We start from the raw sequence: 57,671 nt of genomic DNA on the forward strand, positions 1-57,671 counted from the left end.
TGGTGCAAGATGTTGTGGCCGATGACACTGTCGAAACCTTTAAAATATGTGTCGAGTTGCGACAGTGCTGAGGTGGAGCTGCTTCTTTCAACTAGAGCTGGTCGGGAGTTATCGTTCGTTGTGGCAGCGAATGCGAATATCCGAGCGGATTTAGGATCCACTTCCAGGTCAATCGATACACAGCGCTCAAGAAAGCGCGAAATGTCCACCTGACCGTTCGTTATCATTGCTCGCCAAATTTTCTCTTTTAGTGTCTTCTTGATAGCTAACGGATTACAGACAAAAGAGAAGGTGCGTTTCAAATTGCTCTTCGCAATGTGGATTCCCCGCACTCCTCAATGGTTGCATAAGGTTGACAAAGGTTTACGTCGCGACGGCCGGGATCGGCGAAATGTAAACCTTTCTCCCTTCAAAACAGCCGATTTCGGGCCAAAAGGTTTACACTAAGTTTACATTAAGTTGACAGATCCGGACCGAAATCAGGTTTTTACGACCAAAATGTAAACCTTTGAACCAAAGAAACCCAACAAATCATGGCCTTCTGAAGACAACGCATCCCAACACAGGCCAGAAAAGCACGCGCAGCGACGAAACACAGGCCAGACGATCCAGACACACATATGAGAGCGGACGTAACTCAGGCCTGCTCACAACGCTCCTGAGAGAGAACCACATTGAGAGCGTAAGCGCAGGTGTATGCCAGGCAGTGTATTGAGCTACTCCGGAGAGAAGAAACCGACGATTGCTAATAATGTGGGAATAGTCGTGAATAGTGAGCTGCGCCGTATTGAGGCTGACTGCGCCAAGGTATGCAAAGTAGTGCTAGGTCAGCCCTATAAGCTGGTTGTCTAATAGAGAGGCTGGTGATGGGGAGATTGTAAGGAGGAGCTCTGAAAACCGAGAGCTACTCCCGAGCTCTGGATCATAGGTGGGATGGATGCTCCCCAAACAGAATTGAACTGGATCAGTTCAACCTGAAAGAATGTGAGTTTGGGCATGTCATAGAGCCGATCTATCGCGTAACACGTCAAAAGCAGCTTTTTCGAAGGGTCATAACTTGGACAAACTGTCAGTCATGCAAGCTTTTCGCCGCATCGTTGAACGCGGCAGCTTTGCCCGCGCGGCGGAAGACCTTGGTGTTTCTCCTGCGCTTCTCAGCAGAGAAATCAAGCTTCTGGAAGAAAGTCTGGGAACCGTCCTCCTCACCAGAACGACCCGATCTATGTCACTGACTGACACCGGCAGTCTCTATTACCAAGATGCAATTGGAATTCTCGACGCGGTCGAAAAAACGGAACAGACCATCAGGGAAGGTTCAAAAGCGGTGCGTGGGCACCTTCGGGTAAATGCATCAAGTTCCTTCGGCCAAACCGTTATAGCACCAATGCTTCCAGAGTTTTTGGAATCCTATCCTGATCTGCGATTTACTCTTTCGATGGACGATAAAGTGGTCGACATGGTCGAGGGCGGGTTCGATCTATCGATACGAATCCGAGCCGCGATGCCGGATTCGGCCCTTGTCGCCCGACGGATTGGTGTGATGCGACAACGGATATATGCGTCGCCAGACTATTTGGAGATACATGGAACACCGGCCCAGCCTGCGGATCTGAAGAACCACGCGATCATCGGCTTTTTGCTTGCAGATCATTTGACGAGTTGGAAGCTCTCGGCCGCCGACGGCGTCACATCATTGGAACTTGATCCGCGTGTGAGGGTTGGCAACAGCCTCGTTTTGCGCGATCTGCTGATAGCGGGGCAGGGTATTGGAACTCTGCCCGAGTTCGTTTCTGATGCTCCTGAAGTCAGCGGGGCCCTGGTGAGAGTTCTTCCTGACCACGAACTGCCTGCGCCGGAAGTATTCGCCGTTACAGCATCTCGCTTAGGAATGGATGCAAAGGTCACAGCCTTTCTTGATCATCTGCGTCTGGCTCTCAGGTCCTGACATTATTCAATACAGGTAAAGGGTGATGTCAAAGAGCGCGACTTAATTGGCGGCGCAACAAATTCCATTCTCTCAGGGAACAAGTCGCAGCCCTGAGAGGTATCCTATGTCACGTATTCTCGTTCTCTACTATTCAAGCTATGGCCACGTCCGCACATTGGCCGATGCAGAAGCTGAAGGCGCCAGAAGTGTTCCCGGCACTGAAGTTGACGTTCGACGTGTGCCCGAAACCGTCCCTGAGGAGGTCCGTCAGCAGGCTGGCTATGTCGTAGATGATACTCCTGCCGCCTTGCCGACAGATCTGGAAAACTATGATGCAATAATTTTAGGAACACCGACCCGATTTGGCATGATGGCTGGCCAAATGAAGTCCTTCCTTGACCAGGCCGGAGGGCTTTGGGCCAGGAATGCACTGGTTGGTAAGGTCGGAGCGGTCTTTGCATCAACAGGTTCGCAACATGGCGGGCACGAGGCCACCCTTCTGACAACGCAAGTCCCTCTTCAACACTTTGGGATGCTGATTGCCGGAATGCCCTACACATTTGCTGGCCAGACTACATCAGAAGATATCATTGGCGGCGCGCCATATGGTGCCGGAACGATCGCCGGTGCTGATGGTTCCCGCACACCTACCGAATTTGACCTGGCCGGAGCGCGATTCCAGGGCGCTCATGTTGCAAGGATTGCAGCGTGCCTCGTTGGATCAAACCTCAATGCGGAAGCAGCGTAACCCGCGCGCCTCTGACGTCTCACTCAAATTCTCAAACGCCTCAGCCGGGAGACATACTATGTCACGCTCAACCGATATTCTTCTCACTTCCCTCGCCCCAGCGGTATGGGGAAGCACTTATCTGGTAACTACGGAAGCGCTCCCGGCTGGCTATCCTATTACCCTGGCTGCTTTACGAGCTCTGCCTGCTGGCTTGTTGTTGCTCGCAGTGACACGCTGCGTTCCACCACGCGAATGGCTTGGTCGAACTTTCGTCTTAGGCAGCCTCAATTTCGCTCTGTTCTGGGTGCTCCTCTTCGTTGCTGCGTATAGGTTACCCGGTGGTGTGGCCGCCACCCTGGGATCGTTGCAAGCAATGATCGTGATTTTGATGGCGTGGGGATGGTTGGGAACCCCAATCCGACTTGGTGCGCTCGGCGCCGCAGCGACTGGCGTAATGGGTGTGTCTCTGCTGCTGATCGGACCAGAAGCACAGCTTGATTGGATCGGTATAGCAGCGGGTTTGGGAGGAGCCGCGTCAATGGCTGCTGGCACTGTTCTCAGCAGGAAATGGCAACCTCCGGTTTCGGCGCTGAGTTTCACTGCGTGGCAATTAACAGCCGGTGGTTTGATACTACTGCCAGTCGCTCTGTTTCTTGAGCCGCCTCTCCCTGCGCTCAGCGCAACAAATGTCGCCGGCCTGATTTGGCTTGGGTTGATCGGTGCTGCAGCAACCTATGCTCTTTGGTTTCGTGGCATAGCGCGCCTGGACCCCAGTGCAGTTTCGATGCTCGGCATGATGAGTCCTATTACAGCTGTCGTGCTGGGCTGGATCTGGCTAGGCCAATCCCTGTCTTTAGTCCAGTTCATTGGTGCAGTGATCGTCCTTGGCTCGGTTTGGGCAGGACAGAGAGCAAACCGATCACAACTCCGGCAAGAAAAAAGATCAAACCGGAGGCACACCTCGGTCGTTGCCTGACCGTCGACGGGAAATTGGCTTACTGTGATCGACCTCAATAATGTGGCTACAAGCACTCGTTATGTCTGCCGTTCGTCGAGGGCGTAGATTACGGGCCGGTGCAAGTTCTCAAACTAAGAACGGACGCGTTCTTGATGCTCGTAACTCGATGTCAAATCTCGTCCCACTTTGGGTCCTCTTTACGGATCCTCCCGCTCAACTTTCGGCTGTCTCTTCCGGGCGAATAGGTCTATTTTTCAAATCCCTGCGCCGACTCACCTTCGTGCACAGCGCGGAATTGAGGACAAGTCATCTTGGAACGCTTTCACATACCACGCAGGCTCCGCATTGGAGACAAGATGCTGCCGGAAACGGCCCTTTTGACGGAGCCGGGCATTGCGATCGTTCTCGCCGAGCCAGGCGCGGGAAAAACGGATTTGCTCGACAGCGTGGCCAATCGGCTTGGCGGCGCGCGTGTTCGTGCCAGTGTCGTCCGGCCATCAGCGCGTGACACGACTCTGATCGTCGACGCTTTCGATGAAGTGGCCCGGGTTGGCGATGCTCGGGTTCACGACATCCTCCACAGGATACGAGATTCCAATCCGGATCGTGTCCTCCTTTCAAGCCGCTCAGGAGAATGGGAGGACTCTCGAACGCGGCTTATCAGCGATCTCTTCGGGAAAGAACTGCAAGTCGCTTATCTCGTTCCGCTGGATGGTTGCGAACAACGGCGTCTGTTCGAACACCTCCATCCCCGAAGATCTTTCGATGAGTTCCATGCAGATATTCACAGATTCGAGCTCCACCACATTCTGGGTAACCCTGAATTTCTGCGCCTTTTCGCTAGCGCCCATGATGAAGCCGACGGGCGGCTCACTTCCCGCGGCGATGTTTTTACACTTGCTATTGAGAACCTCGCTCGCGAATCCAACCCGGACGTGTTGTCGAAGGGGGCACCAACGAGGCGAGAGAAAATAATATGGGCAAACGAGATCTTCTCCAAGCTCCTGCTGTCAGGCGTAGACGGAGTAGCGTTGGGGGATATCGCAGAGGATGATCTCCACCCGCAGATGGAATCGATCGGGCTGACGGGTGAAGAGCCGCTCTCTGTCCTCGGCACGAGGCTGTTCCGGCCGGGAACGGCTGCTAATCATCATGAGCCTGTGCATAGAATTGTGGCCGAGTATGGGGCCGCACAGTATATCGTCAGTCGCATCAATGATCCGACTTGCCGTCTGACAGTTTCCCAGTGTCTTGCCTTGATCGCGCCGAACGGAGTGGTGCGGGACGACCTACGTGGTTTAACGGGTTGGATGGCTGCCCTTGGTTCCGAGAGCCTCCAGAATGCAGCGATCGAACTTGACCCCTACGCCGTTCTGTCAAATGGCGACCCTTCGCGTCTGACCTCAGCATCTCGGAACCGGCTCCTCGATGCCTTGGCTCGTTTAAACGAAGACGACCCGTATTTCCGACGCAGCGATCGCTGGCGATCCTTCAGTGTAACTGGGTTCTTCACACCTGATGTCATCCAAGCCGTTCGGCCGATACTTGCAGATCCAGGGGTTGGGCACCTTCGGCAGTTGTTACTCGAGCTCCTTGTCGGGTCGCCTGCAGTCAGGGAGCTGCGCCCGGACCTTGAGGCGATCCTCCTTGAAGAACAAGCGAATGTCGGACCACGTATGGACGCATTGTCCTGTTTACTCAGCGACGAAACATACGAGCCGGCGGGAGCCCTTCAGCAACTCGTCGACATGGGCACGAACAACGCGCTCCGTCTGGCATCTGAATTTCTGATGCACATGATGGACGCGGCTCCTTATGACGGGCTACTTAGGTTTCTCGAGGCAGCCACGGAGCTCTATCCTACGGACCGAACTGACCGTTCACGTGTCATTGAAGAACGCTACTTTCTGAAGCGCCTAATACGGAAAATCCCCAACGACCAGACAGTCCGCCTGCTGGACGGTTTGACTGAAGGTTTACACTGCACCTGTCGGGAAGATAGGCACCGTTGCCATTGTCGCGACGGAATTAGCAAGATTGTAGGCTTGCTTCTCGACAACTATTTCGAGCGCGTCTCTGGCCCACACGATCCAGACAGGGTCTGGGAGTGGGTTCGAAATTTGCATTTCCACGGGGTTCTAGGGTCGGAGCTAAGCCGGTCAATAGCCGTGCTCCAATCCGATGATACATTGCGCCGTGCGTTGCAGGAGCGTGCCTTCGCTGGGTTAGTGACACGAGAAGAAATACAAAACGCCTTCTACGAAACTTTCATGAACCACGGACATTCCGGACTGCATCTCTGCAATGGCGACGCACGCCACCTAATCGACCACGCTTACCAAACGGACAACTCGGCGCTCTGGATTCAGCTCGCACCGGCACATGACTATTTCGGCAATCGCCAGCTCAAAGGGCCGGACGAATTGCGCAAGCATTGCCGTGAACAGGCAGGCAAAAAGCCTGCATTGATGCGAGAATGGACCAGGATGAACCGCCTCAGGAGGGCAGGCTGGGAGGAAGGCCGCATCCGTCGCTCCCGGTTCGACGCGCGGCGCCGCCGTCAAAAACTACGGGTGACTGAGGCCAACACCGCTTACTTCCATGCCCATCGCTCAGCGGTAGAGCGCGGAGAAATTGTGGGGTGGACCCAGCGCGTCGCAAGAGCGTATCTAATTCAACCGGACTTGCTCCCCGACGTGACCCACGGCCTGTTCGATCCGGAAGTTGTTCTGCGGAGAAGCCTTCAGGCGCTGGGGGACCGTTGTCCTTCCATCGAGGAAGTCAGTGAAGGCCAAAAAAGGGAATGGGTGCAGATATTTCTTGCCGGCGCAGTTGCCGAGTTCCGCGCTACCAGGACCTTGGCGGAGGTGAAGCCAGAAATTCTACGCGTGATTTTTACCGATACCGGCGGCTACAATACTTTCGCCGAAGGGGAAGAGGATGAGTTTCTTGCTGAGATTCGGCGGTGGGTTCTCCTCACGGCCGATGAAGCCGCGACCTTCGCTCGCGAGTATCTCGAACCGTCTCTCGCGGTATCAACAGGACGGTCCAACCTTCATCTTCTTAACCGTGAACCTGCGCTAAACGACCTGCGTGCATCGCTGCCGCTCGAGTGGCTACATCGTTTCCCTGAACTCCCTGTCCAGACCCTGGAAACCCTGTTCGACATGGCGGCCCGTTTCGGCGATCGCGACGCCTTGATTTCATTGGTCCGTGAAAGATGCATCTCTCTCGACGAGGGCATGCTCCCACATCGATGGGAAGAACAGCGTCCTTTCTGGTTCCCGCGCGATTTCTGGGTCGCGACAGAGATTAACCCGAGTGTCTGGGCATACATGGCACGGAACCCGGACTTCATTTTCTGGCTTGCCGATCGCCGAGATCGCGGTGGGCAAGGTGACGAGATATGGGCTCGATTGTCGGCGCCTAAGGTCGAGCGGATTCTCATGGCATATCTGCCTCACTGGCCCGTTGTTCCTCTGCCGTCGAGTTGGGGCACCGGAAGCCCCAGGGGCGAGACAGCATACCGCTATCTCCGTGACCTTGTCTGGCAGATCGGCCGAGATGAGCCGAATGTTGCTCTGCCTGTTGTTGAGAGATTGCTCGCTGAAGAGATCACGGCGCCGTCCCACAACGATCTTCGCAGCATTCGAGCGGATCTTCGTCGCAAAGCCGCATTGACCCCCCGCCGTCCGGGACCGGCCGAGATCGCAGCTTCTTTGGACGGTGGCCCTCCCGCCAGCGTCGAGCAACTGCGTGCTCTGATGTTAGAGCTGCTCGAGGAATTGCAGAAAGACATCCGCGCCGGCGACAGTGGGGTGATTGATCAATTCTTCAATGGGGCGAACCGGCTCGACGAAGTGGGCGCGATGTTTCGGGTTTCTGCGTGGCTAAAGCCGCGCCTGCATTCCTTCGACATCCACGACGTCGTAGAGCATCAACTGGGCGCTCGTAATCGGTGTGACCTCACAGCGACGCGAATGGTGAGAGGGCAAGCACGAATGCTCGTAATCGAGGGCAAGGGACAGTGGCACCGAGATCTCATGTCCGCAGCTGCTTCTCAACTCGCAGATCGCTACTCCATGCACCAACACGCCGACGAACAGGGTATCTACTTAGTCATCTGGTATGGGGCGGAATGTCCTGTCGCTGGGCTGGAGCGCCACGAATATGCTTCCGCCTCCGAACTCCAAGCCGCGATCTGCGAACACCTCCCAAATGAGCTGCGAGGACGCATCGATGTATTTGTGCTTGACGTGTCGCGCGCTGGAGCTGTGAGCACGTGAGCCTCACGCAGTTGAAAGGATCAACCTTAGTTATTGGCTCTGTTTTGGCGGTCAAAGAGTAAACCGAATGGACAATTCAGGTTTAAATAAACGGCGATCAGCAACAGCCGAGTCCGCCTGATAGGTGGTTTTCTGTCGACAATCTTCCATTCGCGCAAGTGGGTGAGGAACGGCTAGAAGTTTCGTTTAAGCTTGTTCGTCGGATTCTTTCATCATCGAAGTCCTAGGTATCCCTCCAAATGATGAAGGGGATGTTTTCTGGCGCCTCCGCGTCCGGGTGTTCCAAACCTCCTATAGCCATGGTGGAATGTTGGTCGGATAACCAAGCACTGAGAGCGCTCAGGGCGCGCGTTTTGACTTGAGCGCTGTCAGGTTATCAAAAACGGCGTTAAGTGCTGCCAGCGAGCGCCCCAGCCAGTCTGGTGCCAATCATAGCACTCGTTAAGCATTCAGCGTGCGCAAACTCACGTTAAAGCAGTGCCAGAGCAGTAGAAATGACCTGGAAAAGCAATCATGCCTAAAGGCAAATTAACAAACGTTGCCCGGATCGCTTGCTTGGGTTCATACCTCCAAAGCAGGTGCAATCTTTTTGTCCGGAACAGCCTTGATCTTGAGCAGGAAAGAGGAGCTTTGCCCTTCTTTAGATGTATATACTAAGTAAGAGATTTATATATTAGTAGAGAGACGGCTTTGGGAGCTTAAGGGAAAGCGGAGCTTCCGGATATCAATTGACTGCGGAGAGGTTTCTTCCAGATCAAGTCGCGTGTATTCAGTTCCGGCACCAAAACGCGCTTTTCACGTTTGTGTAGGCCCACACAAACGTGAAAATGAGGAACCATTATGATATTCTACGTTCTGCTAACTTACGGAAATCGACCCACCGGGCCGATCAAAAGCCACCCTGCTGCCAAAGCCCAGTTGGCACTTATCGATCGAATTGTATCTCTAAATCCGCTCATCAAAGCCGAGGTTGTGTTCGACTATGCTCGTAGCGTTGAAGGTCTTCGTTCACTACCCCGACTTGAAAATGTCCTCGATAGTTTGAACGACGTTGATGGCGTAAGAGTGCGACTCGATGATTTGTCTCGGTTGTTTCGTGTTGCAAAAAAAGGAGACCGAGAACGGCTACTCGAAGAACTGCAGGTTTTTGGCTCGAGTCTATACTCGATGAAGCACAAGAAAACCCTATCAGATTTCTCAGCTGGTGAGGTTCACAACCTTATCCTACACGCTGAGAAATCGATTTTGCCGGCTCAGCAAGAGCGGGCAGGTGATACAGCCAACGCCCGAGCAGCATCGATAATTTCCCGGAAAGGCAAATCAATCGCGGTTGCAAAACAACTCCAAGCCGTAAAAGACGAATTGCTCCGGAAAAAAGTCCCAGCGGTTAATCAAAATGTTGCAGACGAAGCCAATGCGCGAGGTATTCGAACCACAAGGGGAGGCAAATGGACGGCTCAGAATGTCGACCGCATGCTTAAGTCGCTAGAGCAGGTAGGACAGCAAAGGTAATAGTTGTTTGCTTCAGTGGCGACTGGGAAAACAGAGTGTTAAGCCGCAGCCGAAGCATTTAGCCGTATCACTATCTGGATAATGCGCTTGGTTTGTTCGGCGGGAAATACGCCGGATATTCCTTGATCGTCGAAATCTGTATATGGACTTTCATAAAACCGTTTGGGCTCGACGAACCCGGCTTCAGTCAGGTTGTCGATAATCAGATTGAGAAACTCCATCTGGTTCGCAGTCGGGTTTGCTTCGCCGATAAACTCGTTGAAGGCTGCTTTGGCAGCAGTGCGTTCCATTCCAATCAGCGATCTTAAAAAGATCCCAAACCCGTGTTCCCGGGCTACTTCATTCAAAGTTTTCTCATCCGCGACGCCTTCGGAAAGGAACATCCGTTCGAGTTCACGAAGATCCTGTTCGGTCAGTTGTTCTGCCCGTTTTAGTTTCAGGATAGTGATGTGGTCAGAATGGTCTTCTAAAAACCTCCGGACCTTCATGTTAAAGCGTCCTTTGTCGACACTGGAGCCGACATCTGGCAGGTCGATCGCGCTGCCATGTCCGATTTCGTCCTCGAAATCTGTCACAACAACTTTGCGTTCTGTCGGTTTGATCAGTTCTACCAAGCCTCGTAATTTGAGACGCACGCTCTCAAGCATCTCCAACGTCACATCTTCCCAAAATGCTTCATCTTGAAGTTCAAGAATGAGCTCCATTTCCTTAGCTACAACGGGCACATTCGAAAGTGTCTCAAGTGATGAAGCTACCTTTTGGATCCGTTGTTGCAGAGCGGAAAATGCAGCCTCACCGTTGAGAAGACAGAGTTGCGCATTCAATAACAGGAGGTCGAATTGCTTGGCTGGCAGATTGTCATCCTTGAAGGATGTTGGAAGCCCGGCAACTCGCTCTGTAAGATCAAGCTGCGCGTCAAGATCAAGATGTTCCCAGTTCTCAGACCTTTGAAACTTCTCGACGGGCCTACGGTTCTGCCTAACCAAAAAGTTTTCGAGGTTCATACCCGAAACTTCGTCGATCAATCGCGTTTTGATTGCCTGGGTCAGTTTTTGATGATCCTCTTCCCGTTCCTGCAATGCACTGATGAGAGACACTCTGGTCGAGAACAGTCGTTCTCCGATGGGCTTTGCAACGGCACCATCTAAAGCTCCGGGATTTTCTTTGAAGAACTCCAGATTTTGGCAGAAATCGAAGATCAGGAATTCTTGTTTGTCCTCTCCGGAACCAAAAAGATCAGGACATAGTCGCGTGCCACGCCCCACCATCTGCCAGAATTTAGTTTTGGACCGCACCACCTTGAAAAAGACGAGGTTCACCACCTCCGGAACGTCGATTCCAGTGTCCAGCATGTCCACCGACACAGCGATATGAGGTGATTTTTCGGCTTCAGAGAAATCGTCGATCAGCGAGCCAGCATAGCTGACGGAATAGTCGATAAGCCGAGCAAACTCTCCTTTGAGATGAGGATAGTTGGCATCAAAACGCTCAGTGATGAACTGGGCGTGCCGACTGTTCTTGGCGAAGATGATAGTCTTTCCTAGTCGGTCGCCGCCCGCCACCTTGATCCCGTTAGCCATCAAGTGTTCTAGAACCTTGTCGACAGTATCCTTATTGAACAGCCACTTGTTGAGGTCGCCAGACTCAACCCGATCAGGCGTGGAACCTTCTTCATCCCATTCTAACGCATCCCACTCTTCCTTTTCTTCCTCGGAAAGGTCGTCATAGGAGATACCATCTCGCTGGAATTTGAGTGGAACGGAAATGGTTTTAGGCGGCACGAGAAACCCATCCCGAACCGCGTCTTCCAGATCGTATGCGTCTGTAGGAACACCTTTTTCGAGTTGGAACAGCGAATAAGTATCCCTGTCAATCTCATCGCGCGGCGTTGCGGTCAAACCAATCAACATTGCGTCGAAGTATTCAAAAATCGCCCGGTATTTTCGATAGACAGACCGGTGGGCTTCGTCGATGACAATCAGATCGAAGTGGCCGGGACCAAAGCGTTTTTCGCCCTCCTTGGTCTCGTCGATCATCCCCATCATCGTTGGGTAGGTAGACAGCAAAACACGCGCGCCGGAATGGTCGTTGTTTGTGGCGTCATGGCGCTCCAATAGGTTCGCACTTGGCGCCGAGGACAAATGTGTCTTGAAGGCGCCATGGGCCTGTTTAACAAGAGCAACCCGATCCGCCAGGAACAGAACACGACGCACCCAATTGGCACGCATGAGCTGGTCAATCAGTGCGACGACAGTTCTGGTTTTTCCTGATCCAGTCGCCATGACCAATAGTGCCTTGCGCTGTTTGTCTCGTTCAAAGGCTTCCCCGACACGGCGAATAGCGCGCTGCTGATAAAAACGCCCAGCGATTTCTTCATCCACGGACACGTCATCAAGCACTTTCCGAGAAGACCGACGTTGATGAAGTAGAACCAATTCGTCTTTCTTCAGGAACCCCGAAATCGGGCGGGGTGGATACGTCTGGTCATCCCATATCCAGTGCTCGTATCCGTTCGTGCAAAAAATTACAGGTCTGGTGCCATACATTTTTTCGAGACAATCGGCATACAACTTCGCTTGCTGCTGGCCGATGCGTGCGTCCTTCTTGGTCCTCTTTGCTTCCACGACGGCCAGAGGTTTGCCGTCGTCCCCCCACAAGACATAGTCGACGAACCCCTCTCCGGTTTGGTTCGGCATGCCCTCCACCGGAAACTCGCGGTCTCGCGGCGAGTCCAGAGGCCAACCAGCTTCTGACAAGAGCAAGTCGATAAAGGCGTCCCGAGTGGTCGCCTCGTCGTAGTCATGCTCATCGGGTCGGGACTGGTTGGCGGCGCGCGCGGCGGCCACCTCAGCGCGCAGGCGAGCCAGCTCCTCTTCCAGCGCCTTCCTGCCTTCTTCAGACGTTTTGCGCTCTTCCTCGGCCTTCTTGAGCGCTTCCTGAGCGATCGCGTGTTTGTCGCTTAGCGCTTTGATCTGTTCGACTGTGCTTGCTGTGATGGTCAGCGTCTTTTCCAGCTTTCCGGCGTCGAACTTTAGGGCAGGATCTAACTTACCATTTTTGGAATAAGTGCGAGCGATCCAATAACAGACATGGAACAGCTCGCGCACGGTTGCTGCGGCATGGTTGGCACTGATCTTTTTACCACCTTCATGCGCTGCCCGGTTGCCTTGCACGCGGATAAAGTCAGCCTTGGCGACAATTGCCGGGCCGGTGAGCTTTGCTAATGAAGGCTCCGCGATCAATGCATTCAATTTGTCCGAATATGGATCCTTCAATGCCGGATCACGGCTAAAAAGCCACTTCAAAGCCGTTTCCAACGTCAGTCGGGCATAGAAGCAAGCGCCGCGCGGATCAGACAAAGCCGCCGCCTCCGCCATCTTGGCGTGATTCAGAAGGTCCGGAAAATCTTCGGAAAGGAAATCAAATTGGGTTTTTTCCATTACTTTATCGTCGCAAGTTTTGCCAACACGTCAATAGCGGGAAGGTCAATGTAAATTTCGTTGTTGTTCTCTTCGGTTCTGAACTGTGCAAATGCCACGCCTAGCGCAGCCTCAGCCTTAACTGCCTGTTGAACTGTTCCGATGGGTTGTCGCGTGTGGATGACCCATTGAGGTTCATTGGAGAGGCGAAATTTATTGAAGCTTTCCACGCGCGCGTCCGGATCCGTTGAATGCCCGATTTTAAGAACCTTTGACCCTTTTCCGAGCGTTGCGATGTAGACGTAATTCAATTCATCCGATTGGATTGGGGCGACTTCGTAGCCATCAATACGAATAGGGTGCCGCTGACGCAGTTGCTCATTGCGCTGCTGCATAGTGGCAAACTCAAATTCTGCCATTTTCACTTCCCGCGCATTTTCCTTAAGAACCTTCAAAAGGCTAGCTGCGAGAGTATCGCTGACGCGCTCGATGGAACTTACAGATTGGAGTGTATGGGTGGACGCATCGTATCCCTCCAAGTCGCGGAACTCAGGCGCGTTAGGGATTTCCCAGGTTCTGATCGGCTGTAACGCATACGGCCATTGTAGGTCCCAGTCGGTAACTTCTACCTTGTAATCCGTGAGAAGAGCGTTGTGTTTGGTCATCTGCCAAACTTGCAAAACGCGCCCCTTCCATTCCTCTGGAATGGTGGCACCGTGTCCGGGGTTGCGGCTCACAACGCCGAAGACGAGATCACCTTCGGTGAGTAGGTTTTGAGCTGTTGATCGTGCGCCTTTGTTACTGAACGTCAGCGGCCAGCCAATGTTTCCCTCAGAGCCGTATTCGTAGTCTTGGCCCCCGGGAGTGTAGATGTAGGTAAAGAATATATTCATAGTCCAGGCACCCGCTCAACGACTGGCATGTGACAACTCATAGCAGTGGGAACTCCTCGCGGAAGGCTGCCTTTGCGGATTCCCACTTTTTGGCCCCGATATTGTCCAACTGCCACCGACAGTTGACAGTGTTCATAACATCGTATCCCGCTGCTTTCAGGCCATCACACAAGAGCTTTTCCATCGCACCGACTTGGTCGCGCGAAGGTTCGTGAAGTTTCATCCGGATGTCGCGGTCACCCGTTTCCTTTGGAACCTCAGGATAGATTGGTCCGTGTGCGATCAGGTCAAAACCGCCGCAGCCTTCCGGTGCAATCCCACGCTTCGCGAGGTGTTTGCGCAGCGCATTTTGGTTCGAAATATACCCCAGATGCTGCCCCATGCGTGTATAAGGCGCGGTAGCGTAAGGACTGGAGTTATCACCTGTGCGACCGACGTAGTGCACTTCGCTTTCTAACGTGCCAACCCGCCAGACATAGAGCCAGAAACCCCGTTCCAGCATTGCGCCGGGAAGATGCAAAGTTTGTAGCGCGGCACTCACCTCAGAGCTCTCCTCGAAACGCGCGGTCCTGAAGCGAATTGAATAGCGAAGAATAGTAAGAGGCAGAGCGCTGCATGTGGGCGCAAGACGTTTCAACCGACGCAATGCGAGAAGCAAATTCGTTTTGAAGTTCGATCGGTGGATTCAACAACGACAGGTTCTTCAAATTAACAATTTTCAACTCGGCGAAAGTTGTTCCCGAGGCGATAGACGAATAGTTGAATAGAAAAATGTTCCTCAGATGGTTTCTGAGATACTCACTGTTGATCTCTGCCGAATGACACTTTATCCATAGGACCCTTCCATCCTTAAAATAGAACGGCTTGTCGTCGTCCACTTTCCATATCCTTCCGCCGTGGCAAATGGATGGAAGGAGAAGGTCTCCTATTTCTGGTTTCCCGGATTGTTTAACCAAACCTTCATAGTGCTCCGCAGAAATAAACAACTCTGGCTCTACTATTTTACCGTCGCCGAGTTTTCCCACTTCAGTGCCACGAAAAAAGGGCACGCCACTTTCAACAAACTCGCTTACGAAAACTCGTTTACTTGATCCCACGTTACAAAGATCACCTAGTTTTACACTCTCCCACCCCATCGGGTTTGTGGTTGGATCCCCAAACATCTCGTGAAAGATCGCCTGGCCGAGGGTGTTGAGTTTGTCCCGCGCACGGGAGCGGAGGCGGCGCAGGGCGTCCGCCTGATCCAGTATCCCCGCAATCCGCTTCTGCTCCTCCAGAGGCGGTAGGGGGATTTTGAGTGCAGCCAAAGACTTGGCATTCAAGTTCAGCATTGTCACGCCCGAGGCTGCTGCTGCCAGTTCTCTCCGAGCTTTTGGTGTCCGAAGAATATGAACGAGGTATGGAGAGTGAAGTGCCGATTTAGATGGGATTATTTTCATCGAACCGGTTCCGCAGATCATTCCCTCATGTTGGGATTCGACCACTGCACAACGCCCCATTTCACCCCGGCGACCCATAATTACTTCTCCGGTCTTTAAGAGGTATCGTTGTAAATCTTTCGCCTTCAGTTCTGAAACTGAGAAACTTGGATCGGCCGATATACCGTCTGCAGCGATGTGCATCGGGTTGATAACTGGAACACCATCCTCCACGTAGTCGGCCTTGTGCAGCAGAGATCCGAACGGTCCAATTTGAATTTCTGAAACTTCGGACAAAGGTGATGATGGAAAGCTCATCCCAGCATCCCCTCAAGCTTATCCAACCCAACGGTAATTTCCTTCTCGATCTCCCTAATTTCGGCAATGATCTCAGAAGGAGCCTGATGCTCAACCTCCTCGTGTTCGATCTCCTTGTAGCGATTGAGTGACAGGTCCCAGCTACCAGTGGCGGTAATGTCCCTGGCGCGAACCGTGAAGCTCTGCGAGGTGCGAGGGCGGTTGGCCTCACCCTCCAAAGCCTCCCAACGACTTAGGATGTCGGGCAGGTTGTTCTTAGCGTGCTCTTCTTCGCTCAGCCTGGCCAACGAACCCAACTTGTCCGCGTCTAGGAGCGGCGTTCGCTTGTCGTCCAATGAATAGCCGTCCGCTGTCATGTCATAAAACCAAACGTCTTCGGTTCCGCCTACACCAGTCTTGGTAAAGACCACTATGGCGCAGGACACGCCAGCATAGGGGCGGAAGACGCCCGAAGGCAGCTTGATGATCGCTTCGAGCTTGTGATCCTCCACCAGCATCCGCCGGATATCCTTGTGCGCCTTGGATGAACCGAAAAGCACTCCGTCGGGCACAATCACCGCAGCCCGCCCACCGGTGCGCAACAGGCGCAAGAAAAGGGCGACGAAGAGCAGCTCGGTTTTCTTGGTCTTCACCACCTTCAGCAGATCCTTGGCGGTGGTGTCGTAGTCGAGGGACCCAGCAAAAGGCGGATTTGCAAGGATCAAGGAATAGCGGCCTTCATCCTCGCCGTGCTCCTCGGCCAAGCTGTCGCGATAGGAGACATCCGGGTTTTCGACTCCGTGCAAAGTCATATTCATAGCGCCAATCCGCAACATCGTGCTGTCGAAATCGAACCCATGGAACATACCAGAATGAAAATGCTGGCGGCTGTCTTTGTCCATCAGCATCTTGGGGTGGTTGCTGCGCACATACTCTCCGGCCTCCACAAGGAAACCGCATGTGCCTGCAGCCGGATCGCATATGACGTCCTTAGGCGTGGGCGCCATCAGGTTAACCATAAGCTGGATGATGTGGCGTGGCGTGCGGAACTGGCCATTCTGCCCGGCGCTGGCGATCTTGCCGAGCATATATTCATAGACATCGCCTTTGGTGTCGCGGTCATCCATCGGGATGTCATCGAGCTGCTGAACCACTTTGGCTAGTAAACTCGGGTTCGAGAAGCCAAGCCGCGCGTCTTTCATGTGTGTGCCGTAAGATGAGCCTTCCTCGCCTAGCTCACGCAAGAATGGGAACACATGCTCATCGACGATACGCATCATCTCCCGCGACTCGAAGTTCTTGAAGCGCGACCAGCGAAGGTTCTTGTATGGCTCACCCTTGGGGTCATTCCCGGCCGGAAAGATGCGACGCTCCATCTCGACGTCGAGCATTTCGGCCTTGCTTTCCTCAACGGTGTGCAGATCGTCCAGCCGCTTGATGAATAGTAGGTAAGTGATCTGTTCGATCACCGAGAGCGGGTTGGAAACACCACCGGACCAGAAGGCATTCCAGATTTGATCGACTTGGGAACGGATGGGGCCTGTGAGCATGTTGAAATCGTCTTTTTGTTGTCAGTTGGGTGCAGGATAGCGAGATCAAAAATGAATGGTAGGTCGAAATGAGAGTTGCTGCTTCGACCGGGTCCTGAACCGCTATCTTGAGGCAGTCTTCGAAGAAACAAGTGGTTCGCCTGTCATTGGCAGAAAATCGCAAGGGATTGTCCCAAGATCAGCCAGAAGTGATCATTCCGCATATTGGTCGCGCCTGAATCGGGATTGGAGTTTGGGCTCGAATAAAAAAGAATCTTTTGTTTGTTTTCAATTATTTGAAAAATATTTGGAAATCCAAAATGCATCCCACGTCTCGAACGCTATAGAGTAAATGATTTTGCCAAAATGAAGGAGCGCACTTTGTCCCCGCCGTATACCCCTAAGACACTCGCAGAGCGTTGGAGCTGCAGTTCTGAAACTGTGCGTCAGCTCTGCAAGTCCGGCCAGCTCGAATACTTCAGAGTTCGCCGTCAGTTTCGCATCCCCGCACACAAAGTAGAGGAATATGAGCAGTGCAGGAATACAGCATCGGTCGACTCAACAACCGCTTCGTTGTTGTCTGGTATGAGGAAGATGGACGCAGACGTAGGTATCGTCTTGACGCGGACACCCTCGAAAACGCGGAAGCCGAAGCCCGTGATGTCCTGCTCGCCCAAACAGCCGGAAAGGATGAACTGACCGTGGCAGCGATCTGGAATGCTTATAGTGTGACAGTCGAGGGTCGGCCGGCGCACGATAGCATGCGATACACTGGCCGTTCTGTGCTACCTTGGTTTGGCGCCTTTCGCCCGGATCAGATAGGCGTGCAAGACTGTAAAGCCTACACCACCGATCGGCGGCAGGCAGGTATTCAGGACGGCACGATCTGGACACAACTTGGGAAGCTAAGGACCTGTTTGAATTGGGCTGAGAAGACCGGGCTGATTGATAGGGCACCCTACATCGAGCGCCCCAGCAAACCGGCTCCCAAGGAGAGGTATCTAACGCGCCAGGAGATTTCACAGCTCCTGGCGGTCGACTGCGCACCGCATATCAAGCTGGCTACATGGCTGATGCTGTCGACGGCGGCTAGGGTAACGGCTGTGTTAGAACTCACATGGGATCGGGTCGATTTTGAACGTCGTCAGATCAATCTCCGCACTGGCGACGGACAGAGGAAGGGCAGGGCCATCGTCCCCATGACCGAGAGCCTGTATTCTGCGCTTTTGAATGCCCAGAAGGCCGCATTATCTGAGTATGTCGTGGAATGGGCTGGCGGACCTGTGAAGTCGATCAAGAAAGGCTTCAAGGCGGCCGCAGTCGCGGCGGGTCTGCTTGATGTGTCACCACACGTGCTGCGGCACACAGCTGCAGTTCATATGGCGGAGGCAGGCACTCCGATGGATGAGATTGCTCAGTTTCTAGGTCATTCAGACTCTCGGATCACCGCGTCCGTTTATGCACGCTATAGCCCCGAGCACTTGCGTAAGGCTGCTAGTGCGTTGGAGTTCGACTAACGCTTAGGTTCAACGAACCTCGGATCACTGTCTTAAAAACAACAAAGGCGCCCTTGGGCGCCTTGTTTTATTGGTCGGAGTGAGAGGATTCGAACCTCCGACCCCTGCCTCCCGAAGACAGTGCTCTACCAGGCTGAGCTACACTCCGACCGTGGCGGGTGATCTATACGCGGCGGGTCTGATGCGCAAGAGGATTCTGTAATGCGACTACCCGAATCTTTCGATCTCAACACCCAAAAATATATGGCAGCGGACCAATGGGCACGGAACCCGGTGATCTAAGCAGGTCGCCGTGTTTACGGTTCGCAAAAACGAGCGTTTACATGTTTGCGTACTGCTGTTGACCGGCGCGCAAAGTGTCCGCCAAACTGTTCACCCCCCCCCGCCGGGCAGGTCGCGATGGCACCGGTGTTAAAACGTTGGCTGGATGACAGGCTTGTTGAAAGGCAACGGAATCGCAACCTTTTGCGGTGGAAACCCTGTGGTTTCTTTGTCCGCTTTCGCCCGCGCAGCCATCGTCATCAATTGGTTGTGAAGCGTCCCAGGCAATCACGGCAAGGGATCTGTTTTGTACAGACGAATTTTGGTTCCACCATGGTCGACGACCGGTCCTGGCGCCAGCAAAGGCAGGCGTGTGGCCCGGGCAAGCCCCGGAGCGCTGGTGATCACGCCGACCCGCCATCCCTGGAACCGGTTCATCAGGGTTTTGCCCATCGCGCCATAGACCGAGCGCAAGCGTCTTTCGTCACCAATTCGCGCCCCGTAGGGCGGGTTCACAATGACCAGCCCCGCAGGACCTTCGGGGGGTTTTATGTCGCTGACGGAACGCTGTTGAAACCGTGTCACGGCACCGACTTGGGCCCTTTCGGCATTGGCAGTCGCCGCGTCAACCGCGCCCGAGTTGCGATCCGAGCCGTAGAAGGTAAGCGCGCATTCCGCCGCCTTCGTTTCCCGTCGCATTTCCTGCCACTGATCAGGGTCAAAGCCCGCCAGGTCCTCGAATGCAAAACCGCGGGAGCGGCCAGGGCGCAGACCCAGAGCGATCTCGGCGGCCTCGATCACGAAGGTACCCGATCCGCACATCGGGTCCAGTACGGGTTCATCGCCCGAGTAGCCACATTCTTTCAGGAACATGGCGGCCATTGTTTCGCGCATTGGGGCCTTGGCAATGGCTTCCTTGTGACCGCGTTTGTGCAACAGCTCGCCGGAACTGTCGACCGAGATCGTGCAGATGTCTTTTTCGATTCGAAGCAACACCCGAAGGTTTGCCTCGGATGAAATCGAGGTGCCCAATGTCTCGGATATTGCCCGCTCGATCCTCTGACGAGCTGCACCGGCGTGATAAATTCTGGATTTGCGGCTGATGGCTTCCACCTTGACCGGCACGTCAGGACGCAAAACGGTGCCCCAAGGAAATTTCCGAGCACGTTTGTCCAATTGGGCAAGGTGCACGGCGGGGAAGCTGCCCAGTCGCACCAGAACCTTGTTGGCGCCGCGCAGTGTCAGGTTGGCACGCCAGACCTCGGGCCATGAACCCCGGCATGTTACCCCGCCGGGTACAGTTCTGACCTGCGCGAATCCGTTGAATTGCGCCTCGTCACCAAGAGGCGCCTCGAGGCCCGGCGTGGCAACCAGAAAGATTTCCAAATCTGTGTCTTTTTCCATTCCGGTTGCTTACACTGGAACCTTGGTGGGCGCGATATGCAATTATACGCCATGGATTCAGAAGAAATGACCGATCAATCGCAGGATTGTGTGGTTCATCCTCAAGTTTTGGCGGTAACAGGTTTGCGTTTATGACCTTCCCCGCGTAAAGGGTCCTTGATCGGAAATACGCCTGCGGATTTTGGACCGTTTTCGACGCTTTTGCGACGGAGGCTCGAAAAAACCGCGCTATTGCATGACCCCGAAAGGGCGTTAGCAGAGCTGGCGCAGAAAAGAGGCTTGGAAGAACGTAGCAACATGCAAACTTTCAAACTGAAAAAGGGGCTGGATCTGCCGGTGGAAGGCGCTCCTGACCAGACCATTCACCCGGGCCCGGAATACGCGACCGTTGGCGTCCTGGGCGGTGACTACATCGGCCTGAAACCCAAGATGCTGGTGCAGGAAGGCGACAGCGTCGTACGTGGCGCGCCGCTGTTCTGTCACAAGGACGCGCCTGACGCGATGATGGTCGCACCGGTAAGTGGCAGGGTCGTCGCGATCAACCGTGGTGCCCGTCGGGTGCTGCAAAGCGTCGTGATTGAAGTGACAGATGTCAATGACACCGGTGTTGATTTCTCGGGCATAGGGGATGCCGACAGCGCCGAAGGCGTGACGGCCAAGCTGTGCGCCGCCGGCCTGTGGACGTCGTTCCGCACGCGCCCCTATTCAAAAATGCCGAACCCCGGCGTCAAACCGGATGCGATCTTTGTCACCGCCATGGACAGTGACCCGCTGGCCGCTGACGCTGCCACGATCATTGCCGAGGCGCCCGAAGAATTTACCGCCGGTTTGGCGGCAGTCAGCACATTGACCGAGGGCAAAACCTATCTTTGCCAAAAAGAGGGTGACACGATACCCGGCGCAGATGTCGCCGGTGTCGAAGCTGCATCTTTCGCAGGCCCGCACCCATCGGGGCTGGCCGGAACGCATATTCACTTCCTCGAACCCCTTGCAGGCGACAAGCAGGTCTGGACCATCGGGTATCAGGATGTCATCGCTATTGGTCGCCTGATGCTGACCGGCCATCTGGATCCGAATGTCGTGATTGCCCTGACGGGGCCGGGTGCGCGTCAACCACGTTTGATCCGTACCGTGATGGGCGCATCAACTGACGATCTGACCCGCGACGAAGTCGATGTGGACGGCACGCCCCGCATCATTTCGGGTTCGATCCTGTCGGGCCGGCACGCTGAGGGCCCGACCGCCTATCTGGGCCGGTTCGCGCGTCAGATCAGCATCATCCGTGAAGATCCCGATCAAATCCCGTTGGGCTGGATTCGTCCGATGCCGTCGAAATACGCGGTCCAGCCTGTATTGGGTTCGGCATTCGCCAAGAAGCTGTATGCCTTCACGTCCAATCTGAACGGCGGGCGTCGGGCCATGGTGCCCACAGGTGTTTTCGAAGATCTGATGCCGCAGGACTATCTGCCCACTCAGTTGCTGCGGGCGCTGCTGGTAATGGATACGGACACTGCCCAAGCCCTGGGTGCGCTGGAGCTGGACGAAGAGGATCTTGGCCTTGTGGGCTTTGCCTGTCCGGCAAAATATGAATACGGGCTGGCGCTGCGCGACTGCCTGATCAAAATTGAAAAGGAGGGCTGAGCCGAATGGGTTTGCGCAGCTTCTTTGACAGGATCGAGCCGAACTTTACCAAGGGCGGCAAGTACGAAAAGTACTTCCCCATCTACGAGATGGTGGAAAGCTTCATCTACACTCCAAAAACCGTGACCACGGTGGCGCCGCACGCGCGGTCCTATGTGGATATGAAGCGGATCATGACCTATGTCGTGATCGCGACGATCCCCTGCATCCTGTGGGGGATGTGGAACACCGGCTATCAGGCAAACTCGGCGATTGCTTTGCTGGGTCCGGAATCGGCCACCGGCTGGCGGATTGCTTTGTTGCAGATGTTCGGGATTTCGCTGGACCCGTCCAGCATTTTTGCCAACGTCATGCATGGTCTGATGTATTTCCTTCCGATCTACATCGTCACGCTGGTCGCGGGCGGTATCTTCGAGGTCATCTTTGCCACCGTGCGCGGCCATGAGGTGAACGAAGGCTTCCTAGTTACATCAATGCTTTACACGCTGATCATGCCTGCTACGACGCCCCTGTGGCAGGTGGCATTGGGCATCATCTTCGGCGTTGTGATCGGTAAGGAAGTGTTCGGGGGCACCGGCAAGAACTTTCTCAACCCCGCGCTTGTGGGGCGGGCGTTTTTGTATTTCGCCTATCCGGCGCAGATGTCGGGGGATGCGGTCTGGACACCCGTTGACGGGTTCTCGGGCGCAACTGCATTGGGCGTGTCTGCGGCCGAAGGCGTGCAGGCGCTGGCCGCTGAAGGCATCACCTGGTCGAGCGCGTTTTTCGGCACCATTCAGGGCAGCTTTGGCGAAACATCGACGCTGGCCTGCATGATCGGTCTGGCTTTCCTTCTGATGACCAGGATCGCCAACTATCGCCTGATTGTGGGCTGTCTGGCGGGCACCATCGGCTTTACCCTGCTGCTGAACCTGATCGGATCGGATACCAACCCGATGTTCGCGATGCCATGGTACTGGCATATCGTGTTGGGCGGTTACGCTTTCGGGCTGGCCTTTATGGTGACGGAACCGGTTTCCGCCAGCCACACCAATATAGGGCGTTATATTTATGGCGCTCTGATCGGTGTCATGGTCGTGATGATCCGCGTGATCAACCCGGCTTTCCCCGAAGGCATGATGCTGGCAATCCTGTTCGGCAACGTCTTTGCACCGCTGATCGACTATTTCGTCGTGCAAGCCAACATCAAACGGAGGGCGCGTCGCCATGTCTGATACGCAATCCCCAGATCAAAACGAGGCACCCAAGGGCGCATTAGCCAAATTCCTGGCGGCGTCGCCGGATTCTGTTGGCAAGACGATCTTCATCGCCGTTGCTGTCTGTCTGGTCGCCTCGATGGTTGTGTCCGCGGCCGCAGTCAGCCTGCGCCCGGTGCAAGAGGCCAACCGGCTGAAGGACAAACAGGTAAACGTTCTGCAAGTTGCGGGCGTGTTCGAGCCGGGCATCGACGTGACAGAGGCTTTTGCCGCCTTCGAACCACATGTGCTGGAGCTGTCCACAGGCACCTTCGTCGATGATCAGTTTGATCCGACCACATTTGACGACATCGCCGCCGCTAGCGATCCTGAGCTGAGCGTCGCGTTGGACAATGACCCCGCCGGTATCGGCCGCAAATCCAAATACCGTGTTATCTATCTGCTGCGCGATGATGCAGGTGATCTGGACAAGGTGATCCTGCCTCTGCACGGATACGGCCTGTGGTCGACGCTCTATGGATTTATCGCGCTTGAAAACAACGGCAACGATATCTACGGCCTGCAATTCTATCAGCATGGTGAAACTCCGGGTCTTGGGGCCGAGGTGGACAACCCACGCTGGAAAGCCCTGTGGAACGGGAAAAAGCTGCGCGACGAAGCAGGTGATCTGCAAATCACCGTTGCCAAATCGCAGCCCGCAGCCGGGCCAGATTTCTATGTGGATGCGTTGGCGGGGGCCACGCTGACGTCGGTCGGCGTCGATAACCTTGTGAAATTCTGGATGGGCGATGCGGGCTATGGTCCCTTCCTGGCCAAACTTCAAGCAGGAGAGATTTGATGTCCCAGACCAAGAAAGAGATGCTGGTCGACCCGCTTGTCGACAACAATCCGATCACATTGCAGGTGCTGGGCATCTGTTCAGCACTTGCGGTGACATCATCGTTGCAAGTGTCGATGGTGATGGCGCTGGCGGTGATCTTCGTGACCTCGTTTTCGTCGTTCTTCATTTCGTGCCTGCGCAACCAGATCCCCGGTTCGATCCGGATCATCGTTCAGATGGTGATCATCGCGTCGTTGGTGATCTTGGTGGACCAGATCCTTAAAGCCTATGCTTTCGAGATTTCGAAAACCCTGTCGGTTTTCGTCGGCCTGATCATCACCAACTGCATCGTGATGGGCCGCGCCGAGGCGTTTGCGATGAAGAATCCGCCGGTTGCGTCCTTTATCGACGGAATGGGCAACGGCATGGGCTATGGTCTTATCCTGCTGCTGGTCGGCTTCATTCGCGAGCTGTTTGGCGCGGGGTCGCTGTTCGGCGTTACCATTCTGGAAACCGTCAACAATGGCGGCTGGTACGTGCCCAACGGCATGCTGTTGCTGCCGCCCTCGGCGTTCTTCATCATCGGTCTGATCATCTGGGCCTTCCGCACCTGGAAGCCGAACCAGGTGGAAGAGCGTGAATACAAAATTCAGCAGGTAGAGGCCCACTGATGGAAGGTCTGATCTCACTGGCCGTAAAGGCCATCTTTGTCGAAAACCTTGCGCTTAGCTTCTTCCTGGGGATGTGTACCTTCATCGCCGTGTCCAAGAAGATTTCGACAGCGCTGGGTCTGGGGATTTCGGTCATGGTCGTGCAGGCCATCACCGTGCCTGCCAACAACCTACTGCTGAACTACTTGTTGAAACCGGGCGCGCTGGCCTGGGCCGGGTTCCCGGATGTAGACCTGACCTTCCTTGGCCTGATTTCCTATATCGGCGTGATCGCGGCGATGGTTCAGATACTCGAGATGGTTTTGGACAAGTATTTCCCACCGCTTTACAACGCGTTGGGGATCTTTCTGCCACTGATCACGGTGAACTGCGCCATCCTTGGCGGGTCGCTGTTCATGGTGGAGCGTGACTATAACTTTGCCGAGGCGGCGACTTATGGCTTGTCTTCCGGTTTTGGCTGGGCACTGGCAATCACCGCAATGGCCGGAGTTCGGGAAAAGCTGAAATATTCAGACATCCCCGATGGTCTGCAAGGTCTGGGCATCACTTTCATTACCGCAGGTCTGATGGCTATGGCCTTCATGTCCTTCTCGGGCGTGAAACTGTAAGGGGGCGTTGATGGAAACCTTTACCTTAGGCGTAGCTCTTTTCACCGTAATCGTTCTGGCATTGGTGGCCATCATCATGGCCGCCCGATCCAAGCTGGTATCGACCGGAAACGTCAACATTACGATCAACGGCGAAAAGACCATTTCCGTTCCGGCAGGTGGGAAGCTGCTACAGACGCTGGCTGCCGAGAAGCTGTTTGTCCCTTCGGCCTGCGGTGGCGGCGGCACCTGTGCGCAGTGTCGGGTGCGGGTGCATTCGGGGGGCGGATCGATCCTGCCGACCGAAGAAAGCCATATCACGAAACGTGAAGCGTCATGTGGTGATCGCCTGTCTTGCCAGGTGGCGGTCAAGCAGGACATGGATATCGAAGTTCCGGAAGAAGTCTTCGGCGTCAAGAAATGGGAATGTACCGTTCGGTCGAACGAAAACGTAGCGACCTTCATCAAGGCGTTGATCCTGGACCTGCCCGAGGGTGAGGATGTTAACTTCCGCGCCGGTGGCTACATCCAGATCGAAGCACCTGCACACCAGTTGAAATACACGGATTTCGACATTGAAGAGGAATATCGCGAGGATTGGGATCGCTTCAATCTGTGGCAATATGAATCGGTGGTGACCGAACCCATCGAGCGCGCCTATTCGATGGCCAACTACCCGGACGAAAAGGGCATGATCATGCTGAACGTCCGCGTGGCCTCGCCGCCGCCGGGGTCCGAAGGCATTCCGGCGGGTCAGATGTCGTCTTACATCTTCAACCTGAAGCCGGGTGACAAGGTCACCATTTCAGGCCCATTCGGCGAGTTCTTTGCCCGCGAAACTGACAAAGAGATGGTCTTTATTGGCGGCGGCGCCGGTATGGCCCCAATGCGCAGCCATATCTTTGATCAGCTCAAGCGTCTTCAGAACCGCAACCGCAAGATCAGCTTCTGGTACGGTGCGCGGTCGAAGAAAGAGATGTTCTTTGTCGAAGATTTCGACAGTCTGGCTGAAGAATTCGACAATTTCGAATGGCATGTGGCCTTGTCGGACGCGCAGCCCGAGGACAATTGGAAAGGCTATACCGGCTTCATCCACAACGTATTGTTCGAAGAGTACCTCAAGAACCATCCCGCGCCTGAGGATTGCGAATACTACATGTGTGGTCCGCCAATCATGAACCAGTCGGTCATCAACATGCTGCTGGATCTGGGCGTGGACCGCGAAGACATCATGCTCGACGATTTCGGCGGCTAAGGAACAAAAAGAACCGGCGTTGAAGACGCCGGTTCTTTCATTTGGCGGTAAGCCTGCGTTATTTTGCGTAATACTCTCGATACCACGCGACGAATTGTGTGATACCGTCTTTCAGATCTGTCTGGGGGCGATAGTTCGTCAGTCTTTGTAGCAGCCGATTGTCCGCCCAAGTGGCATGAACATCACCCTTCTGCATCGGCATGAAATTCTTGATCGCCTTCTGCCCCACGGCCTGTTCGATGGCTTCGATGAAATCCATCAGGCGCACTTTTTCGCCGTTGCCGATATTCACGATGCGATAGGGCGCGACGGGCGACAGGCTGTCTCCGTCCTCGATATCCTCACGGCTGGCTGGCCGCACCGGAGGCACATCGATCAGCAATCTGATGCCGCGTACAAGGTCCTGGACATGGGTGAAATCCCGGTACATGTCGCCGTGATTGTAAATGTCGATCGGGCGACCATCCAGGATGGCGGCGACAAATTTGAAATACGCCAGATCCGGTCGTCCCCAGGTGCCGTAGACGGTAAAGAAGCGGAACATGGTCGTCGGCAAATCCCACAAATGGGCATAGGAATGCCCCATCGCCTCATTCGCCTTTTTTGTCGCGGAATAGATGGTAAGCTGGGTGTCGGCTTTTTCCGTCTCGGTGAAGGGCATGTCCTCGTTGGCACCGTATATCGAAGAGGTCGATGCCATCAAAAGATGATCCACCTTATGTTGCCGTGCAATTTCCATCACGTTGAATGTTCCAACGACATTCGATTCAACATAGCTGCGGGGATGTTCCAAACTGTGTCTCACACCGGCCTGAGCCGCCAGATGAACGATGACTTCCGGCTGAAATTCTTCGGCGACCTGCATCAACCGATCAAAATTTTCCAACCGATCCTCGGTTGCCGTGAACCCGGGTGTCTGAAGCAGAATTTGATGCCGACGCTGTTTCAGGACCACATCATAGTAATCCGTCATCCCGTCGTATCCATGCACGCGGAACCCTTCCTCTAACAGCCGCTTTGCCAGATGGAACCCGATGAACCCCGCAGAGCCCGTAATCAAAACCCGTTTCATAGAACCCTCAAAACGCCCTGCACGATCATCGCTGAACAAAAGGTTCTTCCCGTGATGCCGGGTCAAACATTTTGAACTGCGCCGAAGGTCATATCGAACATCCAGACGTCATTGGTCAACTCTTTGCTGATTCAATCAGATGCTCATTGCCGCCAATGGGCGAGAAGGATAGGGATCAACGTGTATGATTACGAACTGGATCAGACGGTGGTTCGACCGCACGGCGGGGCGGACAACGAATGCAGTGTCTTGCGACATCGCTCCGGCCGAGAAAGTGACGGCCGTGGGCGATATCCACGGTCGTCTGGACTTGTTGCAGGCGTTGTTGCCCAGACTGGACGATCAGAGCTTGCTGGTCTTTGTCGGAGATTACATCGACCGAGGGCCATACAGCGCGCAGGTGCTGCGCCACCTGTTTCACCTGAGCGAGACGTCAGGAGGACGCGTTCAGTGTCTTCTTGGAAACCACGAAGAGTTTCTGTTGCAATTCCTGGAGGTGCCGGAAGGCAACGCCCGGCTCTGGTTTCAAAATGGGGGTGTGCACACGTTGGCGTCTTTCGGGCTGAAACCGCCCGCGGATATCGACAACTACCAGCAGGTTCGAAAACTGGCGGATGATCTTCGCCTGAAGATGGGGGAAAGCCTGATCAACTGGCTAGCTGACCGGCCTTTGACCTGGACTACCGGCAACGTCACATTCGTTCATGCGGCGCTGGACCCCCGACATCCGACTGAGGCCCAGGATCGCCAGATTTGCCTCTGGGGACATCCCATGTTTCCCAGGCTGGCCCGCAGCGATGGCCAATGGGTGGTGCATGGCCACACCATCGTGGACCTGCCCCGGATCAGGAACCGGGTGGTATCGATCGACACGGGCGCTTTCGCTTCGGGTCGTTTGACAGCCGCCGAGATCAACGCCGGAAGTGTTCGGTTCACCTCGACCGGATGAACAGTGGGCCTTTAACCGACGATCATTTGCTTCATGCGAAGCGCTTCATATTCCAACTCTTTGAGACGGAAGTGGACAACGTCTCCGATCGTGATGACGCCGCACAAATGACCGTCGCGCAGCACCGGCATATGGCGAAAACGGCCCTCGGTCATTGTTTTCAGAACTTCATTCAGCAGATCATCCGGTGTGCAGGTCTTAACATCCTTGGTCATGAGGTCTTCGACCGATTGCGGAAGGGTCTGGCCGGGTGTGTCTGCCATGCGCCGAACGATGTCGCGTTCTGACAAAATCCCCTGCAATGCCCCGTTCTGATCCGTCACGAGAACAGCGCCGATTCGTTTTTCCTTCAGCGTGTTAACCACGGAATGGATCGTGTCATTTGGCCGCACCGAAAACACCGCGTCCCCTTTACCTTCAAGCAGCCTGGCCACGGTTGTCTGCGAATGCGACAGGTTCGATTCCGCAGACTGGCTGTACGTCGTCTTGTCAGCCTTGTCGCCACGCGAAGGCGACTGGTAAGAGGTTGGAGCCATGGGCAATCTCCTTGTGGTTCTTGCAAAGTCTTTCCCTTTCACCTTAGCGCAGCTAAACGACCTGTATAGGGTGCAATTGCGCCGATCGGCAAAAACGCAGGCCGGAAAGGACGTTCAAGCCATTGAGTGAACTCTATCTTACGCCACCCATAGCGGCATTGATCTTCTTTGCCGTTGTTGTTTGTGGCCACAATTTCCGCATGGCGTGGAAGCAACAGCCGCCGGGTTGGCAAAAACGTGCGTGGTTGTTCGGCGTGCCGGCGGGGGTCGGCCTTTTAGTGCTGGGTTTCCTGCCGCTGAAGATGTGATCGCAGTTTGACTTTGGCGGGGGCCACTGGCATATGCCGGGCACAGAATTTCCCGGAGATCGCCGATGCGTCTTTTGCCTTTACTGGCCGTTGCCACTCTTCTTTCCGGCTGTTTGTTCGACAAAGAACCCGAGGTGGTTCGTCTGTCGGGCGAAACAATGGGCACGACCTTCAACATAACCGCGATCGGCGAAGATCTTGATGAGGCCGCATTGGCCGCGGCTGTCGAAGAGACGCTGGCCGAGGTGAACGCCAAAATGTCCAATTGGGATCCAGAATCCGAGGTGTCCGTCTTTTCCGCTTCAACTAGCACAGCCCCCGTTCCGGTCTCGGACGAACTCGCACTGGTCCTTTCGGCCGCCAATGACGTGCACGAAAAAACCGGTGGGACTTTTGATGTAACTCTGGGCCCGCTGATCGAACTTTGGGGCTTTGGCCCACGCAAGCCCGAGGATCCAGTGCCATCGGATCCCGAAATCGAGGCCGCGTTAAGCGGCGTCGGGCAGGCCCGTTTGCTGACGCTCGACACCGAAGCCGGCACGCTGTCGAAGGCTGAACCGCAGGTCGGCATCAACCTGTCGGCGATCGCAAAGGGCTATGGCATCGATGCGGTTGCCGGCGCTTTGCAGGATGCTGGTATCGACGATTACCTTGTCGAGATCGGCGGTGATCTTGTTGCCAAAGGCAAGAATGAGCAGGGCGAAGCCTGGCGCATTGGCATCGAAAAGCCTGAAACGGGCGCTCAGAGCATTCAACTGATCGTTTCTCTGGATGATCGCGGCATGGCCAGCTCGGGCGACTACAAGAATTTTTTCGAACAGGACGGTGTGCGGTATTCGCATATCATCGATCCGACAACGGGACGCCCGATTACACATCGCACGACTTCTGTCACGGTTCTTGCGGAAAACGCAATGTTGGCGGATGCCTGGGCAACGGCCATGCTGGCTTTGGGTCACGAGAAGGGAATGGACATTGCGGAAAAGTATAAACTTGCCGTGTACTTCATTTCGCGGGATGTGACAGGCGGCGAAGATGCCTATATTACGTCGCACAGCACCGCGTTCAAAGACGCTTTGGGAACCAACTGACAGGCAGGAACCGAGATGAGCACTTTTATTCTGGCCTTTATTCTTTTGGCGCTTGTCATGGTCGGTATGTCATTGGGTGTCATGCTGATGGGGAAGACCATCAAAGGCAGCTGCGGCGGCCTGAATGCGATCTCGGGCGCCGATAAATGCGTTGTGTGCCAAAAGGATGTCGACCCGGACAGCCCGCTGCGCGATCAGTTGCAGTGCAAACGGGCCAGGAAGATGCTGGAACAGATGGAACATCAGGCCTGAAGCAAGTTTTGCTTCGCTCTGCGAACGGAAGTGGCTAACTAGGTTCCCATGACTTTCGGGGAGGTGCCGCGTTGGCCAAGGCAAAGAATATCCTGTTCATCATGTTCGACCAGCTGCGCTGGGATTATCTGAGCTGTTACGGGCACCCACATCTGCATACTCCGAATATCGATCGTCTGGCCGCGCGCGGTGTCCGCTTTGACCGGGCCTATATCCAATCGCCGATTTGCGGCAGTTCCCGTATGTCGACCTATACCGGGCGCTATGTGCATTCCCATGGGGCTTCATGGAACAACATTCCCCTCAAAGTGGGTGAGATCACGTTGGGCGACCACCTGCGCAAGGCGGGAATGGACTGCTGGCTGGTCGGCAAGACACATATGGCCGCCGATGCCGAGGGGATGGCCCGTCTTGGGTTGGAGCCCGACAGCATCATCGGGGCCCGCGTTGCGGAATGCGGGTTTGACGTGTTCGAACGCGATGACGGGTTGCGCGCAGAGGGTCCGGACGGGTTCTATGACCCGGACGGGGCAAAGAAATACAACCATTACCTAGCAGACAAGGGGTACGAGAGCGACAATCCGTGGCATGATTTTGCCAATTCCGGTCTGGATGCCGATGGCAACGTGCTGTCAGGGTGGTTCCTGAAGAATTCATCCGAACCTGCAAATATCGCGGAAGAGGACAGTGAAACACCATATCTGACCACCCGTGGAATCGAGTTCATGAACAGCCATGACGGACCATGGTGCTGTCACCTCAGCTACATCAAGCCTCACTGGCCTTACATCGTGCCGGAACCTTACGCTTCGATGTACGGGCCTGAACATGTCGTGCCCGTGGTCCGCTCGGAAACTGAGCGAAAGAATGCCCACCCCGTCCTGAAGGCCTTCATGGACACCAAGGTCGGGCAGGCATTTTCACGAAAGGATGTCCGCGAGGCGGTGATCCCAGCTTACATGGGGCTGATCAAACAAGCGGATGACCAGATGGGTCGCCTGTTTGACTGGATGGAGAAAACCGGGCGGATGGACGACACGATGATCGTGCTGACCTCAGATCACGGTGATTTTCTGGGCGACCACTGGATGGGTGAAAAGACCTTTTTCCACGATGCCTCAACCAAAATGCCGCTGATCATTTATGACCCATCACCTGACGCGGACGTCACGCGCGGCACCACCTGCGACGCGCTGGTCGAGTCGATCGATCTGGTGCCAACGTTTCTGGAACTGGCAGGCGGCGAAAAGGCCGGGCATATTCTCGAAGGGCATTCTCTGCTGCCGATCCTGCATGGTCATTCCGACAAAACGCCCCGACAGGTCGCGATCTGCGAGTATGACTATTCCGCCTCTCCCATTGCGCAGCGGCTGAACGCATCTGTTCGTGACGCGGTGATGTTCATGGTCGCGAATGAAAAGTGGAAGCTCATCCATTGCGAAGGCGGGTACAGGCCGATCCTGTTCGATCTGGAAAACGACCCCGATGAACTGGTGGATCTGGGTGACAGCGCGGACCATTCGGACGTCATCGCGCAAATGTACGATTACCTGTTTGCCTGGGCGCGGCGCCCGTCACAGCGCACCACCCGGTCCGAACAGCAGTTGATCGATATGCGAACCCGAAGCGGGGGCACAGGCATCATGATCGGCATCTACGACGAAAACGACACGCCGCTGGAACTGACGGTCAAGTATCGCAACCGCAAGGCGAAGCCATACACGCGTTACCTCAAAGACTAGTCTCGTCCGGGTTGTCACCGATAAAACCATGATGGCTTTAGGTCGAAAAAATGCAGCGGCTCAATGTCCTCCAGCGATGGGCCGAAGCCGCCAGGCCGTTTGATTAATTCTGCGTAATTTGCCGCAAAGATGGTTCACCCCTTGCCGACCAGACGCTAGAAGAAGACCCAAGAGCAGTAATCGGAGAATTTCAATGCCAACCCCCAAACCCGTTGTTCTGTGCATTCTTGATGGGTGGGGCGTGTCAGACGACACACAGGCGAATGCGCCCTATCTGGCGAACACGCCGACCTTTGACGCGATCATGGCCAAATGCCCGCACGCCACGCTGACAACGCATGGCCCGGACGTAGGTCTGCCCAGTGGGCAGATGGGTAACTCCGAAGTCGGTCATACTAATATAGGTGCGGGCCGTGTTGTTGCCATGGATTTGGGGCAGATCGACTTGGCCATCGAAGACGGTTCGTTCTTTGGAAATGAGGCATTGCAGGCATTCATTTCCAAGGTCAAATCCTCAGGGGGGACGGCTCATCTCATGGGGTTGGTCTCGGATGGTGGTGTTCACGGGCACCTGAACCACATCATCGCTGCAACCAAGGCCATTACGGATGCCGGTGTTCCGGTCGCCCTGCATGCGGTCACGGATGGGCGCGACGTGGCCCCCAAATCTGCGCTGACCTATTTTTCCCAGTTGGAAGAACGGCTGCCCGAGGGGGCACGTGTCGTCACGGTAAGCGGTCGCTATTTCGCCATGGATCGCGACAATCGCTGGGAACGGATCGCAGAAGCTTATGACGCGATGATCAACGGCAAGGGCAGGGCGGCCGACACCGCACATGGCGCCGTGGACCATGCCTACAACCAGTCTGAATCTGACGAATTCATTACGCCGACCGTGTTGCAAGGTTACAAGGGCGTCACCGACGGCGATGGTTTTTTCTGTCTAAATTTCCGCGCAGATCGTGCTCGTGAAATCCTGCGCGCGATTGGTGAACCGGGCTTTGCCGAGTTCGAAACCGGGCCGCGGCCGAAACTGTCGGCGCTGCTGGGCATGGTTGAGTATTCCGACGCTCACAACGCATATATGACCGCGGTTTTTCCGAAACGGGCGATTGTGAACACGCTCGGGGAATGGGTCGCCAAACAGGGGTTGCGTCAGTTCCGGCTAGCTGAAACCGAAAAATACCCCCATGTCACTTTTTTCCTGAACGGGGGCAAGGAGACCCCTGAAAAAGGTGAAGATCGCTATATGCCCAAATCACCCAAGGTTGCGACCTATGATTTGCAACCCGAGATGTCCTCAGCTGAGGTCACAGCCAAGTTTGTCGAGGCGATCGAACAAGGTTACGACCTGATCGTAACCAATTACGCCAACCCAGATATGGTCGGGCATACCGGCGACCTTCAAGCTGCGATCAAGGCATGCGAGGCCGTTGATGCGGGGTTGACTCAGGTCGTTGCTGCCTTGGAAAAAGCAGGTGGAGCAATGATCGTCACCGCCGATCACGGTAACTGTGAAGTGATGGTTGATCCGGAATCCGGCGGTCCGCATACGGCACACACGCTGAACCCGGTGCCCATAGCTTTGGTCGGAGGGCCAGAGGGCGCGCAGGTGCGTCAGGGGCGGTTATCTGATCTGGGGCCGACCCTGCTTGATTTGATGAACCTGCCCAAACCGCCGGAAATGACCGGAGAAAGCCTGCTGTCATGAGGCTGGCCGCCCTAGCGATTGTGCTGCTTTCAGCTTGTCAGGCCTTTGCCCAGACCGACGCTTCTCGGGCAGCACTGGATGCGGCAAGGATGCTGGAACAGGCGTCGATCTCGCTGAGCGAAGCAGACGGCGCAAGGGATCGGGTGCGGGCGCTGACCAAAACGATACAAGCCTATGAGGCCGGGCTGAGCGCGATGCGGACCGGTCTGCGCAAGGCTGCAACACGCGAAGCGCAACTGAGCGCGCAATTGAGCGCGCGTGAAAAGGACGTCAGGCAGTTGCTTGGCATCTTGCAGACCATCGAAACGACCGCGCCGCCAGTGCTGATGCTGCACCCGTCAGGCCCATTGGGCGCGGCGCGGGCCGGAATGATGCTGTCCGAGGTCACGCCTGGTCTTAACGCAAAAGCGCAAGCGCTGGCACAGGACCTGCAAGAGGTTCAGACCCTGCGTCTGCTGCAACAAAGCGCCTCGGAAACTTTGACCGAAGGGCTGCGCGGTGTGCAGGACGCCCGCACGCGGTTGAGCGAAGCGATTGCCGACCGCACTGATTTGCCGCGTCGGTTTGTCGAAGACCCGGTGCGCACGGCCATTCTGATTTCTTCGACCGAGACTCTGGATGGTTTTGCAAGCGGTCTGTCAGAGATTTCAGAAGGCGAGATCATTGAAACCGACGCAAGCATCCTGGATCAGAAAGGACAGATTCCCTTGCCGGTGCAGGGCATCCTGCTGCACAAGGCCGATGAACCGGACGCCGCAGGGGTCGCCCGCGCTGGTCTGGTCATCGGCACCCGTTCCCGTGCGCTTGTAACATCCCCCACTGCGGCTACGATCCGCTATCGCGGGCCATTGCTGGATTTGGGAAACCTTGTCATTCTGGAACCGCAGCCGGGCCTGTTGTTCGTGTTTTCGGGCCTGCAAGAGGTCTATGGTCAACCCGGGCAGGTGATCCCCAAAGGCACTCCGGTCGGCTTGATGCCGGGTGAAACGCCGGAAATCGGCGCAATATTGTCAACAAGCGGTGATGGCACTGGAACTGATCGTCCAGAAACGCTCTATATAGAGGTAAGAGAAGACAACACCCCGGTGGACCCGGAAACTTGGTTTCGGACCGACAAGGATGGATAAACGAGTATGAAGAAATTTGTGATGGCCGGTTTGGCCGGAACTGTGGCAGGCATTCTTGCGACTACGCAGATCGCAGGCCCACTGCTGGCGCAAGAGGCTGTGAACAAGGCCAGCGTCTATGAACAGCTTGACCTGTTCGGTGACATTTTCGAACGCATCCGTGCGCAATATGTCGAAGAGGTCGAGCCTGAAGAACTTATCGAGGCGGCAATCGATGGTATGCTGACCTCTCTTGATCCGCATTCCAGTTATCTGTCGCCCGATGATGCCGAACAGATGCGCGTGCAGACCCGGGGCGAGTTCGGTGGACTGGGTATTGAGGTCACGCAGGAAGACGGTTTTGTCAAAGTCGTGTCTCCCATCGACGACACGCCCGCTGACGAGGCCGGGATCGAAGCCGGAGATTTCATCACACATGTGGATGGCGAAAGCATTCTGGGCCTGACGCTGGACAAGGCGGTGGATCTGATGCGGGGGCCGGTCGGCTCCGAGATTGTTATTACCGTCGTGCGCGAAGGCGAACCTGATCCCTTCGATGTCACCATTATCCGTGACACGATCAAGCTGACCGCCGTTCGCGCCCGCACCGAGGGCACAAGTGTCGTGCTGCGGGTAACGACCTTCAATGATCAGACTTTCCCCAACCTACAGGAAGGGTTGAAGGAACAGATCGAAGAAGCCGGTGGTATCGACAAGGTCAATGGTGTCGTACTGGACCTGCGCAACAACCCGGGCGGTCTGTTGACACAGGCCATCAAAGTTTCGGATGCGTTCCTGAACGAAGGGGAAATCGTCTCGACCCGTGGACGGGACCCGGAAGAGGGTGAGCGTTTCAATGCCACCCCCGGCGATCTGGCGGAAGGCAAACCCATTGTCGTGTTGATCAATGGTGGTTCGGCCTCGGCATCTGAAATCGTCGCGGGCGCGCTACAGGATCATCGCCGGGCCATCGTCGTCGGCACCAAGAGCTTCGGCAAAGGGTCGGTTCAGACGGTGATGCCGCTGCGGGGTGATGGTGCGATGCGCCTGACCACGTCCCGGTATTATACCCCATCGGGGCGGTCGATTCAGGCTCTGGGTGTCAGCCCTGATATTATCGTGGAACAACCCCGTCCGGCGCCAGAACCGGAAGAGGAAGAAACCAACGCCCGTTCGCGCTCCGAGGCCGATCTGCGCGGCAGCCTTAACAATGACAGCCTGAGCGAAGATGAGATCCGCCAGATAGAAGAAGATCGCGCCAAGGCCGAGGCAACCGCAGAGCTGAGGGAAGAGGATTACCAGCTGGCCTATGCCATCGATATCCTGAAGGGACTATCGGCCTTCAACCCCAACGGGCCGTCACAGTAAAACGGTAAGGGCTGCGGGTGTCGCAGCCCTTGGCTCCCGACTTCAGCTTTCGATCCGGTGCAGTTTCTTTTCGTCGAGAAGCAGCGCCAGAACGAGACCGACCGAGACGGACAAGGCCGAAAAGACGAAAGCCATACTCATCCCGCTGTCAAACGCCGCCGACAATGCCCGTTGAACCGTCTCTGCCTCGCTGGATGACAACCGGCTTATTACCGCGTGGGCGGACGGCGTATCAAGTGTTCCGCCATTGATCGTGCGAAGCTCTGCTTCGGTCAACTTGATGCCCGAAGCGGCCACAAACTGGCGAAGCTCAGACAGGCTGACGACGTACATGATGGCCGTGGCACAGGCGACAGAGATTGCGCCGTAAACCAGGTGGGTCATGAAACTCAGGCCGCCAACCAGCCCAGCCCGTTCCGGCTTTACGGCGCACATTGCAGCAGTGCCTGACGGCCCAACCGTCAAAGTTGCGCCCAGCCCGATCATCGCCATGCCGGGCAGGATGCGAAAGTACCCCAGATCACCGGGCAGCACGACAATGGTCGCAGCGCCGATCGTTGCGATCAGATATCCCCAAAACAGCAGCCGCTTGGGGCCGAAATCATTGTAAAGCGTACCCGAAACAATTGATCCCACGGCAAGCAACACGGTCAGCGGCGCCAAGCCCAGTGCCGATTCAAACGTCGACCAGCCCAGCACCTTTTGCATGTATTGGGGAAAATACAGCAGCCCCACAAATGCCGCGGACACGTTGAACATGTTCAGGCCAAGGGTGATGCGAAACTCGCGGTTTTGCATCATCTGCGGCAAAAGCAGTGGCTCTGTCACGCGTTTCTCGACTTTGGGGAACAGAATGAAAAGCGCAGCGCTGGTGAAAAACAGCATCAACAACGGGACGGACGTCCACCCCCAGTCCGCGCCCACATCCAAACCGTAAAGCAGCAGCAAAACGGCAAAAGACAACACACCCATCCCGGCGAGGTCAAGGTGTTCATCCGGTTTGTGCTGTGTTTCGCGCTCCATCAGGATCAGCGCGGAGGCCATCGAAATGCAGGAAAAGACCACATTGGCGAGGAAAAAGTAGCGCCACTCTCCCAAGTTCACGGCCAATCCGCTGATCATCGGACCAAACACGTTTCCGGTGGTCACACCTGCCAGAATTAACCCCATCACCAAGGCTCGATGTTCTGGCTTTGATACTTTGGTTGCCCCGAAGGCCAGCGTGCAGGGCCATACACAACCCGCGCCGATACCTTGCAGCGCACGCGCAATGACAAGAAAATCAAGACTGGGCGAAACGAAGCACATGACCGAGGAAAACAGAAAGATCGACAGGCCAAAAAGCATCATCCTGCGGTGGCCGTACATGTCGCCAAGTCGCCCGCCTGCGACCATGGTCATGGCAAAAAACAAGGCATAGATGTTCAGAACCCATTGGGTGCTGGTGATATCGGCGTCAAAGCTGCTTTCGATCGCAGGCACCAGCATCAGGGCGCCGGTAAAATCAATACCGATACCAAATCCGGTAACCATCAAAGCAATGACTTTGACTATGCTGCTGCGATCCATGATAAGGCGCGATCCGTTCAGAAAACGCCAATGATGCACGAATTTTGAAAGATTGACAGGAAAACCAGCCGGAACGGATCAGGGGTCGTCGCGGCAGATCCGGCGGAAAGCGCGTTTCAGCATATCCAGTTCAGCCCGCAGCAAATCAATTTCGGCCCTTAAGTCATCTGCGGCGGGCTCACCGGCAATCACCGTGAAGCTTCCCAGTTTCTCGGTCGTGGCTGCATCTGCAACGACGAACGTGTGCACGCCTTCGGATAGGGCTGCAACAGGCACCTGTATGCGCAAGTCCCATCCGTCTGCTGCGGGCGACAGGTCAACATTGCTCAGGGTTTCGCCCTGATAGCTTACCTCGGGGTTAGGCGTACTGCTGGCTTGAATGTGGCCTTGCCAGATTCCGTTTTCGAACCGTATGAAGGTTAGCTTGGTCTGCGTCATGACTGATCTTCTCACAAATCGGCGCGATGAAAACGGCAAAACGTAAGATCCCGCACCACCATGCGATTCATCTCGGGCGTTTCAAAAATCAAATCCAGCCAGATTTTTTCGATCCTGCGCTCATTCAGGGGGAGATGCGCCAGATCAAAATCCACGGCCTTTGATACCTCGCCGGGATCAAGGCGTCGCAACACCTGTTCCATATTGGGCCCGTGCTGAATGTTGAGGCGCGCGAAAACGCCCGATGGCTTTTCACACTCGATCAGGGTTTCCAGCCTCACAAGATGCTCGCGCGTCAGGTGAATTGCAGCGTCCTCAGGCAATTCAACCGAAACGGACAGGAAGGACCCCCCAAAGCTGAAAGCCTCGATCACGAGACTGAACGGAGCCAAATCTCTGTCCTCTCTGTTTCGGACTTGCCGCACGGCAATTTCAGAAAACGGGCAATCGTGGAACACGCTGACCTGACTGTCCAGGACGGTCTTTCGCGGTGCCGAAGCCACACCCGGTTGCGTGAGGGGCGCACGCCATAGGTCGGGACGGCAGCTCCAGTCTGTTCCGACGGGTTTGGGAAACTGTGTGGACCCAATCGTCGGCCGGATCAAGCGACTGTCTGCCTGCTGAATTAAATGATCAAGATGCCTGCGCAAACTGCGGGCCTGATCCCGTTGCAAGCGCAAATCTGCCTGGCTGGCATACGGCGCCTGATGCGCGGCCCGACGCCAGCGCCCCAGAGTCTTGCGATGAATATAGCGATCCAGAATCCTGCCCATGGCCACGTCGTCCGATAATGCCCGGCCTTAGTCAAGGACAACGGCATGAACAAAACCGTAATAACGGAATTGCTATCGAAGCCTTGTGTTTTCCTGTTGGGGTCTGACCACAATTTGGATAGGCGCAACATGCTGAAACTGAACCGGTCTATTCTTGCAATGTACCGGGTCAGTGCTTACCGTTTGGCTCCTGCAAAGTGGGTCATCCCAAGAACAGCCACACAACAGTTTAGCGCATGACAAGGCCAGGTTATGGAGTCCACTTTATTTGCCTTCATTTGGAAATATTCGAAGAAACAGCAACTTGTTCTACTTCTGCTGACGGTCCTGTCGTTCCCGTTTCTTTACGCCTCGCTGGAACTTCCCAAACAGATCATCAACGACGCAATCGGCGCGCCGGGTGACACGGTAACCATCTGGAACTTCACCGTGACGCAGGTTCAGTATCTAATGATACTGTGTGTTGCGTTCCTGGCGACGGTGATCGTGAGCGGTGTCATGAAGATGCGCATCAACACGATGAAGGGCGTCCTTGCCGAGCGCATGCTGCGGCGCCTGCGCTATACGTTGTTTCAACGGTCGATGCGGTTTCCGAAATCCTATTTTGCGACCACCAGCCAGGGTGAGCTGGTATCGATGATCACGTCCGAGGCCGAACCGATGGGTGGCCTGATGGGGGATGCCATCGCGCAGCCGGTTTTCCAGTTCGGCCAGATGATGACGATCGTCACCTTCCTGTTCATGCAAAGCGTTTGGTTCGGACTTGCCAGTATCGCGCTGATCCCGCTTCAGGCCTGGCTGATCCCCAAGCTTCAGCGGCAGATCAACCTTCTAAACAAGGACCGCATTCAGGAAGTCCGACGTCTGAGCTCGGAGATCGGCGAAACTGCGGCAGGTATCAGCGATCTGCGTACCAACGGAGGGTGGCGCTATCGCCTTGCGCAATTCAGCCATCGGCTAGGGAAACTGTTCGAGATCCGTTTCAAGATCTACAACAAAAAATTCTTCATGAAGTTCCTCAACAACCTGATAACTCAGATGACACCCTTCCTGTTTTATTCAGTGGGAGGATATCTGGCGATTACCGGTGAGGTGACCGTAGGTGCGCTGGTTGCCGCGTTGGGCGCCTACAAGGATCTGAGCGGCCCATGGAAGGATCTGCTGACCTATTACAACCAGGTGCAGGACATGTCTTTGCGATGGGAAATCGTCACCGAGAGATTTGCGCCTGACAACATGATACCGGAAGAGCTGTTCGAGGGAGAACCTGAAACCATCCCGCGTCTGACTGGCGACATCGAGCTGCGAAATGTGACGGTTCGCGACAGCGATGGGAAAACCGTTCTCGAAGATCTTGATCTGACCATTCCGCGTGGCGCGCGCGTCGCAATTCAGTCTGGACAGGCGTCGGAACGCAGTGCGTTGGGACAGCTTTTGACTCGTGAGGTGTTGCCGGCTCAGGGTGAGGTGATAATAGCGGGGCATAATCTGCGGGGTCTGCATCAGGCCGTCATCGCGGCCCGGATCGGCTATGCCTATTCGCGCCCTTACCTGTTTGACGGCACATTGGGCGACAACCTCATGATGCCTTTGCGCACGCATCCACGACATCAAGCAGATATGCTCAAGGCCCCGACGCGGTGGCAGATCGAAGCTGTTCGTGCAGGCAATTCACCGGATTCTCTGGACGATGAATGGATTGACCCGGGTCTCGCCGGTCTTGACGATATCGACGACATACGTGACTGGTGGTTCCAGCTGGTGGAAGCGATGGGCATCGACGAGTTCATGTTCCGCCGCACTTTGCGTACGCAGTTCGACCCGGAAATTCACCCGGTCCTGGCACAGGAAGTTGTCAATTTACGAGGGACCATCGCCGAGCGCTTGGCAGAAAAGGGGCTTGATCGATATGTGTACCGTTTCGACCCTGATCGCTTTAACCCGGCAGTTCCGCTGGGCGGAAACTTGTTGTTCGCGGCGCCATCCAAGGACATTTCTCCGGATATACTGGCGGGTGACGAACGGTTCGTTCAGATGCTCAGCGCCCATGATCTGGTTGACGACGTGATCAGCATTTCTCAGGCCGTCATGGACACGCTCAGCAAGACCTTCGGGCGGGACGGGGCGGATCACCCGCTTTTCCTGAGGCTCGGCATGTCCAAGGACATGTATCACAAATTGCTGGATATCGAAGAACGGCGCAAAGCCAAGGGTGATATGGCTGTGAGCGACCAGGAGCGCGCATTGCTATTGACGGTACCGTTCCTGTTGACGGCCGAGCAGATCGGCCCAAACTTCCCGGAAGAATACAAGGAAAAGATTCTTGCCATCCGCAAAAGTCAGGCCAAGCGGCTGCTGGACGCGATGGGCGGCATGTTCATGTCAGTTGCGCCGGACATCTATGTGCCACGTCTGACCGCGATGGAAAATGCGATCTACGGCCGGGTTTCGTTGATGGCCGGTGCACACGCGGACGAAATAGAAGACGTTGTGGCCGAAGCCATGAACGAAGCCGGCCTGCGACGCCGTGCAGCTGCCATCATCTACGATCTGGCAGCAGGCCTGGGCGGGAACAATCTGCCGACCGTCTTTCAAGAGCGTGCCGCATTCTCACGCGCGGGTATCAAACGGCCTGACGTCCTGATTCTGGACAGGGCCCTGGCAAGTCACGATTCCGAAAGCCGGTTGCGCACCCGCCTGAAACTGCGGGAATTGTTGCCGGATTCCATTATGATCTTTATGGAAGATCACTTTGCACATCCCGAAGCGTATGATCTGTTTGTGGAAATCAAGGATGGCCGTATCGATGGTGTGTCACGATCCAAATCCCCGCAAGAAGACAGCACGTCGGACGATCTGAGCCGCAAGCTCGAAATCATTTCGGCGACCGAGTTGTTTTCCGGCGTGGATGGCCGCAACCAGCGGTTGTTGGCGTTCTCAGCGCAATGGTACGAAGCAGCAGCGGGGCAAGTCATTTTCTCGCGTGGTCAGGCGCCCGACGCGGCGTATCTGTGCGTCTCAGGGCAGGCCAGGCTGGACTGGCCCACGGATGATGGAAAAAAACGCCCGATCTCGATCATTGAACCCGGGCGGCTGATCGGTGATCTCTCGATCATAACAGGAGAGCCCAGACAACTGGATCTGGTCGCCACCGAAGATTGCAGGTTCCTGCGTATCGGCGCCGAGGAACTGCGTGCCGTGGTCGAAAGCGACGCTTCGGTTGCTACGCAATTGCTACAGACTGTTGCGGGATATCTGACTACGTTGTCCACAAGAATCAATGCGGCGCAGAACCCCGAGGAGCTGCTCCCGACGATTACGGATCAGGCGATTCAGGAAAGCACGGGTGAAAATGCCTAAAGCATATTCCGCTCATGACCATCTGGTCGAAACCGCACGCGGCAAACCGGAAATCTGGCGCCTGTTGCTGGGGCTCTTGCTGGTTGCCGTGCTGGTCAGCGTTCTGAACATGGTATTTTTTACCGTGGTTGCCGGGATGGGTCCGGAAAACTGGGCGCAGACGCTTCTGTTGGGCGGTTCACCCCTCGCGCTGCTGTTGCTGTTGGCCAGTTTCGGATTCATCATTCTGGGCGTGGCCGTCGCCGCGCGGCAGGTTCAGCACAGGTCTTTGGTGTCCATCGTGGGCGGGTACCGATTGGCTGCGGGCCAATTCCTTAAAGTGTTGAAAGCACTTCTTATTTTGGGCGTTGTCGGGTTCCTGCTGCCGCCTTATGGCTTTGGCGGATCTCTGTCGCAGAACCTGCCATTGTCAACTTGGCTTCTTCTTTTGCCGGTTTCGGCCTTGGTTGTTCTGGTGCAGACCAGCGCCGAAGAGCTGTTGTTCAGAGGCTATATTCAGCAAACCCTGGCAGCCAGATTCCAATCGCCTGTCATCTGGATGGGGGTACCATCCATCCTGTTTGCAATTGGACATTACACACCGGACATGGCTGGCGACAACGCGTTGCTGATTGCGCTGTGGGCTTGCGTTTTCGGTCTGCTGACATCGGACCTAACGGCACGGGCGGGAACATTGGGGCCAGCTATCGCCTTGCATTTTTTCAACAACATCATTGCGTTGCTGTTCATCTCGTTGCCGGACAACCTGAACGGACTGGCGCTGTACACCCTTCCGTTTGATGCATCTGATGCCGAACAGCTTCGTCCCTGGCTTCTGGTGGACCTTGCCGTGATGTTCGTTTGCTGGCTGGCCGCGCGACTTGCGCTCAGGCGTTGATTGCAATTCCTTCCGTGGCGTCCTATTTGACGTCAACACCGCACAAGCCAAGGTTCCGACATGAACTGGATCACAAACTACGTCCGCCCCCGGATCAACTCGATCTTCTCACGCCGCGAAGTGCCTGAAAACCTCTGGCACAAATGCGACGAATGCGGAACGATGCTGTTCCATCGCGAGCTGGCGGAAAACCAGAATGTCTGCACACAGTGCGACCACCACATGGCGATCACACCGCGTGAGCGGTTCAAGCACTTGTTTGACGGCGGCATCTTTACCGAACTTGAAGTGCCCGCGCCAAAAGACGACCCGTTGCAATTCCGCGATCAGAAGAAATACCCCGACCGCATGAAAGCAGCGCAGAAGAAGACCGGCGAAAAGGAAGCCATGCTGGTTGTCTTGGGTGAAATTGGCCGCACCCCCATTGTGGCCGCCGCGCAGGACTTTTCGTTCATGGGCGGATCGATGGGCATGTATGTCGGCAACGCGATCATCGCCGCCGCGCAGGAGGCGGTAAAACTCAAACGGCCGCTGATCCTGTTCTCGGCAGCCGGGGGCGCCCGTATGCAGGAAGGTATCCTCAGCCTGATGCAGATGCCGCGCACCACCGTGGCAGTCGAGATGCTGAAGGAAGCCAACCTGCCATATATCGTGGTGCTGACTCATCCGACAACCGGTGGCGTTACTGCGTCTTATGCGATGCTGGGCGATGTCCATATCTCGGAACCCAATGCGCTGATCTGCTTTGCCGGGCCTCGCGTGATCGAGCAGACGATCCGCGAAAAACTGCCCGAAGGCTTTCAACGCGCCGAATACCTGCTGGATCACGGGATGCTGGACCGTGTCACCAGACGTACCGAAATGCGCGATGAACTGATTACCATCACGCGGATGCTGATGAATCTGCCGCCGGCGATCATGGGCGATCTGCCGGCACCGGAACCAACCGACGCAACAGAACTCCCCGCCGAAGAGACAGATCAGAAATGACGGCCAGGACGTCCGACGCCATCCTCGACCGGATGATGGCGCTGCACCCCAAGATCATTGATCTGACCTTGGACCGTGTCTGGCGTCTGCTGGCGGCACTGGACAATCCGCAGTTGAAATTGCCGCCGGTCATTCATATTGCCGGGACCAACGGCAAAGGCTCGACTCAGGCGATGATCAGAGCGGGTCTGGAAAGGGCAGGACGCTCGGTACACGCCTATACCTCGCCGCATCTGGCCCGTTTTCATGAACGTATTCGATTGGCCGGAGAGCTGATCTCGGAGCCAGAACTGACGGCGGTTCTGGATGAATGCTACGCTGCGAATGGCGGCGAAAACATCACTTATTTCGAGATCACAACATGCGCCGCCCTGTTGGCCTTTTCCCGCGCCAAGGCAGATTTCACATTGCTCGAGGTCGGGCTGGGTGGGCGCCTGGACGCCACAAACGTGATCGAAAACCCGGCCGTCACGGTTATTACCCCCGTATCCATCGACCATGAACAGTTCCTGGGTGATACTTTGGGCAAGATCGCGGCGGAAAAAGCGGGCATCATCAAGCCCGGCGTTCCGTGCATTGTCGGCCCGCAACAGGACGAAGCGCTTGAGGTCATCGAATACACGGCCGCCCGATTGGGTGCGCCTTTGTTGGTTCATGGTCAGCACTGGCACGTGCAGGAAGAAAACGGGCGTCTGATCTATCAGGACGAAACCGGTTTGCGGGATGTGCCTCTGCCCAACCTTCTGGGCGCACATCAGATTCAGAATGCGGGCGCAGCGTTGGCGGTTCTGCGCCATCTGAACATGGGCGACGACGCATACGAAGCTGCCGTGACCAAGGCCGAATGGCCGGCGCGAATGCAGCGTCTGAAATCCGGCCCGCTTGTCGATCAGGCGCCGCATGCCGAGATTTGGCTGGATGGTGGTCACAACGCCGCCGCCGGAATCGCGTTGGCGGATGTACTGACGAACCTGCCGCAAAAACCCACGCACATGATCTGCGGCATGCTCAACACCAAGGATGTGACAGGGTATCTTGCACCTCTGGCAGAGAAAGCGACAAGTCTGACAGCCGTGTCCATTCCGGGTGAGACCGCAACGCTCAGCGCGGAAGAAACCGCTGCGGCTGCGGCTAGGGTCAACCTTCCCGCATCCACCGCCGACAGCGTGGCGGACGCATTGAAAGTGATTGCGGACAATGACCCGCAGGCGCGGGTTCTGATCTGCGGCTCGCTCTATCTGGCTGGGAAAATTCTGCAAGAAAACGCGTAGGCGCGTTCCAACCTCATGATCTGGCTGACACTGTCTTGGATGGGGCGCGGGCGATACGGGCGGATCAGTGTCCCTGTCGCCCCCAATCCTGATCCTGCATTTCACGCAGGCGTGATGCCGTGCGTTCAAATTCGAAGGTTCCTTCGCCTTCGACATACAGCATCTCGGGTTCCGCTGCAGCCGAGCAGATCAAACGCACCCTGGCTTCGTAAAGCGCATCAATCAGGGTGACAAAACGTTTGGCCTCGTTGAAATTGTTGCGCGACAGGCGTGGGATGTCCTCAAGCACGAGCACTTTTACCTCTTCGGCGATCGCCAGATAATCACCCGGCCCAAGCATGCGGCCACACAGATCATAGAATGAAGCCCGCGCGACCCCGTTGCGAAAGGCGGGCAATTCAACGGCCCGGCCTTTGACGTGCAGCACAAGCGGATCAGCGGGTCCACCGGCAAGATCTGTCCAGACCTCTCTGATCTTCTGCCGGGCTTCTGGGCCAATCGGAGTGAAATAGACCGGGGCACCCTCCAACCGGTTCTGCCGATAGTCCGTCGGCGACACCAATTCCCACACCTGCAACTGCTCTTTGATATGCGCGATGAACGGCAGGAACAGCTGCCGGTTCAGCCCATCCTTGTACAGATCGTCGGGATGCCTGTTCGACGTGGTAACCACGACCACGCCGCCTTCGTGCAACAAGTCAAACAGCCGCCCGACAATCATTGCGTCCGTAATGTCGGTGATCTGCATTTCGTCAAACGCGAGCAAGCGAACTGAATTGACCACCTCTTTCGCCACCGGTGCCAGGGCATCCTCGACATTCTGTTGCCGGGCCTTGTGCATTCCGGCGTGAATTTCCTGCATGAAAGCGTGAAAATGCACGCGTCGTGCCGGGATATTGCCCAGCGTATCGACGAACATGTCCATCAGCATGGATTTCCCACGCCCGACACCGCCCCACAGGTACAACCCTTTGGGTGGCGGAGGCGCCTTGCGGAAGAGCCCGCGTTTGACCGGCTTGGACAGCGCCGCCCGGATGCGTTCGAATTGGGGCAGAACGGCCTCTTGCGCGTCGTCGCGTGTCAGCGTTCCGTCCGCGATGCGGGCCTCGTAAAGCGAAATAAGATCCGTCATGAATCCGAGCCTTACCCGTCGCCTCGGCCGTTGAAAAGAAGCCATTTTTGGCGACACATCAATTTTGTTTATCCGTGACCGCAAATCTGCTGAATTGACGGTGACACCAAAAGTAATACGGTCCTTCGGACGTTACGCCTGAGGTTCCATGCCCCGATCCGCCCGCTTGTTGAATCCGATTCTGATTGTCGGATGTATCATCATCACGGTCAGCTTCGCCGTTCGTGCGTCGTTCGGCGTATTCCAGATTCCGATAGCCGATGAGTTCGGCTGGCTGCGGACCGATTTCTCGATGGCGATTGCAATTCAAAACCTGGCCTGGGGCATCGGGCAGCCGATCTTTGCGGCGATTGCCGAAAAGGTGGGCGACCGCCGAGCCATCATCCTCGGCGCTCTCACGTACGCGGCTGGCATGGTGCTGACGGCGTGGTCCGTTACACCGTTCGAGCATCAGATATACGCGTGGCTGGTGGGTTTCGGCATCGCCGGGACCGGGTTTGGCGTGGTTCTGGCGGTTGTCGGACGCGCGTCCACCGATGAAAACCGGTCCATGTCGCTGGCCATCGTTACTGCTGCGGGCAGCTTTGGGCAGGTTCTGGGGGCGCCGACCGCTGAATGGCTGCTGACTTTCCTGCCCTGGCAGCAGGTTTTTGTCGTGTTTGCCGCGGCAATTCTTGCCCTTGTGCTGACCTTGCCCTTCATGCGTGCACCACAGCCCGTTTCGAAGGCAGAGATGCAAGAAAGCATGAGCGAGATTCTGGGAAAGGCGTTCCGCGACCCTTCCTATGCGCTGATATTTCTGGGTTTTTTCAGCTGCGGATACCAGCTGGGCTTCATCACCGCGCATTTCCCGGCTTTCGTGGCCGAGATGTGTGGACCAATCCAGCCCGGAGGCGTACTGCATTCCATCGGGATCACCTCTACATCCGCACTTGGTGCGGTGTCGATTTCATTGATCGGTCTGGCCAATATCGGCGGCACGCTACTGGCGGGTTGGGCCGGCAACCGCTTTCCGAAAAAATACCTTCTGGCAGCGGTTTATACGGGCCGGACGATTGCAGCGGCTTTGTTCATCGTGTTCCCGATCACACCCATTACGGTCATCGTGTTCTCGCTGGTGATGGGATCGCTTTGGCTGGCCACCGTGCCGCTGACCTCGGGGCTCGTCGCGCATCTATACGGTCTGCGTTATATGGGAACGCTCTATGGCTTTATCTTCTTGAGCCACCAGATCGGCAGCTTCCTGGGCGTCTGGCTTGGCGGACGCATGTATGACCAGTATGGCGACTACAACATGGTTTGGTGGATCGGGGTCGCGATCGGTGCCTTCAGCGCCATAGTCCACCTGCCGATCCGCGAGAACCGGTCAGCAGTTCCTGCCTGAGGCACATCGACACGCCACAGGCAGGGAACCAATCGGGCAAAGGCGTTACCGAAGTTCGGCCTCGGTATTGCCGCCATCCACCGTCACGACATGACCGGTGGTGCGTTCCATCAGCGCCAGCGCAACAAAGGCGTTCGCGACATGCTTCGCCTCGACTTCGCGGCCCAGCAGGTTGCCTGACATATAGGTCTCCTCGGAAACGCCACGTGCGGCAGCGCGTTCCTGAATGAACCCATCCGTCAGCAGGCCAGACCGAATTCGATCTGCATTCACCCCGTTCACACGGATTCCGTATTCGGCCAATTCAAGCGTCAACTGGCGCAACAGGAACAGTGTGGCGGCTTTTGGCGTACCATAGGCCCCCATGTTCCGGCCCGGGTTGATCGCCTGTTTGGAGATATTGAACAGGATCTGACCGCCGCGGCCCTGAGCTTGCATCACTCGGGCAGCCTGTGTCGCAAATGCCTTGTGCGCGAAGAAATTCAGTTCAAAAGCCGCGCGGAATTCGTCGTCACCAAGATCCAGCAAAGCGCCCGAAGTCGCCGACCCGGCATTCGATACCATTACATCGATCCCACCAAACCGGTGTATCGCCGCCGCAATCGCGGCATCTGCGGCGCCTCTCTCGGTTACGTCGCAGGCATATGTCGAATGCCATGTGCCAAGGGTCGATTTGGCCTTGGCCAACGCCCGTTCATCCCGGTCCACCAGAACGACATTTGCACCGGCATCAGCAAAGGCCTTGGCGGTTGCCAGACCTATCGCCCCTGCACCACCGGTCACCATCACAATCTTGCCCTGAAGCGGAGGTGGTGAGCTTTTGCCCAGCTTCGCCTGTTCCAAGGACCAGTATTCACAATCAAAGCGATCTTTTTCATTGATGGGAAAAAAACCGGCTGCGTCTTCGCCCACTGATCGCACCCGCAGGTTTTGTTCCGCAAGATCTGCCGCGGCCGAGGCAGCCTTTGCGTTCGGGCCCATTCCCAGGATCCCCACGCCCTCGATCCACGCATGCTTGGGGTCTTGAGGCAGCAGTTTCTTGCGTTCGTCGGCCTGCGGCGCCTGCCGTTCAAAATACGCCCGATAGTCTTTGGCAAACTCTTCGACCTTTGCCTTAATCCGAGACCGCCCCCCAGACAAATCCGACGCGCGCAATACAAGCGGGCAGCCTTTTGTCCGTAATACGTGATCCGGCGACGCCATGCCCCGCTGGGCCAATGAATCAATATCCGGACGATCGAAAAACTGCATGACATCCGGCCCGTTGCGGAGGTCAAAAACCGGCATCGGGTCATCCCGTTGGGCCGCCACTTCGGCGATGACCCCGCGCAGGATCGGCAATACCTCAAGGTTCTCAGCCGGATCGCGACGGCCAATTGTCGTCAGGTCCTTCATCCCGAAATAGGCAGCAACCTCGTTGGTATGCGCCACGATCCGGTCATAGCTTTCCTGCGCCGTCGCGCCGAAGGTGAAATGCCCGTGCTGAAGCAGCAGAAGCCCTTCGACATTCGGGTTTTCGTCAAATACCTCGGCCGCCTTTTTGGCCAGCCCGAAGCCAGGCATGATGTAGGGCACAATGCCCAGTCGGTCGCCAAAAATCTCGCGGCAGACGTCCTCGGCATTTGGCAGATTGGCGAGCACCAGAAAGGGTGTCGCATGCGTATGATCCACATATTTGTGCGGTAAAAATGCATGCAACAGAGTTTCTACAGAGGGGTTCGGAGAACTCGAATCCAACAGATTGGCGCGCTGAACATTGACCATCTGTGCATCTGACAGATGGTCCAATGCGCGCAGTTTCATCAAAGGATCTAGCCACACGCCCGGCAAGCCCGGTGCCTCGATGCTGTCCAGATCCCACCCAGATCCCTTGACATGCAGAACGCGCTGTGGATCGCCAAACAGATCAGGGCGTTCCAGTTTGACCGACGTGTTGCCTCCCCCGTGCATCAGGAGGTCCGGGTTCTGACCGATCAGCCGCGAGGTATAGACACGTTCGCCCAGTTCCTGATCTGCGGGGTCTGTTCCGGCCCGGTCACGCCATTTCCGTGCCTCGTTGGCCCTGTACCAGTTTTCAATCATCATTCATTCTCAGCAAGTTAAGCGGGTGCATGATCCGCGTGGGCGATTGCACAATTCAAGACTGTGCTAAACAAAGTGTTAACCAGCCCGTTCGGGAAACAACCGGGCAAGCCCGTCAGCAGACGCCTCGCTGACGCCGCGCTCGGTGATAAGCCCTGTCACCAGCCGGTTTGGGGTGACATCAAAGGCAGGATTGCCACCTTCCGTGCCGTCTGGCGTCACGCGTACATCCGAGATGTTCCCCTGCCCATCAACCCCCATGACATGGGAGACTTCCCTGGAATCACGTTCTTCGATCGGGATTTCGGCCACACCGTCGCGAACGGTCCAGTCAATCGTAGGAGAGGGAAGGGCGACATAAAATGGCACACCGTTGTCCCGCGCAGCCAAAGCCTTCAGATAGGTCCCGATCTTGTTGCAAACATCACCTTGGGCCGTGGTTCGGTCCGTGCCCGTAATCACCAAATCAACCAGGCCGTGCTGCATCAAATGACCGCCGGCATTATCCACGATGTAGCGGTGGGGAATGCCATGTTCGCCCAATTCCCAGGATGTAAGTGCGCCCTGGTTGCGCGGTCTGGTTTCATCCACCCAGACGTGCAAGGGGATGCCCGCGTCATGTGCGTGATACATCGGGCTTGTGGCCGTGCCCCAATCCACAGTCGCCAGCCATCCCGCATTGCAATGCGTCAGCAACCGAACCGGCTCACCGGCGGGTTTTCGGGCCGCGATATCCTTGATCAGTTCCAACCCGTGCCGGCCGATTGCGGCGTTGATCTCGACATCTTCGTCTGCAATCTCCTGCGCCAGCGACCAGGCGCGCTCGGCGCGGTCACCCGGAGCAAGCGGCATCAGCGCTTCTCGGCATCTGTCCAATGCCCAGCGCAGGTTGATTGCCGTGGGTCGGGTTGCATGTAAAACGTCATACGCGGCGTCAAACGAGGCTTCTGAGCTGTCCCGAGACATCTGCTCGGCAATTCCAAACGCAGCGGTCGCGCCTATCAAAGGTGCGCCCCTGACCCACATATCCCGTATCGCAGCTGCAAATTCATCAAGCGTTTTCAGGGTTACGACCCGAAAATCATGCGGCAACCACCTTTGGTCGATGATCCGAACCACGCCTGCCGGTTTGTCCCACCAAATAGACCGATAATGGGTGCCTTGTACTTTCATAACGCAGTCTCCGTATTCGAAAAGCCTGATCGGAATTCAAGCACAGGGTGCGTTCTAATGAGGTACTTGTAAACGGGCGTTTCGAAATTCGGGTCAGTATTTGATCTAGCAAAAGGAATGATCATCCCTTTCTGGCGGCACGTATTTCCCGTTCCAAGGCGTCCAGAAACCGCGAGCGGTCGGCTTTACCGAAGGGTCGCCCACCGCCGCCGGTTCCCAACGGATTGGCCGCGCGCAGATCGGCCATCAAGTCACGCATTGCCAGTTGTTGGCCAATATTTGCCGCGGTGAAGGTTTCACCATTGGGGCGCAGCACGCGTGCGCCTGCTTCAACGCATTTTGCGGCCAAAGGGATGTCGGACGTTATGACGACATCCCCTTCTCCACAGCGTTCGGCAATCCATTTGTCGGCCTCATCCGCGCCTTCGGAAACGACAATGACCTGCACCAGCGGGTTGGCCGATGGACGAAGCCCGCCATTGGACACCAGCGCCATCGGCACCTTGTGCCGCGTCGCGACCCGTTCGGCCTCGGCTTTTACAGGACAGGCATCGCCATCGACATACAGCGTCGTCACGCCTTCTTTGCCTCTTTCTTTGCCGGCTCCACCGGTTTCTTTTTGACCTTGAATTCCTCGGGTATGGGCATGCGGTTGAACGCATCCAGGCCCGCGATTTTATACGCTTCGGCAAGAGTCGGGTAGTTGAACGTGTTCTGAACGAAGTAGTCCACCGTACCTTTCAGGTTCAGCACGGCCTGCGCAATATGGATCAACTCCGTCGCGCCTTCACCAACGATCTGGACACCCAGCACCCTGCGGGTCTTGAGCGAGAACAGCATTTTCAACATGCCGTGTTCCAGCCCCATGATATGCCCGCGTGACGTCTCGCGGAATCGCGCGACACCGACCTCGTAGGGGATGTTGCGCTCCTGCAATTCTTCTTCCGACATTCCGCAGGTTGATATTTCGGGCACTGAATAGATGCCATAGGGGTACCACGGGCTTTCCGGCAGCGTGGGCGTTTCAAGGGCGTGACAGGCAGCCACGCGCCCCTGCTGCAAAGAGGTTGATGCCAGCGACGGATGTCCGATCACATCGCCCGTGGCATAGATATGCGGAACCGCCGTTTGATATGTCTTGCGGTCTACCTTGATCCGGTTGCGGTGGTCCGTCTCCAGCCCGACGGCATCCAGATTGAGTTTGGACGTCGCCCCCATGCGTCCGGCCGCAAACAGAAGCATTTCAGCGCGAACGTGGCGACCGTTTTCAAGGGTCACTTCCACATGTTCACCGGCGTCTTCAATCTTCTCGACAGCCGAGCCCAAACGCAGGTCGACACCGTTTTCCCGGATCTGATGGGTAAAGTCGTGGATCAACCGGCTGTCGATGAAATCCAGAAACGTGTCGCGGGGTTCAATCAGCGTCACACGCACGTCCAGGGCTGAAAACATCGTGGCATATTCCACGCCAATGACCCCGGCACCGATAACGACCAGCGAGCGCGGAATCTCTGCCATTTCCAGAAATTCGTCACCATCCACCACCGTCTTGCCGTTGAACGGGACATAATCCGGGCGATAGGTTTTCGTGCCTGTCGCAATCAGGAACTTCGCGGCCGTCACACGCGTTGTTTCCCCGGCATCGGTTGCGACCTCTACTTCGTGCGGCCCGACAAATCTGGCCAGACCGTCCAGGGTTTCGACATGGTTCCTGTTGAACTGATGTTCCAACACGTCGACTTCATGGTCGAGGGTCATATGCAGGCGGGCTTTCAAGTCTTCTGCCCGGATCTGATCCTTTACCCGGTATGAACGCCCGTAAAAGCTGCGCTCGCGCCAGCCCGACAGGTTCAGAACCGTTTCGCGCAGGGTCTTGGACGGAATCGTGCCGGTGTGGACAGAGACGCCACCAAAACGGTCTTTGCGGTCGATGACCAGCACACGCCGTTTCAGTTTGCCTGCCTGAATCGCCGCAGAACGCCCAGAAGGCCCCGACCCTATGATGATCAGGTCATAATCGTAATTGCTCATCCCTCAGTCTCCGTACAGTGCCTCGGCATGGAAGATGACGTGATCTTCCATAAACGTGGACACAAAGAAGTACGAATGATCGTAACCCGGCTGGAAGCGATACGTCGCTTGCTGGCGGCGTTCGGCGATGGCTTGCGCCAACGCTTCGGGGCGCAAAAGGTCCATGAACTGATCGTTTGCACCTGTGTCGATCAGGATCGGACCGTCAAAGCCGGTTTTCTTCATCAACAAGGACGCATCGTGTTTTGCCCAAAGCGTTTCGTCGTCACCAAGGTAGGCGCTCAGCTGTTTGCGTCCCCAATCCGCTCCGGTCGGGTTCGAGATCGGCGCAAAGGCTGACACCGAACGGAAGCGTCCGGGCAGGTTCATGGCAAGCGTCAGGGCGCCGTGCCCCCCCATGGAATGGCCCGTTATGGCCTGGCGTTCGCTGTCGATGGCGAAGTTTTCGAACAGCAGGGCGGGCAGCTCTTCGGCGACATAGTCCCACATCCGGAAATGCGGTGCCCAGGGTTCCTGTGTCGCGTTCACATAGAACCCCGCGCCCTGACCCAGATCATAATCTTCATGATCTGCGACGCCGTCACCACGCGGCGAGGTATCCGGAAACACCACGGCGATCCCTTGTTCCGCGGCCCACGCCTGAGCCCCGGCCTTGGTCATCGCGTTTTCATGGGTGCAGGTCAATCCCGACAAATACCAAAGAACCGGGACCGGCCCGTCCTTGGCCTCGGCTGGAAGAAACAGGCCAAAAGTCATGTCACACTTGCACGACGAAGAGGCGTGGCGGTACACGCCCTGCACACCGCCAAAACAGGCATTTTCCGAAAGGGTTTCCATCAGGCACCGTCCTTGTTTTCGAGTCGCAACATGGCTAACGATCCGCGGACCCGGCGTAAAGTCTGTGCGCCTTCGTTGAGAGTATTTTTCGAGAAGGTGAAGGTCAGAATGTGCCCGCCCAGGCGATCACCATCGGCACGGTGAGAATACTGATGATTGTGGATAGAAGGATTGCCGCCGACGCGCGATGCGGGGCAATGCCGTAATGCGCGGCCAGCATGTAAACATTGCCCGCAACGGGCAAAGCAGCGGCAGAGATGGCAACAGTTGCGGGAAAAGTATCAATCGGTATCAGCCATAACAGAGCGACCGCAACGCAGGCCGGATGGATCGCCAGTTTGCAGAAGCTCAACCATGCCGCGATCTGGACACGTTCAGCCGACTTGTCTGCCAATGACGCGCCAATGGCGAACAATGCACCCGGAGTCGCTGCACCACCGAGAATGATCAGAAAATCGCCAAGAGGTTCAGGAACAGGCAATTTCAGCGAGGACCAGATGAGACCGGCCGAGATGGATACGATCATGGGATTGCGGACCAAACCCATTCCGATCAACTTGAAGGTGGTCGGGGTCAGTTTGCCGTCACGGCCGCCATTGATCAGGATCACGATAAGGGAAGAGAACACGACCAGATCGACGGTCAGAACCAGCATCACGGGCCCGATCGCAGCCTCGGAGAACAAAAGGGAAAGCATGGGCAGCCCGAGGAACCCGACATTGCCGATGGCCGCGCACTGAGCCTCGACCGCAGCGGTCGGAATGTCGAGCTTGCGCAGCCAGGCGATGGCCGACGCCAGAACGTAAACGGTCATGGTTCCCAGCAGATATCCAAGGATGAGCCGGGCATTGAAAATCTCGGCAAAGGGAAGGGTGGCGGCAAAGCGAAACAGCATCGCCGACAGCGCAAAGAAAAAGACGAACTTGGTCAGATATGCCGTTGCTTCAGCCGTGAAAAAACGCGTGCGCCCCGCCCAAAAGCCCAGGCCGATAATCGCGAAAAACGGAAGGGTGCGCAGAAAGATTTCGACCATGGGCCCAGTCCTAGCACGGTTTGAACGCGCTGCAAGTACCCGACATCAAAGCAAATGCAACCTCCGCTTCGCTGGAATATTTGAGAATCGTTGTATCTAAACCGAGCGGTTTATAAACTGGCGCAGCTATCGATCGAGGAGAAGACATGACCCAGACCGCCACCATCCTGCGCACCGGCCGTAAATTCGACCAGGTTCTGCGCGGGGCTCGAGAGGTTTTCATGGCGGATGGGTTTGAAGGGGCAAGTGTGGATGACATTGCCCGCGCGGCGGGCGTGTCAAAAGCAACGCTGTACAGCTATTTCCCGGACAAGCGCCTTTTGTTCATGGAAGTGGCCCAGACAGAATGCTGCCTGATGGCCGAGCGGGTCATCTCGATGATCGACGAAACCAAACCCGCCCGCGAAGTGCTTCAGATCACGGCGACGCAATTGACGGCCTTCCTTGTGTCGGATTTCGCGCAGCAGGTTTTCAGGATCTGCGTTGCCGAGCGCGACCGGTTTCCCGAGCTTGGCCGTGCGTTTTACGAGGCAGGGCCGCAAAACGGCCAGCGACAGATGGCCGAGTATCTGGAAAAAGCCGTGGCCAAGGGCGAATTGGCCATTGATGATGTACATATCGCTGCCGAGCAGTTTTCCGAACTGTGCAAAGTGCGGATCTGGACCCGGGCGGCTTTTGGCATTCAGAACACGTTCACCCAGGAAGAAATAGATCAGGTCGCTGCTCAGGCCGTTGACATGTTTCTTGCCCGTTACGGGGTCTGACCCACAAAAGTGATGGCCCGCGCCCGGAACAGGGGCGCAGGCCATCGCTCACTCACCAAAACACTCGATACACAACAGTTTAAAGCTGCAAGTCTTTTAAAACCCTTTACTCGAAGAAAGTTCTGGCCTGACGCTCGCTGACAGGCTGTGCCAGATATGCAATCACTGCGCGTTCGCTTGTGTTGACGAACAGGTCTGCGGGCATGCCGGGGGCCAAGTCCAAAGCCGCCACTTCGTCGGATTGCCGATCGTTCAGTTTGACCCGGGTCTTGAAATTGCACTCGCCAGTGCGTTCGTCCTCCAATGCGTCGGCTGAGATATTAAAGATTGAACCTCGGGCCTCGGACACATCGGCCTGCGCAAAAGCCGACAAACGAATCCGTGTGGCCTGACCGATTTTCAGCTTGTTGACGTCACCAAGTCTAATCCGGCCCGAAATCGCCGAATTGCAACCGATAAGGATGTCGTCGCCGCTTTCACCGTTCTGCGGATCAACGCCGACCGCGCCGTTCAGCGCATTGGTCAGATCGCTGCCGACAATCACGTCGCCATCAGCCGAGTCAATGACGTACTTAGTTGAAAACAGTCCATCGGTTTCGACCTGGTTCGAGATCACGTCCTGACCGATGACACCGAGCCCCCTTATGCGTTCACGTTCAGCGTGGCGCCTGCCTCCGCCAGCGATTCCTGTACAACCGGGCCGTTTCGGCCGACCGGCACATTGTGCAGATGGATGGCCGAAACCGCGCCGGGGATGGGTGTGTTCAGGTCAGCTTCGCTCCGACCGACAACGCTCAGTTCGCTGGAATACGAGATTTCTCCGGTCGCCGAATTCCGGGTGATGACTACGGTCGCGTGGCCGGTGACCTTGCTGTCCAAGGCCGGCCCGGGCTCTTGCTCTGCGTTCAGGCTGCCGCTCAGGGTGACGGTGCGAATGTCACCCTTGGCCAACCAGATCAAAAAACTTAAACAGGAATTGGGAACCGATCTGTTCCTGCGCCTCAACAACGATGTGCCCCGACACTGTACGGTGCCCGTGTCGTTGAACAGGCTGGGCGCCTTCTGAACGATGCGCGGAAAATCCGTGACACCGCGACCGAGTTCCGCGACCCCGAAGCAGTTCCTTTGACTGTCGGAATGACTCCGACTTAGGCCCCTTATCTGACCGGGTATCTCTGAACCCTTCAGCCCGCTGTTTCCGTGGATGCGGGTCACGCTGGTCGAGGATCTGCCTGAAAACATGTTGCGTATGGTCGATGATCACTTGCTGGACAAGGCGCTTGCGGCGAAGATCAACAGCAGCGCCGCTTTGGATTTCACTTCAATCTGGTCTGAACCATTGTTTCTGGCCCTTCGAAAAGGGCACGCGCTTTGCTCCTTGTCATCCACCACCCCAGAGGATGCCCCGCCGTTTGATTTTATCCGGCTTACACACTGTTTCGGATACGAACTTGAGGGGAGGCTTCCCAAACAAGATGGATCAAGCCGTATCAGCAAACGT

47 protein-coding genes and 1 tRNA gene (1 of these 48 only partly in view) are annotated in these 57,671 nt (G+C 56.0%); 26 read left to right on the forward strand and 22 right to left on the reverse strand.

The window, feature by feature from the left end:
• A protein-coding gene (locus I9184_RS08525) for a RecQ family ATP-dependent DNA helicase (RefSeq protein WP_209834086.1) crosses the window boundary here: on the reverse strand, nucleotides 1-227 show its beginning. Its footprint begins 4,891 nt before the window's first position; 227 of the gene's 5,118 nt are visible here — the first part of the coding sequence; its start codon is at nucleotides 225-227; its stop codon lies off the left edge, out of view.
• Between the two features lie 830 nt (nucleotides 228-1,057).
• On the opposite strand from I9184_RS08525, the gene I9184_RS08530 reads away from it, so the two are divergent.
• The 5 genes from I9184_RS08530 to I9184_RS20870 all read left to right on the forward strand — a co-directional run bounded on the left by I9184_RS08530 (nucleotide 1,058) and on the right by I9184_RS20870 (nucleotide 9,413).
• On the forward strand, nucleotides 1,058-1,945 hold the full coding sequence (locus I9184_RS08530; RefSeq protein WP_209833812.1) for a LysR family transcriptional regulator: 888 nt from the start codon (nucleotides 1,058-1,060) through the stop codon (nucleotides 1,943-1,945).
• A 106-nt stretch (nucleotides 1,946-2,051) separates the two neighbouring features.
• Nucleotides 2,052-2,675 (forward strand): NAD(P)H:quinone oxidoreductase, encoded by a 624-nt coding sequence (wrbA, locus tag I9184_RS08535; RefSeq protein ID WP_209833813.1) that lies wholly within the window; start codon nucleotides 2,052-2,054, stop codon nucleotides 2,673-2,675.
• 58 nt (nucleotides 2,676-2,733) lie between these two features.
• A complete protein-coding gene (locus I9184_RS08540) occupies nucleotides 2,734-3,633 on the forward strand; it encodes an EamA family transporter (RefSeq protein WP_209833814.1) in 900 nt (299 codons plus the stop codon).
• Nucleotides 3,634-3,971: 338 nt separating this feature from the next.
• A complete protein-coding gene (locus tag I9184_RS08545; protein WP_209833815.1) occupies nucleotides 3,972-7,901 on the forward strand; it encodes a hypothetical protein in 3,930 nt (1,309 codons plus the stop codon).
• Nucleotides 7,902-8,741: 840 nt separating this feature from the next.
• Nucleotides 8,742-9,413, forward strand: coding sequence for a recombinase family protein (locus I9184_RS20870; RefSeq protein ID WP_245218053.1), 672 nt, complete (start codon nucleotides 8,742-8,744; stop codon nucleotides 9,411-9,413).
• Between the two features lie 38 nt (nucleotides 9,414-9,451).
• Here I9184_RS20870 and I9184_RS08555 read toward each other — a convergent pair whose 3' ends face one another.
• From I9184_RS08555 to I9184_RS08575, 5 genes are read right to left on the reverse strand one after another with little or no spacing between them, the layout of a single operon-like run.
• On the reverse strand, nucleotides 9,452-12,853 hold the full coding sequence (locus I9184_RS08555; protein ID WP_209833816.1) for a DEAD/DEAH box helicase family protein: 3,402 nt from the start codon (nucleotides 12,851-12,853) through the stop codon (nucleotides 9,452-9,454).
• The gene (locus I9184_RS08560; protein ID WP_209833817.1) at nucleotides 12,853-13,725 is read right to left on the reverse strand and encodes a GIY-YIG nuclease family protein; all 873 of its coding nucleotides are present in this window, start codon (nucleotides 13,723-13,725) and stop codon (nucleotides 12,853-12,855) included. The genes I9184_RS08555 and I9184_RS08560 overlap by 1 nt, the downstream gene beginning before the upstream one ends.
• A gap of 37 nt (nucleotides 13,726-13,762) precedes the next feature.
• Nucleotides 13,763-14,266, reverse strand: coding sequence for a hypothetical protein (locus tag I9184_RS08565; RefSeq protein ID WP_209833819.1), 504 nt, complete (start codon nucleotides 14,264-14,266; stop codon nucleotides 13,763-13,765).
• A 1-nt stretch (nucleotide 14,267) separates the two neighbouring features.
• A complete protein-coding gene (locus I9184_RS08570; protein WP_209833821.1) occupies nucleotides 14,268-15,461 on the reverse strand; it encodes a restriction endonuclease subunit S in 1,194 nt (397 codons plus the stop codon).
• On the reverse strand, nucleotides 15,458-16,990 hold the full coding sequence (locus tag I9184_RS08575) for a class I SAM-dependent DNA methyltransferase (protein WP_209833823.1): 1,533 nt from the start codon (nucleotides 16,988-16,990) through the stop codon (nucleotides 15,458-15,460). The genes I9184_RS08570 and I9184_RS08575 overlap by 4 nt, the downstream gene beginning before the upstream one ends.
• 512 nt (nucleotides 16,991-17,502) lie before the next feature.
• Here I9184_RS08575 and I9184_RS08580 point away from each other — a divergent pair.
• Nucleotides 17,503-18,486 (forward strand): site-specific integrase, encoded by a 984-nt coding sequence (locus I9184_RS08580; protein ID WP_209833825.1) that lies wholly within the window; start codon nucleotides 17,503-17,505, stop codon nucleotides 18,484-18,486.
• A gap of 71 nt (nucleotides 18,487-18,557) precedes the next feature.
• Here I9184_RS08580 and I9184_RS08585 read toward each other — a convergent pair.
• Nucleotides 18,558-18,634: transfer RNA gene (locus I9184_RS08585), tRNA-Pro, on the reverse strand.
• A 401-nt stretch (nucleotides 18,635-19,035) separates the two neighbouring features.
• A complete protein-coding gene (locus I9184_RS08590; RefSeq protein WP_171636244.1) occupies nucleotides 19,036-20,151 on the reverse strand; it encodes a class I SAM-dependent RNA methyltransferase in 1,116 nt (371 codons plus the stop codon).
• A gap of 297 nt (nucleotides 20,152-20,448) precedes the next feature.
• Between I9184_RS08590 and I9184_RS08595 the strand changes: the two genes are divergently transcribed.
• From I9184_RS08595 to nqrF, 6 genes are read left to right on the forward strand one after another with little or no spacing between them, the layout of a single operon-like run.
• Nucleotides 20,449-21,792 carry a Na(+)-translocating NADH-quinone reductase subunit A gene (locus I9184_RS08595; protein ID WP_209833827.1) on the forward strand — a complete coding sequence of 448 codons (1,344 nt, stop codon included), beginning with the start codon at nucleotides 20,449-20,451 and terminating at the stop codon, nucleotides 21,790-21,792.
• Between the two features lie 5 nt (nucleotides 21,793-21,797).
• Nucleotides 21,798-23,006, forward strand: a complete 1,209-nt coding sequence (locus I9184_RS08600; protein WP_209833829.1) for an NADH:ubiquinone reductase (Na(+)-transporting) subunit B — start codon at nucleotides 21,798-21,800, stop codon at nucleotides 23,004-23,006.
• Nucleotides 22,999-23,826 carry a Na(+)-translocating NADH-quinone reductase subunit C gene (locus I9184_RS08605; RefSeq protein ID WP_171636238.1) on the forward strand — a complete coding sequence of 276 codons (828 nt, stop codon included), beginning with the start codon at nucleotides 22,999-23,001 and terminating at the stop codon, nucleotides 23,824-23,826. Before I9184_RS08600 ends, I9184_RS08605 begins: the two co-directional genes overlap by 8 nt.
• Nucleotides 23,826-24,479, forward strand: coding sequence for an NADH:ubiquinone reductase (Na(+)-transporting) subunit D (locus I9184_RS08610; protein ID WP_152460184.1), 654 nt, complete (start codon nucleotides 23,826-23,828; stop codon nucleotides 24,477-24,479). The genes I9184_RS08605 and I9184_RS08610 overlap by 1 nt, the downstream gene beginning before the upstream one ends.
• The gene (nqrE, locus tag I9184_RS08615; RefSeq protein ID WP_050603817.1) at nucleotides 24,479-25,087 is read left to right on the forward strand and encodes an NADH:ubiquinone reductase (Na(+)-transporting) subunit E; all 609 of its coding nucleotides are present in this window, start codon (nucleotides 24,479-24,481) and stop codon (nucleotides 25,085-25,087) included. The genes I9184_RS08610 and nqrE overlap by 1 nt, the downstream gene beginning before the upstream one ends.
• Nucleotides 25,088-25,097: 10 nt before the next feature.
• Entirely contained in the window at nucleotides 25,098-26,321 is a 1,224-nt protein-coding gene (gene nqrF / locus I9184_RS08620; protein ID WP_171636236.1) for an NADH:ubiquinone reductase (Na(+)-transporting) subunit F, read from the forward strand.
• A 58-nt stretch (nucleotides 26,322-26,379) separates the two neighbouring features.
• On the opposite strand, the gene I9184_RS08625 is transcribed toward nqrF, so the two are convergent.
• Nucleotides 26,380-27,393, reverse strand: a complete 1,014-nt coding sequence (locus tag I9184_RS08625; RefSeq protein WP_209833831.1) for an NAD-dependent epimerase/dehydratase family protein — start codon at nucleotides 27,391-27,393, stop codon at nucleotides 26,380-26,382.
• Between the two features lie 184 nt (nucleotides 27,394-27,577).
• On the opposite strand from I9184_RS08625, the gene I9184_RS08630 reads away from it, so the two are divergent.
• On the forward strand, nucleotides 27,578-28,342 hold the full coding sequence (locus tag I9184_RS08630) for a metallophosphoesterase family protein (protein WP_209833833.1): 765 nt from the start codon (nucleotides 27,578-27,580) through the stop codon (nucleotides 28,340-28,342).
• Nucleotides 28,343-28,353: 11 nt separating this feature from the next.
• On the opposite strand, the gene I9184_RS08635 is transcribed toward I9184_RS08630, so the two are convergent.
• Nucleotides 28,354-28,878 carry a CBS domain-containing protein gene (locus I9184_RS08635; RefSeq protein WP_171723828.1) on the reverse strand — a complete coding sequence of 175 codons (525 nt, stop codon included), beginning with the start codon at nucleotides 28,876-28,878 and terminating at the stop codon, nucleotides 28,354-28,356.
• A 122-nt stretch (nucleotides 28,879-29,000) separates the two neighbouring features.
• Here I9184_RS08635 and I9184_RS08640 point away from each other — a divergent pair, with 122 nt between their 5' ends.
• From I9184_RS08640 to I9184_RS08670, 7 genes are all read left to right on the forward strand, one after another.
• Entirely contained in the window at nucleotides 29,001-29,186 is a 186-nt protein-coding gene (locus I9184_RS08640) for a hypothetical protein (RefSeq protein ID WP_170345279.1), read from the forward strand.
• A gap of 65 nt (nucleotides 29,187-29,251) precedes the next feature.
• Nucleotides 29,252-30,277, forward strand: coding sequence for an FAD:protein FMN transferase (locus tag I9184_RS08645; protein ID WP_209833835.1), 1,026 nt, complete (start codon nucleotides 29,252-29,254; stop codon nucleotides 30,275-30,277).
• Between the two features lie 15 nt (nucleotides 30,278-30,292).
• On the forward strand, nucleotides 30,293-30,529 hold the full coding sequence (nqrM, locus tag I9184_RS08650; RefSeq protein ID WP_152460192.1) for a (Na+)-NQR maturation NqrM: 237 nt from the start codon (nucleotides 30,293-30,295) through the stop codon (nucleotides 30,527-30,529).
• 71 nt (nucleotides 30,530-30,600) lie between these two features.
• Entirely contained in the window at nucleotides 30,601-32,271 is a 1,671-nt protein-coding gene (locus I9184_RS08655) for a sulfatase-like hydrolase/transferase (protein ID WP_209833837.1), read from the forward strand.
• A 193-nt stretch (nucleotides 32,272-32,464) separates the two neighbouring features.
• The gene (gene gpmI / locus I9184_RS08660; protein WP_209833839.1) at nucleotides 32,465-33,982 is read left to right on the forward strand and encodes a 2,3-bisphosphoglycerate-independent phosphoglycerate mutase; all 1,518 of its coding nucleotides are present in this window, start codon (nucleotides 32,465-32,467) and stop codon (nucleotides 33,980-33,982) included.
• Entirely contained in the window at nucleotides 33,979-35,109 is a 1,131-nt protein-coding gene (locus tag I9184_RS08665) for a peptidoglycan DD-metalloendopeptidase family protein (RefSeq protein WP_209833841.1), read from the forward strand. The genes gpmI and I9184_RS08665 overlap by 4 nt, the downstream gene beginning before the upstream one ends.
• Before the next feature lie 6 nt (nucleotides 35,110-35,115).
• Nucleotides 35,116-36,456, forward strand: coding sequence for a S41 family peptidase (locus I9184_RS08670; RefSeq protein ID WP_171119151.1), 1,341 nt, complete (start codon nucleotides 35,116-35,118; stop codon nucleotides 36,454-36,456).
• Between the two features lie 42 nt (nucleotides 36,457-36,498).
• Here I9184_RS08670 and I9184_RS08675 read toward each other — a convergent pair whose 3' ends face one another.
• From I9184_RS08675 to I9184_RS08685, 3 genes are all read right to left on the reverse strand, one after another.
• Nucleotides 36,499-38,025 carry an MFS transporter gene (locus I9184_RS08675; protein ID WP_209833843.1) on the reverse strand — a complete coding sequence of 509 codons (1,527 nt, stop codon included), beginning with the start codon at nucleotides 38,023-38,025 and terminating at the stop codon, nucleotides 36,499-36,501.
• Nucleotides 38,026-38,103: 78 nt separating this feature from the next.
• Nucleotides 38,104-38,463, reverse strand: a complete 360-nt coding sequence (locus I9184_RS08680; RefSeq protein WP_171636217.1) for a hypothetical protein — start codon at nucleotides 38,461-38,463, stop codon at nucleotides 38,104-38,106.
• 11 nt (nucleotides 38,464-38,474) lie between these two features.
• On the reverse strand, nucleotides 38,475-39,236 hold the full coding sequence (locus I9184_RS08685) for a DUF6478 family protein (protein ID WP_171636215.1): 762 nt from the start codon (nucleotides 39,234-39,236) through the stop codon (nucleotides 38,475-38,477).
• Nucleotides 39,237-39,488: 252 nt separating this feature from the next.
• Here I9184_RS08685 and I9184_RS08690 point away from each other — a divergent pair, with 252 nt between their 5' ends.
• Genes I9184_RS08690 through I9184_RS08705 form a run of 4 tightly spaced genes read left to right on the forward strand, consistent with a single transcriptional unit; the run spans nucleotide 39,489 to nucleotide 45,734 of the window.
• Entirely contained in the window at nucleotides 39,489-42,596 is a 3,108-nt protein-coding gene (locus I9184_RS08690; RefSeq protein WP_171636213.1) for an ABC transporter transmembrane domain-containing protein, read from the forward strand.
• Nucleotides 42,589-43,473, forward strand: coding sequence for a CPBP family intramembrane glutamic endopeptidase (locus I9184_RS08695; protein ID WP_209834088.1), 885 nt, complete (start codon nucleotides 42,589-42,591; stop codon nucleotides 43,471-43,473). The genes I9184_RS08690 and I9184_RS08695 overlap by 8 nt, the downstream gene beginning before the upstream one ends.
• 60 nt (nucleotides 43,474-43,533) lie before the next feature.
• A complete protein-coding gene (gene accD / locus I9184_RS08700; RefSeq protein WP_209833845.1) occupies nucleotides 43,534-44,463 on the forward strand; it encodes an acetyl-CoA carboxylase, carboxyltransferase subunit beta in 930 nt (309 codons plus the stop codon).
• Nucleotides 44,460-45,734, forward strand: coding sequence for a folylpolyglutamate synthase/dihydrofolate synthase family protein (locus I9184_RS08705; RefSeq protein ID WP_171636209.1), 1,275 nt, complete (start codon nucleotides 44,460-44,462; stop codon nucleotides 45,732-45,734). The genes accD and I9184_RS08705 overlap by 4 nt, the downstream gene beginning before the upstream one ends.
• A 64-nt stretch (nucleotides 45,735-45,798) precedes the next feature.
• On the opposite strand, the gene zapE is transcribed toward I9184_RS08705, so the two are convergent.
• Nucleotides 45,799-46,866 (reverse strand): cell division protein ZapE, encoded by a 1,068-nt coding sequence (zapE, locus tag I9184_RS08710; RefSeq protein WP_171636208.1) that lies wholly within the window; start codon nucleotides 46,864-46,866, stop codon nucleotides 45,799-45,801.
• A 148-nt stretch (nucleotides 46,867-47,014) separates the two neighbouring features.
• Between zapE and I9184_RS08715 the strand changes: the two genes are divergently transcribed.
• Nucleotides 47,015-48,250, forward strand: coding sequence for an MFS transporter (locus tag I9184_RS08715; RefSeq protein WP_209833847.1), 1,236 nt, complete (start codon nucleotides 47,015-47,017; stop codon nucleotides 48,248-48,250).
• Between the two features lie 45 nt (nucleotides 48,251-48,295).
• Here I9184_RS08715 and I9184_RS08720 read toward each other — a convergent pair whose 3' ends face one another.
• From I9184_RS08720 to I9184_RS08745, 6 genes are all read right to left on the reverse strand, one after another.
• Nucleotides 48,296-50,335: a bifunctional aldolase/short-chain dehydrogenase gene (locus tag I9184_RS08720; protein WP_209833849.1), complete on the reverse strand. Its 2,040-nt coding sequence runs from the start codon at nucleotides 50,333-50,335 to the stop codon at nucleotides 48,296-48,298.
• Nucleotides 50,336-50,410: 75 nt separating this feature from the next.
• A complete protein-coding gene (mtnA, locus tag I9184_RS08725; RefSeq protein WP_171232268.1) occupies nucleotides 50,411-51,505 on the reverse strand; it encodes an S-methyl-5-thioribose-1-phosphate isomerase in 1,095 nt (364 codons plus the stop codon).
• Nucleotides 51,506-51,626: 121 nt separating this feature from the next.
• Entirely contained in the window at nucleotides 51,627-52,082 is a 456-nt protein-coding gene (locus I9184_RS08730) for a YaiI/YqxD family protein (RefSeq protein ID WP_171119171.1), read from the reverse strand.
• Complete coding sequence (gene sthA / locus I9184_RS08735) at nucleotides 52,079-53,536, reverse strand: Si-specific NAD(P)(+) transhydrogenase (RefSeq protein ID WP_171230389.1); 1,458 nt, start codon at nucleotides 53,534-53,536, stop codon at nucleotides 52,079-52,081. Before sthA ends, I9184_RS08730 begins: the two co-directional genes overlap by 4 nt.
• Before the next feature lie 3 nt (nucleotides 53,537-53,539).
• Complete coding sequence (gene fghA / locus I9184_RS08740) at nucleotides 53,540-54,373, reverse strand: S-formylglutathione hydrolase (RefSeq protein WP_171723817.1); 834 nt, start codon at nucleotides 54,371-54,373, stop codon at nucleotides 53,540-53,542.
• Nucleotides 54,374-54,476: 103 nt separating this feature from the next.
• The gene (locus I9184_RS08745) at nucleotides 54,477-55,406 is read right to left on the reverse strand and encodes an AEC family transporter (RefSeq protein WP_209833850.1); all 930 of its coding nucleotides are present in this window, start codon (nucleotides 55,404-55,406) and stop codon (nucleotides 54,477-54,479) included.
• Between the two features lie 146 nt (nucleotides 55,407-55,552).
• On the opposite strand from I9184_RS08745, the gene I9184_RS08750 reads away from it, so the two are divergent.
• Nucleotides 55,553-56,170: a TetR/AcrR family transcriptional regulator gene (locus I9184_RS08750; RefSeq protein WP_171169500.1), complete on the forward strand. Its 618-nt coding sequence runs from the start codon at nucleotides 55,553-55,555 to the stop codon at nucleotides 56,168-56,170.
• A gap of 106 nt (nucleotides 56,171-56,276) precedes the next feature.
• Here the strand turns inward: I9184_RS08750 and I9184_RS08755 are convergent, their stop codons facing one another.
• Nucleotides 56,277-56,786, reverse strand: a complete 510-nt coding sequence (locus tag I9184_RS08755) for a hypothetical protein (RefSeq protein ID WP_209833852.1) — start codon at nucleotides 56,784-56,786, stop codon at nucleotides 56,277-56,279.
• A 26-nt stretch (nucleotides 56,787-56,812) separates the two neighbouring features.
• Complete coding sequence (locus tag I9184_RS08760) at nucleotides 56,813-57,130, reverse strand: CHRD domain-containing protein (RefSeq protein ID WP_209833854.1); 318 nt, start codon at nucleotides 57,128-57,130, stop codon at nucleotides 56,813-56,815.
• Nucleotides 57,131-57,671: the final 541 nt, after the last annotated feature.

This window comes from Ruegeria sp. HKCCE3926, assembly GCF_017872515.1.
Classification (GTDB): domain Bacteria; phylum Pseudomonadota; class Alphaproteobacteria; order Rhodobacterales; family Rhodobacteraceae; genus Ruegeria.

Excerpts from the sequence above, each read along its gene's own strand:
- I9184_RS08675 (WP_209833843.1), bottom strand. The coding sequence starts at position 38,025 with ATGGATCGCAGCAGCATAGTCAAAGTCATTGCTTTGATGGTTACCGGA.
- zapE (WP_171636208.1), bottom strand. The coding sequence starts at position 46,866 with ATGACGGATCTTATTTCGCTTTACGAGGCCCGCATCGCGGACGGAACG.
- I9184_RS08720 (WP_209833849.1), bottom strand. The coding sequence starts at position 50,335 with ATGATGATTGAAAACTGGTACAGGGCCAACGAGGCACGGAAATGGCGT.
- I9184_RS08680 (WP_171636217.1), bottom strand. The coding sequence starts at position 38,463 with ATGACGCAGACCAAGCTAACCTTCATACGGTTCGAAAACGGAATCTGG.
- I9184_RS08560 (WP_209833817.1), bottom strand. The coding sequence starts at position 13,725 with ATGAATATATTCTTTACCTACATCTACACTCCCGGGGGCCAAGACTAC.
- I9184_RS08570 (WP_209833821.1), bottom strand. The coding sequence starts at position 15,461 with ATGAGCTTTCCATCATCACCTTTGTCCGAAGTTTCAGAAATTCAAATT.
- mtnA (WP_171232268.1), bottom strand. The coding sequence starts at position 51,505 with ATGAAAGTACAAGGCACCCATTATCGGTCTATTTGGTGGGACAAACCG.
- I9184_RS08555 (WP_209833816.1), bottom strand. The coding sequence starts at position 12,853 with ATGGAAAAAACCCAATTTGATTTCCTTTCCGAAGATTTTCCGGACCTT.
- accD (WP_209833845.1), top strand. The coding sequence starts at position 43,534 with ATGAACTGGATCACAAACTACGTCCGCCCCCGGATCAACTCGATCTTC.
- I9184_RS08690 (WP_171636213.1), top strand. The coding sequence starts at position 39,489 with ATGGAGTCCACTTTATTTGCCTTCATTTGGAAATATTCGAAGAAACAG.
- I9184_RS08595 (WP_209833827.1), top strand. The coding sequence starts at position 20,449 with ATGCAAACTTTCAAACTGAAAAAGGGGCTGGATCTGCCGGTGGAAGGC.
- I9184_RS08645 (WP_209833835.1), top strand. The coding sequence starts at position 29,252 with ATGCGTCTTTTGCCTTTACTGGCCGTTGCCACTCTTCTTTCCGGCTGT.
- I9184_RS08610 (WP_152460184.1), top strand. The coding sequence starts at position 23,826 with ATGTCCCAGACCAAGAAAGAGATGCTGGTCGACCCGCTTGTCGACAAC.
- I9184_RS08705 (WP_171636209.1), top strand. The coding sequence starts at position 44,460 with ATGACGGCCAGGACGTCCGACGCCATCCTCGACCGGATGATGGCGCTG.
- I9184_RS08630 (WP_209833833.1), top strand. The coding sequence starts at position 27,578 with ATGATTACGAACTGGATCAGACGGTGGTTCGACCGCACGGCGGGGCGG.
- I9184_RS08600 (WP_209833829.1), top strand. The coding sequence starts at position 21,798 with ATGGGTTTGCGCAGCTTCTTTGACAGGATCGAGCCGAACTTTACCAAG.
- I9184_RS08750 (WP_171169500.1), top strand. The coding sequence starts at position 55,553 with ATGACCCAGACCGCCACCATCCTGCGCACCGGCCGTAAATTCGACCAG.
- gpmI (WP_209833839.1), top strand. The coding sequence starts at position 32,465 with ATGCCAACCCCCAAACCCGTTGTTCTGTGCATTCTTGATGGGTGGGGC.
- fghA (WP_171723817.1), bottom strand. The coding sequence starts at position 54,373 with ATGGAAACCCTTTCGGAAAATGCCTGTTTTGGCGGTGTGCAGGGCGTG.
- nqrM (WP_152460192.1), top strand. The coding sequence starts at position 30,293 with ATGAGCACTTTTATTCTGGCCTTTATTCTTTTGGCGCTTGTCATGGTC.
- I9184_RS20870 (WP_245218053.1), top strand. The coding sequence starts at position 8,742 with ATGATATTCTACGTTCTGCTAACTTACGGAAATCGACCCACCGGGCCG.
- I9184_RS08685 (WP_171636215.1), bottom strand. The coding sequence starts at position 39,236 with ATGGGCAGGATTCTGGATCGCTATATTCATCGCAAGACTCTGGGGCGC.
- I9184_RS08540 (WP_209833814.1), top strand. The coding sequence starts at position 2,734 with ATGTCACGCTCAACCGATATTCTTCTCACTTCCCTCGCCCCAGCGGTA.
- nqrF (WP_171636236.1), top strand. The coding sequence starts at position 25,098 with ATGGAAACCTTTACCTTAGGCGTAGCTCTTTTCACCGTAATCGTTCTG.
- I9184_RS08605 (WP_171636238.1), top strand. The coding sequence starts at position 22,999 with ATGTCTGATACGCAATCCCCAGATCAAAACGAGGCACCCAAGGGCGCA.
- I9184_RS08715 (WP_209833847.1), top strand. The coding sequence starts at position 47,015 with ATGCCCCGATCCGCCCGCTTGTTGAATCCGATTCTGATTGTCGGATGT.
- I9184_RS08695 (WP_209834088.1), top strand. The coding sequence starts at position 42,589 with ATGCCTAAAGCATATTCCGCTCATGACCATCTGGTCGAAACCGCACGC.
- wrbA (WP_209833813.1), top strand. The coding sequence starts at position 2,052 with ATGTCACGTATTCTCGTTCTCTACTATTCAAGCTATGGCCACGTCCGC.
- nqrE (WP_050603817.1), top strand. The coding sequence starts at position 24,479 with ATGGAAGGTCTGATCTCACTGGCCGTAAAGGCCATCTTTGTCGAAAAC.
- I9184_RS08745 (WP_209833850.1), bottom strand. The coding sequence starts at position 55,406 with ATGGTCGAAATCTTTCTGCGCACCCTTCCGTTTTTCGCGATTATCGGC.
- I9184_RS08665 (WP_209833841.1), top strand. The coding sequence starts at position 33,979 with ATGAGGCTGGCCGCCCTAGCGATTGTGCTGCTTTCAGCTTGTCAGGCC.
- I9184_RS08590 (WP_171636244.1), bottom strand. The coding sequence starts at position 20,151 with ATGGAAAAAGACACAGATTTGGAAATCTTTCTGGTTGCCACGCCGGGC.
- I9184_RS08625 (WP_209833831.1), bottom strand. The coding sequence starts at position 27,393 with ATGAAACGGGTTTTGATTACGGGCTCTGCGGGGTTCATCGGGTTCCAT.
- I9184_RS08635 (WP_171723828.1), bottom strand. The coding sequence starts at position 28,878 with ATGGCTCCAACCTCTTACCAGTCGCCTTCGCGTGGCGACAAGGCTGAC.
- sthA (WP_171230389.1), bottom strand. The coding sequence starts at position 53,536 with ATGAGCAATTACGATTATGACCTGATCATCATAGGGTCGGGGCCTTCT.
- I9184_RS08670 (WP_171119151.1), top strand. The coding sequence starts at position 35,116 with ATGAAGAAATTTGTGATGGCCGGTTTGGCCGGAACTGTGGCAGGCATT.
- I9184_RS08575 (WP_209833823.1), bottom strand. The coding sequence starts at position 16,990 with ATGCTCACAGGCCCCATCCGTTCCCAAGTCGATCAAATCTGGAATGCC.
- I9184_RS08545 (WP_209833815.1), top strand. The coding sequence starts at position 3,972 with ATGCTGCCGGAAACGGCCCTTTTGACGGAGCCGGGCATTGCGATCGTT.